Origin of the sequence: Brasilonema sp. UFV-L1 (assembly GCF_012912105.1) — a bacterium.
GTDB lineage: Bacteria > Cyanobacteriota > Cyanobacteriia > Cyanobacteriales > Nostocaceae > Brasilonema.
Window position 1 is genome coordinate 57,672 of the sequence record NZ_QMEA01000007.1, and the last position, 57,671, is coordinate 115,342.

The 57,671-nt window shown below is 41.5% G+C and carries 52 protein-coding genes (2 of these 52 cut by a window edge); 23 read left to right on the top strand and 29 right to left on the bottom strand.

The window, feature by feature from the left end; all coding sequences use genetic code 11:
- From DP117_RS03990 to DP117_RS04000, 3 genes are all read left to right on the top strand, one after another.
- Positions 1-331, top strand: the end of a protein-coding gene (locus DP117_RS03990) for a hypothetical protein (RefSeq protein WP_169217039.1). 443 nt of this gene lie to the left of the window's left edge; the window shows 331 of its 774 coding nt (coding positions 444-774); its start codon lies beyond the left edge, outside the window; the stop codon is at positions 329-331.
- Between the two features lie 202 nt (positions 332-533).
- Positions 534-1,394, top strand: a complete 861-nt coding sequence (locus tag DP117_RS03995) for an HIT family protein (protein ID WP_169217040.1) — start codon at positions 534-536, stop codon at positions 1,392-1,394.
- Positions 1,395-1,400: 6 nt separating this feature from the next.
- Positions 1,401-1,592, top strand: a complete 192-nt coding sequence (locus tag DP117_RS04000) for a hypothetical protein (protein ID WP_169217041.1) — start codon at positions 1,401-1,403, stop codon at positions 1,590-1,592.
- A 323-nt stretch (positions 1,593-1,915) separates the two neighbouring features.
- Here DP117_RS04000 and DP117_RS04005 read toward each other — a convergent pair whose 3' ends face one another.
- Positions 1,916-3,268, bottom strand: a complete 1,353-nt coding sequence (locus DP117_RS04005) for an N-acetylmuramoyl-L-alanine amidase (protein WP_169217042.1) — start codon at positions 3,266-3,268, stop codon at positions 1,916-1,918.
- 170 nt (positions 3,269-3,438) lie between these two features.
- Here DP117_RS04005 and dnaG point away from each other — a divergent pair, with 170 nt between their 5' ends.
- Positions 3,439-5,352 (top strand): DNA primase, encoded by a 1,914-nt coding sequence (dnaG, locus tag DP117_RS04010; RefSeq protein ID WP_169217043.1) that lies wholly within the window; start codon positions 3,439-3,441, stop codon positions 5,350-5,352.
- Between the two features lie 214 nt (positions 5,353-5,566).
- Here dnaG and arsC read toward each other — a convergent pair whose 3' ends face one another.
- The 6 genes from arsC to DP117_RS04040 form a co-directional block, all read right to left on the bottom strand.
- On the bottom strand, positions 5,567-5,962 hold the full coding sequence (gene arsC / locus DP117_RS04015; RefSeq protein ID WP_211175900.1) for an arsenate reductase, glutathione/glutaredoxin type: 396 nt from the start codon (positions 5,960-5,962) through the stop codon (positions 5,567-5,569).
- Positions 5,963-6,420: 458 nt separating this feature from the next.
- Positions 6,421-7,917, bottom strand: a complete 1,497-nt coding sequence (locus DP117_RS04020) for a multicopper oxidase family protein (RefSeq protein ID WP_169217044.1) — start codon at positions 7,915-7,917, stop codon at positions 6,421-6,423.
- A gap of 332 nt (positions 7,918-8,249) precedes the next feature.
- Entirely contained in the window at positions 8,250-9,482 is a 1,233-nt protein-coding gene (locus tag DP117_RS04025; RefSeq protein ID WP_169217045.1) for a restriction endonuclease, read from the bottom strand.
- Positions 9,479-11,113 (bottom strand): AAA family ATPase, encoded by a 1,635-nt coding sequence (locus DP117_RS04030; protein WP_169217046.1) that lies wholly within the window; start codon positions 11,111-11,113, stop codon positions 9,479-9,481. The genes DP117_RS04025 and DP117_RS04030 overlap by 4 nt, the downstream gene beginning before the upstream one ends.
- A 43-nt stretch (positions 11,114-11,156) precedes the next feature.
- Positions 11,157-11,534: a hypothetical protein gene (locus DP117_RS04035; RefSeq protein ID WP_248277518.1), complete on the bottom strand. Its 378-nt coding sequence runs from the start codon at positions 11,532-11,534 to the stop codon at positions 11,157-11,159.
- 124 nt (positions 11,535-11,658) lie between these two features.
- The gene (locus tag DP117_RS04040) at positions 11,659-13,782 is read right to left on the bottom strand and encodes a GNAT family N-acetyltransferase (protein WP_169217048.1); all 2,124 of its coding nucleotides are present in this window, start codon (positions 13,780-13,782) and stop codon (positions 11,659-11,661) included.
- Positions 13,783-13,875: 93 nt separating this feature from the next.
- Here DP117_RS04040 and DP117_RS04045 point away from each other — a divergent pair, with 93 nt between their 5' ends.
- The 4 genes from DP117_RS04045 (at position 13,876) to DP117_RS04060 (ending at position 15,707) form a co-directional block, all read left to right on the top strand.
- Positions 13,876-14,268 (top strand): ABC transporter ATP-binding protein, encoded by a 393-nt coding sequence (locus DP117_RS04045; RefSeq protein WP_248277519.1) that lies wholly within the window; start codon positions 13,876-13,878, stop codon positions 14,266-14,268.
- Positions 14,269-14,415: 147 nt separating this feature from the next.
- The gene (locus DP117_RS04050; RefSeq protein ID WP_169217049.1) at positions 14,416-14,931 is read left to right on the top strand and encodes a GNAT family N-acetyltransferase; all 516 of its coding nucleotides are present in this window, start codon (positions 14,416-14,418) and stop codon (positions 14,929-14,931) included.
- A 103-nt stretch (positions 14,932-15,034) separates the two neighbouring features.
- Positions 15,035-15,295, top strand: a complete 261-nt coding sequence (locus DP117_RS04055) for a hypothetical protein (RefSeq protein ID WP_169217050.1) — start codon at positions 15,035-15,037, stop codon at positions 15,293-15,295.
- Positions 15,288-15,707 carry a retroviral-like aspartic protease gene (locus tag DP117_RS04060; RefSeq protein ID WP_169217051.1) on the top strand — a complete coding sequence of 140 codons (420 nt, stop codon included), beginning with the start codon at positions 15,288-15,290 and terminating at the stop codon, positions 15,705-15,707. The genes DP117_RS04055 and DP117_RS04060 overlap by 8 nt, the downstream gene beginning before the upstream one ends.
- Before the next feature lie 7 nt (positions 15,708-15,714).
- On the opposite strand, the gene DP117_RS04065 is transcribed toward DP117_RS04060, so the two are convergent.
- Positions 15,715-16,500 (bottom strand): glucosamine-6-phosphate deaminase, encoded by a 786-nt coding sequence (locus DP117_RS04065; protein WP_169217052.1) that lies wholly within the window; start codon positions 16,498-16,500, stop codon positions 15,715-15,717.
- 221 nt (positions 16,501-16,721) lie between these two features.
- On the opposite strand from DP117_RS04065, the gene DP117_RS04070 reads away from it, so the two are divergent.
- Entirely contained in the window at positions 16,722-17,402 is a 681-nt protein-coding gene (locus DP117_RS04070; RefSeq protein WP_169217053.1) for an HAD-IA family hydrolase, read from the top strand.
- Between the two features lie 264 nt (positions 17,403-17,666).
- Entirely contained in the window at positions 17,667-18,287 is a 621-nt protein-coding gene (locus DP117_RS04075; protein WP_169217054.1) for a hypothetical protein, read from the top strand.
- Between the two features lie 116 nt (positions 18,288-18,403).
- On the opposite strand, the gene DP117_RS04080 is transcribed toward DP117_RS04075, so the two are convergent.
- The 4 genes from DP117_RS04080 to DP117_RS04095 all read right to left on the bottom strand — a co-directional run bounded on the left by DP117_RS04080 (position 18,404) and on the right by DP117_RS04095 (position 24,395).
- Positions 18,404-19,831 carry an ABC transporter substrate-binding protein gene (locus DP117_RS04080; RefSeq protein ID WP_169217055.1) on the bottom strand — a complete coding sequence of 476 codons (1,428 nt, stop codon included), beginning with the start codon at positions 19,829-19,831 and terminating at the stop codon, positions 18,404-18,406.
- Positions 19,832-19,870: 39 nt separating this feature from the next.
- The gene (locus DP117_RS37180) at positions 19,871-21,232 is read right to left on the bottom strand and encodes a serine/threonine-protein kinase (protein ID WP_169217056.1); all 1,362 of its coding nucleotides are present in this window, start codon (positions 21,230-21,232) and stop codon (positions 19,871-19,873) included.
- A 769-nt stretch (positions 21,233-22,001) separates the two neighbouring features.
- A complete protein-coding gene (locus DP117_RS04090; protein ID WP_169217057.1) occupies positions 22,002-23,102 on the bottom strand; it encodes a helix-turn-helix domain-containing protein in 1,101 nt (366 codons plus the stop codon).
- Between the two features lie 390 nt (positions 23,103-23,492).
- On the bottom strand, positions 23,493-24,395 hold the full coding sequence (locus DP117_RS04095; protein ID WP_169217058.1) for an alpha/beta fold hydrolase: 903 nt from the start codon (positions 24,393-24,395) through the stop codon (positions 23,493-23,495).
- A gap of 180 nt (positions 24,396-24,575) precedes the next feature.
- Here DP117_RS04095 and DP117_RS04100 point away from each other — a divergent pair, with 180 nt between their 5' ends.
- Positions 24,576-25,445, top strand: coding sequence for a RodZ domain-containing protein (locus DP117_RS04100; protein WP_339381358.1), 870 nt, complete (start codon positions 24,576-24,578; stop codon positions 25,443-25,445).
- 52 nt (positions 25,446-25,497) lie between these two features.
- On the opposite strand, the gene gatA is transcribed toward DP117_RS04100, so the two are convergent.
- On the bottom strand, positions 25,498-26,952 hold the full coding sequence (gatA, locus tag DP117_RS04105; protein ID WP_169217059.1) for an Asp-tRNA(Asn)/Glu-tRNA(Gln) amidotransferase subunit GatA: 1,455 nt from the start codon (positions 26,950-26,952) through the stop codon (positions 25,498-25,500).
- A gap of 370 nt (positions 26,953-27,322) precedes the next feature.
- On the opposite strand from gatA, the gene DP117_RS04110 reads away from it, so the two are divergent.
- The 3 genes from DP117_RS04110 (at position 27,323) to DP117_RS04120 (ending at position 30,671) form a co-directional block, all read left to right on the top strand.
- Positions 27,323-28,147, top strand: coding sequence for a class I SAM-dependent methyltransferase (locus tag DP117_RS04110; RefSeq protein WP_169217060.1), 825 nt, complete (start codon positions 27,323-27,325; stop codon positions 28,145-28,147).
- 268 nt (positions 28,148-28,415) lie between these two features.
- Positions 28,416-29,768, top strand: a complete 1,353-nt coding sequence (locus tag DP117_RS04115) for an OB-fold nucleic acid binding domain-containing protein (protein ID WP_169217061.1) — start codon at positions 28,416-28,418, stop codon at positions 29,766-29,768.
- A 357-nt stretch (positions 29,769-30,125) separates the two neighbouring features.
- Positions 30,126-30,671: a hypothetical protein gene (locus tag DP117_RS04120; RefSeq protein ID WP_169217062.1), complete on the top strand. Its 546-nt coding sequence runs from the start codon at positions 30,126-30,128 to the stop codon at positions 30,669-30,671.
- Between the two features lie 6 nt (positions 30,672-30,677).
- On the opposite strand, the gene pabB is transcribed toward DP117_RS04120, so the two are convergent.
- From pabB to DP117_RS04140, 4 genes are all read right to left on the bottom strand, one after another.
- Positions 30,678-32,846, bottom strand: a complete 2,169-nt coding sequence (pabB, locus tag DP117_RS04125) for an aminodeoxychorismate synthase component I (RefSeq protein ID WP_169217063.1) — start codon at positions 32,844-32,846, stop codon at positions 30,678-30,680.
- A 96-nt stretch (positions 32,847-32,942) separates the two neighbouring features.
- Positions 32,943-33,149 carry a hypothetical protein gene (locus DP117_RS04130; RefSeq protein ID WP_169217064.1) on the bottom strand — a complete coding sequence of 69 codons (207 nt, stop codon included), beginning with the start codon at positions 33,147-33,149 and terminating at the stop codon, positions 32,943-32,945.
- 245 nt (positions 33,150-33,394) lie between these two features.
- Entirely contained in the window at positions 33,395-34,279 is an 885-nt protein-coding gene (locus tag DP117_RS04135; protein WP_169217065.1) for a GNAT family N-acetyltransferase, read from the bottom strand.
- A 6-nt stretch (positions 34,280-34,285) separates the two neighbouring features.
- Positions 34,286-35,959, bottom strand: coding sequence for a transglutaminase domain-containing protein (locus DP117_RS04140; RefSeq protein WP_169217066.1), 1,674 nt, complete (start codon positions 35,957-35,959; stop codon positions 34,286-34,288).
- A gap of 289 nt (positions 35,960-36,248) precedes the next feature.
- Here DP117_RS04140 and DP117_RS04145 point away from each other — a divergent pair, with 289 nt between their 5' ends.
- Positions 36,249-39,101, top strand: a complete 2,853-nt coding sequence (locus DP117_RS04145; RefSeq protein ID WP_169217067.1) for a cation-transporting P-type ATPase — start codon at positions 36,249-36,251, stop codon at positions 39,099-39,101.
- 726 nt (positions 39,102-39,827) lie between these two features.
- Here DP117_RS04145 and DP117_RS04150 read toward each other — a convergent pair.
- A complete protein-coding gene (locus DP117_RS04150) occupies positions 39,828-40,400 on the bottom strand; it encodes a dihydrofolate reductase family protein (protein ID WP_169217068.1) in 573 nt (190 codons plus the stop codon).
- Positions 40,401-40,762: 362 nt separating this feature from the next.
- Between DP117_RS04150 and ffh the strand changes: the two genes are divergently transcribed.
- The 6 genes from ffh (at position 40,763) to DP117_RS04180 (ending at position 45,303) form a co-directional block, all read left to right on the top strand.
- A complete protein-coding gene (gene ffh, locus DP117_RS04155) occupies positions 40,763-42,220 on the top strand; it encodes a signal recognition particle protein (RefSeq protein WP_169217069.1) in 1,458 nt (485 codons plus the stop codon).
- Between the two features lie 263 nt (positions 42,221-42,483).
- A complete protein-coding gene (gene rpsP, locus DP117_RS04160; RefSeq protein ID WP_169217070.1) occupies positions 42,484-42,744 on the top strand; it encodes a 30S ribosomal protein S16 in 261 nt (86 codons plus the stop codon).
- Positions 42,725-43,138, top strand: coding sequence for a KH domain-containing protein (locus tag DP117_RS04165; RefSeq protein WP_169217103.1), 414 nt, complete (start codon positions 42,725-42,727; stop codon positions 43,136-43,138). The genes rpsP and DP117_RS04165 overlap by 20 nt, the downstream gene beginning before the upstream one ends.
- 267 nt (positions 43,139-43,405) lie before the next feature.
- Positions 43,406-43,582, top strand: a complete 177-nt coding sequence (rpsU, locus tag DP117_RS04170; protein ID WP_169217071.1) for a 30S ribosomal protein S21 — start codon at positions 43,406-43,408, stop codon at positions 43,580-43,582.
- A 275-nt stretch (positions 43,583-43,857) separates the two neighbouring features.
- Positions 43,858-44,811 (top strand): PhoH family protein, encoded by a 954-nt coding sequence (locus DP117_RS04175; protein WP_169217072.1) that lies wholly within the window; start codon positions 43,858-43,860, stop codon positions 44,809-44,811.
- A gap of 84 nt (positions 44,812-44,895) precedes the next feature.
- On the top strand, positions 44,896-45,303 hold the full coding sequence (locus tag DP117_RS04180; protein ID WP_169217073.1) for a ChuX/HutX family heme-like substrate-binding protein: 408 nt from the start codon (positions 44,896-44,898) through the stop codon (positions 45,301-45,303).
- 233 nt (positions 45,304-45,536) lie between these two features.
- Here DP117_RS04180 and DP117_RS04185 read toward each other — a convergent pair whose 3' ends face one another.
- The 8 genes from DP117_RS04185 to hisG form a co-directional block, all read right to left on the bottom strand.
- On the bottom strand, positions 45,537-46,049 hold the full coding sequence (locus tag DP117_RS04185; protein ID WP_248277520.1) for a hydrocarbon-binding protein: 513 nt from the start codon (positions 46,047-46,049) through the stop codon (positions 45,537-45,539).
- 198 nt (positions 46,050-46,247) lie between these two features.
- The gene (locus tag DP117_RS04190; protein WP_169217074.1) at positions 46,248-46,616 is read right to left on the bottom strand and encodes a roadblock/LC7 domain-containing protein; all 369 of its coding nucleotides are present in this window, start codon (positions 46,614-46,616) and stop codon (positions 46,248-46,250) included.
- A gap of 537 nt (positions 46,617-47,153) precedes the next feature.
- Positions 47,154-47,711 carry a protoglobin domain-containing protein gene (locus tag DP117_RS04195; RefSeq protein ID WP_169217075.1) on the bottom strand — a complete coding sequence of 186 codons (558 nt, stop codon included), beginning with the start codon at positions 47,709-47,711 and terminating at the stop codon, positions 47,154-47,156.
- A 314-nt stretch (positions 47,712-48,025) separates the two neighbouring features.
- Entirely contained in the window at positions 48,026-48,991 is a 966-nt protein-coding gene (locus tag DP117_RS04200; RefSeq protein ID WP_169217076.1) for a DUF4388 domain-containing protein, read from the bottom strand.
- 298 nt (positions 48,992-49,289) lie between these two features.
- The gene (locus DP117_RS04205) at positions 49,290-49,664 is read right to left on the bottom strand and encodes a roadblock/LC7 domain-containing protein (protein WP_169217077.1); all 375 of its coding nucleotides are present in this window, start codon (positions 49,662-49,664) and stop codon (positions 49,290-49,292) included.
- A gap of 338 nt (positions 49,665-50,002) precedes the next feature.
- Entirely contained in the window at positions 50,003-50,542 is a 540-nt protein-coding gene (locus DP117_RS04210) for a hypothetical protein (RefSeq protein ID WP_248277521.1), read from the bottom strand.
- 529 nt (positions 50,543-51,071) lie between these two features.
- Entirely contained in the window at positions 51,072-51,776 is a 705-nt protein-coding gene (locus DP117_RS04215; RefSeq protein ID WP_169217078.1) for a class I SAM-dependent methyltransferase, read from the bottom strand.
- A 38-nt stretch (positions 51,777-51,814) separates the two neighbouring features.
- Complete coding sequence (gene hisG, locus DP117_RS04220) at positions 51,815-52,459, bottom strand: ATP phosphoribosyltransferase (protein ID WP_169217079.1); 645 nt, start codon at positions 52,457-52,459, stop codon at positions 51,815-51,817.
- A 72-nt stretch (positions 52,460-52,531) separates the two neighbouring features.
- Here hisG and rppA point away from each other — a divergent pair, with 72 nt between their 5' ends.
- Positions 52,532-53,239: a two-component system response regulator RppA gene (gene rppA, locus DP117_RS04225; protein ID WP_169217080.1), complete on the top strand. Its 708-nt coding sequence runs from the start codon at positions 52,532-52,534 to the stop codon at positions 53,237-53,239.
- A gap of 6 nt (positions 53,240-53,245) precedes the next feature.
- Here the strand turns inward: rppA and DP117_RS04230 are convergent, their stop codons facing one another.
- Positions 53,246-54,304, bottom strand: a complete 1,059-nt coding sequence (locus tag DP117_RS04230) for a 1-acyl-sn-glycerol-3-phosphate acyltransferase (protein ID WP_169217081.1) — start codon at positions 54,302-54,304, stop codon at positions 53,246-53,248.
- Between the two features lie 263 nt (positions 54,305-54,567).
- Complete coding sequence (gene psb29 / locus DP117_RS04235) at positions 54,568-55,275, bottom strand: photosystem II biogenesis protein Psp29 (protein WP_169217082.1); 708 nt, start codon at positions 55,273-55,275, stop codon at positions 54,568-54,570.
- Positions 55,276-55,362: 87 nt separating this feature from the next.
- On the opposite strand from psb29, the gene DP117_RS04240 reads away from it, so the two are divergent.
- Complete coding sequence (locus tag DP117_RS04240) at positions 55,363-55,620, top strand: hypothetical protein (protein WP_169217083.1); 258 nt, start codon at positions 55,363-55,365, stop codon at positions 55,618-55,620.
- Here DP117_RS04240 and DP117_RS04245 read toward each other — a convergent pair.
- Positions 55,587-57,671, bottom strand: partial view of a tetratricopeptide repeat protein gene (locus tag DP117_RS04245; RefSeq protein ID WP_169217084.1) — the 3' portion only. 81 nt of this gene lie beyond the right edge of the window; 2,085 of the gene's 2,166 nt are visible here — the last part of the coding sequence; its start codon lies beyond the right edge, outside the window — the gene reads right to left on this strand; it ends in the stop codon at positions 55,587-55,589. The two genes, DP117_RS04240 and DP117_RS04245, sit on opposite strands and share 34 nt — an antisense overlap.

Sequence of the window (57,671 nt, forward strand, 5' to 3'; positions counted from 1 at the left end):
TATGATTCGCCAAGAATGGAAGTATCCACGTGAAGATGTTGTTGAACTTCGCTCCCGTTTCGACACGCAAGAAGCAACCGTTAAGCGCATAGAAGAACAACTGAACCCAGAACAACCCTACTCTCTAGCCGCAAACCAACAAATTTATTTAGAAGAAACACGCAGAGAATTAGCTCGAATTGCCGCTAGTGTAGAAGAATTACGTGCCACAAATCAAACCGAACATGAACGTTTGGCAAGAGAAGCACGAGTGGCGATCGCCCAACTTTCTACAGATGGACAATTTTTGGATCATGTCCGCGAGATTATCAGGTTTTTTAAAACTGCATAGTTCAAAATCCTCTTGTCGGGATCGGGCGATCGCTCTTAGGCGATCGCTTTTTTAGTAAAGATTTTCTAAGTACTAGCACTGTTGAAGACAAAATTTTTTCGCTTTAAATTATACTCATATATCCTGAATCACATAACATTTCATAGCTGCTGGTGTACGCAGTTCATATCGGCTACTGAATCGAAAGAAGATTTATGTTTCCATGAAAAAGCAAAAAAATCAATTTAGCCACCTCACAGCAATAGAAAGAACTTACCTATCAGTACCTGCGCAGTTTTTGTTAGAGAAGAATCTGCTTCAAGATAAAAAAAAAGTCCTAGACTTTGGCTGTGGCTTGGGCAATGATGTTAAAATCTTGCGACAAAAAGGATTTGATATTACAGGTTATGATCCTTACTATTTTCCAGAATATCCTAATGAAAAATTTGATATAATCATTTGCTTTTATGTTTTAAATGTTTTATTTCTTGAAGAGCAAGCGGAGGTTCTCATGGGAGTATCGAATCTCTTAAAGCCGGGAGGTAAAGCGTATTATGCAGTAAGAAGAGATATAAAAAGAGAAGGTTTTCGAGAACATTATATTCACAAAAAACCTACATATCAGTGTATTGTAAAACTTCCTTTTCAATCAATTCATCTAGATGACTATTGCGAAATTTACGAGTATACACATTATAATTTACAAAGAAACTCCTCTAACAATTGCATATTTTGCAACCCTCATAAAAACTTAACTATCCTAACCGAATCAGCAACAGCCTATGCGATGTTTGACGGTTATCCTGTGAGTAAAGGTCATGTTTTGGTTGTTCCAAAACGTCACGTTAGTAATTATTTTGAGCTACCGTTCAAAGAGCAATCAGCTTGTTGGTTTATGGTTAACAAAGTGCAGAAACTTCTCAGCAAAGAATTTGAACCCGACGGTTTTAATGTGGGAATGAATATCAATCGAGATGCAGGTCAAAATGTGATGCACGCCAGTATTCATATTATCCCTCGTTACAAAGGTGATACTGCTAGTGCTAAAGGTGGAATTAGATATGTGATTCCTAAAAGAAAGTAAGCTGTTATGCCTAGATCAGCAATCAGTGATGCAGTTATCAGATATATGGTGGGGTATTCTGACATCTTGCAGCATTCTCAACAAGACCCAAAAAACCGAGTTTATAAACGAAAAATTAAGGTTTTTAACTGTCGTTATTCTCAAGAAACCCGGTTTTTGACCCTGGTGCAAGATATAAGTATACCAACCCAAGGATAAATACATCACTGTGTACTGATAACTGTTTACTGATACAGCAAACCTAAATTGTTTGTGAACATCTTCTCTCTTTTCTTCCTTTGTGTACTAGCCTACGGCACGCCGCTGCGCGTCTAGGGCGTACTTTGCGGTACCCTGCGGGAAGCCCTTCGGGTTCGCAGTCGCCTCTGTCGGGAAACCCTCCTGCAGCGCTGTCTCACCGCTCCGCGTCTACGTTATCATAATTTTTTGTTCACGATCTATCTAAGATTGCTGTAACTGTTGAAAACTTTGCTGAGCAACTTTTTTCCTTAGCCCAATTGATTAAAATCGAGATTTCGCACTTACAATAGTCCTGCCGACTCATAGAGCCTTTTGAGCATTGCCATAATCTTATTACCATACTCCAAATCCGCAGACCAACGTCCTGAAAGTTGATCAATTGATGGAGCAATACCACGAGTCACAAAGCGAAATCTTGGATCTTCCATTTCCTGAACTAATGGTTCCAAACTGGCGTAAGCTTTCAAGTGTTGAATGTGCGCCCGGACACCGATTCTAGCACTTTCAAACGACGCCGTTTTTGGACCACCACCAATAGTACCCAAACCAGCAAAATTATTTTGCTCTGATTTAATGTCGTCATCAAAGCGTAAAAATCCAGTTTCTATACACATTTGGCAGAAGGCGATGTCATGGTTCACCCCTTCTGTTGCTGCTTCTTCTCGATAAAGTTTAGGTAAGTCAGGAAATTGTACGATCGCATTTTCATTGTTGTTTCTCAAAAATAGCTGCAACTGCACTTCTGATGTGTAACCGTGCAACATAATCTTGTCAATTTGACTAACAGGAATTTGCACAATCGAGCGCAAATTCAGAGTACGATTGGCGCTATCCCAAGAGATAGAAACATGAAAGTTCTGTAGTTCAATAGCTTTGACGTAAACAATTCGGCGATAAGTGACGCGGGTGACACTAGGCGCTTTTGACAAATCAATTTGCAGGCGATCTGCCAAATCAATGGGGATATAAGCATTACCGTTAATGAGTATCCCTTTTTCTGGGTAAAGTTGTCCGTTGATGTTGATAGTGATTGTCGGATATGTTGAATCTGCTGCAGCTGGTGAACTAGGATCAACAGTACGACTCCAAGATACGAGTCCATCAGCAATTCCCACTGCAAAGTCACGGCGGCGAGTTTGCAGCAAAGTGCGATCATCTGGGTTGCTTAGAAAACCAACTTGCATTAACAAAGAAGGAATCGCTGTTTGACGACAAAACACCAAACGTCCTAAACTCGATGTTGAGTCTGGCTTGACTCCTCGATTTGCTAACTGAGGAACACGGCGCAATAGCCCCACCAGCAACAGTTCGGCATGACTTCTACGTTCATCATTATTAGTAATATAGAAAACACTTGCCCCACGTACAGAAACAGTGCTTGCAGCATCAGCATGAATTTCTATAGCAACATCTTTTTGACGAGCGCGAGAATTGATCCAAAGGATAGTTTGTTGAGCACTGAGCTCATCTGGAACCGCCAAGACTTCAAAATTACGCGCCCTCAGTTCACTGACTATCAAATCCCGCAACAAAATCATTTCCTTGGCTTCAGTTGTTCCACCGGCGATTGAGCCTGGATCTGTTCCTCTGATTTCTTTGCCTCCGTGAGCTGCTGAAATAAAAATACGTCCCATTTTTAGTATTTCCTCTTATACAATTTAAGCGATTAGCGATTTTTTGAGCATTATTCTGGAATTAGCATCTAGAATATAATATCCATCAAGAGTCATCTGTTAGCGGTTGGTTGTTCGTTGCTCATTCGTAACCGCTAACTCTGATAGCTCACTACTCACCATTGACTAGTATGCACATCCCTCGCTTGCATCCAGACACAATTGACGAAGTTAAACAACGAGCTGACATTGTTGATGTCATCTCAGAACACGTTGTTTTACGCAAGCGCGGAAAAGACTATGTAGGTTTGTGTCCCTTCCACTCAGAAAAAACTCCCAGCTTCACTGTCAGCCAAACTAAGCAAATGTACCACTGCTTTGGCTGTCAAGCTGGAGGGAATGCTTTTAAGTTTCTCATGGATTTGGAGAAGCGCTCTTTTGCTGAAGTGGTATTGGATTTAGCGCGGCGTTATCAAGTCTCGGTGAAAACACTGGAACCGGAACAAAGGCAAGAGTTGCAGCGTCAGTTATCTTTACGCGAACAATTGTATGGAGTTCTTGCAGCAGCAGCACAGTTTTATCAACGCGCTCTGCGGTACAATGGAGAGAAGGCACTGGAATATCTGCAATCTCAGCGTCAACTGAAGGAAGAAACAATACAGCAGTTTGGTCTCGGATATGCTCCTCCAGGTTGGGAAACACTCTACCGTTATCTGGTTGAGGACAAACGATACCCAGTACAACTAGTGGAAAAAGCTGGTTTGATTAAACCACGTAAGGAAGCCAGTGGTTATTATGATGTGTTCCGCGATCGCCTAATCATTCCCATCCACGATGTTCTTGGACGTGTCATCGGCTTTGGTGGTAGAAGTTTAGGAGATGAACAACCAAAATATTTGAATTCACCAGAAACAGAAGTTTTTATCAAAGGGAAAACTTTGTTTGCCCTAGACAAAGCAAAAACAGCGATTTCCCAACTCGATCAAGCTGTTGTGGTAGAAGGATATTTTGATGCGATCGCTCTTCACGCAGCTGGAATCAATAATGCGATCGCCTCCCTCGGTACTGCCCTCAGTTTAGAACAAGTACGACAAGTCTTGCGCTACACCGACTCCAAACAGTTAGTCCTCAACTTTGATGCGGATAAAGCTGGAACAAACGCCGCAGAACGAGCAATTGGGGAAATTGCCGAACTCGCATATAAAGGCGAAGTCCAACTTAAGATTCTCAACTTACCCGATGGTAAAGATGCTGACGAATACTTGCGAGGACACGCTCCAGAAGATTATAAAGAATTATTGTCAAAAGCTCCACTGTGGCTAGATTGGCAAATTCAGCAAATGACAAAAGACCGTGACTTAAAACAGGCTCCTGACTTTCAACAAGTCTCTGGGCAGATGGTCAAGTTATTGAAAAATATAGTTAACAGTGATACACGTAACTATTATATTTCTCACTGTGCTGAAATTCTCAGTTTAGGAGACACCAGACTAATACACTTAAGAGTAGAAAATCTTCTCACACAAATTGCTCCTACTAGTACATTTCGTAAGCCAATACCAATTCTTAAACAGCAACCTGTAGCAGCACAGCAAAGTTTTACATCTCAAGAAAGCAATCTTTTAGAAGTCGCAGAGGCTTCATTACTGCAAATTTACTTGCACCATCCACAACATCGTCAGGCTATAGTCTCTGTTTTACATGAGCGAGATTTGCAATTTAGCCTTTCCCATCACCGCTTTTTATGGCGGCAAATTTTAGAGACTTCCTCTCGAATGGAACATGAGTTAATATCAATTTTGCAAGATAAATTTCTGCAGTTTCCTGAAGAAATGGGTTTGGTATTTCATTTATTTCATTTGAATGAAAAAACTCAAAAAGAAATCATCTCACGTCATGATAAATTGATCCAAGCAGCAACTGTTTGTATGGAACGAGTGCTGCGTGAAAAACGCTGTCATTACTTCTGCGAACTGTCTAAGGAAACTAATCCAGAAACTGAACCAGAAAAATGGGAATCGTATTGTCAGGCTTTCTACGAGGAAAAACAGCGACTTCAGGAATTAGAACGCCAGCGCCAATTTTCCCTTGCAGAATTGCTGTAATATTAGCGTAATATCAAGTCCGGTTAATGAGTTATCATTCTAGAATCTCCCTTGATACTTCGCTACACTGCGTTCCGCTCAGTATGACAAACGTTTTTTTATAAGTGATTAAACGGACATAATATAAATGGGGTAATTACGACTCTACAAACGTTTGAGTTTTTGCGATGATGAAGGATAGCGATCGCGAACCGTAACAGTGAAGCTACAGGATTTAGTCGAGAGATTCAATCAACTTCACGACTCGTTCCTTTACTTGATCGCGAACACGGCGGAAGGTTTCTATACTTTGCCCCTCTGGATCATCCAGTTGCCAATCTTCAAACACATCTATTATCACCCATTCTTCTGGCAAGTTAACGCCACAGCCACAAAGCGAAATAACTGCATTGTAGTCTTCTGCCTTGAAATCACTTAACGGCTTAGAAGTCTGATGAGTAATATCAATGCCAATTTCAGACATGACTTGAGTGGTAATAGGATCCACCTCACTTGCTGCCAATCCTGAACTCGTCACAGCAATCTTACCTTCTCCCAAAGTGCGAGCAAATCCTTCTGCCATTTGGGAACGGCGAGAATTCTTCTTGCAAACAAACATGACACGTTTCATTTTTGCTCTCCTTAAGTTCAATTTCCTATAGCTGGCAGACTGGCTACTCCATAAGTCCAAAGTCCAGTACGTTTTTCACCATAGATTCCCCTGAATGAAAATGTTATGAATGCGGCTTCTCAATTCCTTGATAGCCGGAGTCCTTTCATACAATGGAAATCAGTAATACTTGATCATTTAGGTATCAACTTGCGGTTTGACCCAGGCTTGAGCGCTCATTTGCACTGGAACCCAAGGACTGCTTAAGGAAGGCGTGTAATCGCTACCACTGATAATTAGTAAATGGGTCATGTTGACTTACTTCCTGATGATGTACAGGTAGCAACGTTGTTAAACAGTATACTCACATATTTCAAAAAAAATTGATTTATAAGGATATTTTTTATATATCACATAATTGCATAAAATACAACAAAAGATTATGTTGCTGGAAAGTTAAGAGAAATCATAGCAATTCTCTAAAACGCTGGTGCTGGGAGTGGCTGTGCTGGAGATGACAACGGATCTATCCCTCCTTCCCCCACTTGAAACTGACCCATCATATCGTGGTCTTCGTGAACGATATTGTGGCAATGGTACATATATTTACCTGTGTGAGGTCTAAACTTTCCAATCACCCTTACTGTCTCGTTTTCACCAACGTAGAAGACGTCCTTCAAGCCACGCTCATAGGCAAAAGGGGACTGACTATTACGGTCAAGTATTTGAGCATCGATCAGGTGAACGTGCATTGGATGAAACGAGCGATTTGTGTTGTTGCGAAATGTCCATATTTCCACATCTTCGAGTTGAGGATTTGCATCGACTCGATTTTGGTCCCAGCCCTTGCCATTGATCACCCACATCCCACTACTATTGCGCGCTACTGTGAAGTCACGAGTTCGTACAGCTGATGATTCTGGAATAAAATCAATATTGCGTAGTGTGCTGGGAATAAGGCTGTCATCTGTTTCAGAACGCACCACATCAAAGCGCATAATTTTATCTGTGTTGCTGAAATTATCGTTATTGGGGAGTCCAAGATTTTGCAGTACGACTTGAGTGCCGATAGGATATTTAGAAAAATCGATAATCAATTCATAGCGCTCACCCGTTGCAATGCGCATATCTTTTGTATTGACTGGTGCAGACATCAACCCCGCATCAGTACCAATCACAGTCAAGTCATCACCTGTATTTAAACCAAGTTTGTAAGAGCGGGAAATGGACGCGTTTAACACCCGGAAGCGGTATTTGCGGTTAGCCACCTCCATACGCGGCCAAGGTACACCATTGACTGTAATCACATCGCCCATAAGACGTATCTGAGTTTGGTTATTAAAAATGAGTGAGCCATCAGACGCGAATTGTTTATCCTGAATGATCACAGGGATATCGTAATTTCCTTTGGGGAGTGGCAAATTAAGTTCATCATCATCTTGAACTATGTACATCCCAGCCAGTCCCATATAAATATTTAACGAAGTTTTACCGACAGTATGGTCGTGGTACCACAAAGTCGCAGCGTTGGTGTTGGGATAAGTGTAATCCTTGTAGTGTTCGGTAGGAATCTTATCCTCAGCGTAGCCATCATACTGAGGTAGAGATGCCATTCCATGTAGGTGGACTAATGTATGTGAATCAAGTTTATTAATAAACCGTACAATCGATTGTCGATTTTTACGTTGTTTGATAGTGGGACCGGGAAATATACTGTCATACCCCCAAACCTCCGTTTTTAGCCCAGGTAGAATCTCTACTTGAGCCTTCTGTATACTGATTTGGTAGTAATCAGTTGTTGAATCGCTGCGTACAGGACTTAATACTGGTGGTGTACGGAAGGCAAGTGTAAATGGTTTAACTTGTTCATTGACGCTCTGAGCGGAACCGCGATTTTGAAGTCCTACGGGAAGCAAAATAGAACCTCCTGCAAGTGCTGCAATTCTCAGTGCTTCACGTCTGCTAATTTTTTTCATAGTCGTGTCGATCAAAAGTGTATAGGAATTTACCTAATTTAAAAGTTACTAAGTTTTTTATTGTATAATATAGTGTAAATAATAGATATTTTTTTACGTAAAAATACTAAAAATGAATTGCTCAAAATTCTTATCAAAGTCAAGAACTCAGGAGCGGAGCCACGTCTGTGCTTCTGAGTTCTGTCTCCTGACCTCTACAGGACTTACGCAAAAATAACGCAATTGGAGTCATTGCGACCGGAGGGAAGCAATCGCAAAGCCTTATTTTTCGTCGCGAGTGCGTAAGTCCTACTCTAATTTTCATTCTCAGGAGTGTACGCAGTTCATGAGGGCTATTTATTAGACCTCTCGCAATCAGTTTCCAGTAAATCTTGCAAAAAACGATAACCCGCTTGTTCTAAATCTCCTGCAAGAGAAAAAGTCAAACTGCGAATCCGGATGCGACCAATTTTGATATTCAACGGTTCTGCCAAGGGCATTGGATAAATGAGAATTGCCTCCTGACACCCTTTTGCCTCTGCATAAGCAACCATCTGATTAATATCAGCAGTTGCTGGCTTAGAAGCCGCTTTGTACTTGGTATCTAACACATACCTCACCATCCCCGTTGCCAGATCATAAAGTACCAAGTCAATGTCAAAGTATAATGCCTTACTCTGATCTAAATAGACTCTTTCTTGGGACTGGATATCTAACGCTTGTGTGAGCAGTGCTGTTTCCCGATGCGCTTTCAGCCACTCTGCCACAAAGTGTTCGTAGAGTTGCGACATATTAACCAAAAAAGGTAACGTCGCGTTTATACCTGTTTCATGACTAGGTGCAGTCTGTTCCAAAAAGAAGCGGCAAAGCGCATGTAGGGGACGATAATCCTCATTCAGGCGGTTGTACTGTCGTCCTACACAAATTCTGGAATTGCATGGTTGCAATGTCACCAATCCCTGTAGTAGATGATATGCGCGGCGTACCGTTGGCATTACGGATTCTGTACACAAACCGCTACGGGCAATACACCAAAGCGTCCAAGCCAGAATTTGATTTTCTTCAACGTCTGTAGTATGTTCTTCGTAATGGCACTGGATTTTAGTATCCCACGGTCGAGTGACCAGGAGCCGTACATCAATACGTCCCCGAACATAAGGCAAATGTTCTGTCTTGGGGATATAGGCGCAGTAGAAACCCTGGCGACTTCGGTTGAGAATGCGACGAGCTAAAATATCAGCTAGGCGTTCATAAAATTCTAAGAGCGTTTGACAATCAACTAGTCCTGACAAAAAGCGAAAACTTTTGAGATCATAGGCATATTCCAGCATTCGCAGAATATTACCTAGCTTGACTTTGGGGCGCAGGGCAATGTGAAAATCAGGAGTTAAGAGAATGTGACCTACCCATCCTTGAGGAGTTAGTCGCCAGCGATCGCCTGTTTTTGGAGAAGGAAAGTCCACACTCACCTGAGTATCGTAGTCACGCCACAACATTTCTCCGACTGCATCAGGAAGTCGCAATCGCCCCAACAACTTGGGAACATATTCAGTTAACTCTATGATTTGTGGTGATGTTACACTCATGGATAAATTTGCTTGTTGACTTCGTTCCAGCGAAACTGATCCACTTTACTGGGTTGATCAAAGAAATATTCTTCCAAATACGGCTCAATCTCTAGTTGCCAAATATTCTCAATCTGCTCAGCTAAATCGGCTCGCAAGAAGAAGCTAATACCCACTTCGTTGTGAGGGTTACCAATTGCTTGATTCAACGTCATCAGCGTTTGAATCAGCTTTTGGACTGGAAAAGTTGTATCTAAGTGATAGCGGCGGAGAATCTCATAGTTTGGGTACACAGGAATAAACGCAAAGCGGCGGCGCAAAGCATGATCGACGAGTGCAATTGAGCGATCTGCTGTGTTCATCGTACCGATAATTCGTACATTGGCGGGAATACTGAACACCTCACCTGCAGCCAAAGGCATTTTTTCGTCGCGATACTCCAACAAATACATCAACTCACCAAAAACACGGGCAACATTGGCACGATTGATTTCATCTATAATCAGTACGCAAATATGCTGACGAGAGCATGCCTTGTAACAAAAATCAAGAAACCGTCCATTAACCAGTGGATAATCAAGTTCTCCATCTATCCGTTGTGGGCGAATACCTTGTACAAAGTCTTCATAAGTATAAGCGGGGTGGAACTGGACAAGATCCACAAAACCATCACTACCACCAGTCAGATATTTAGCCAGTTTTTTGGCAATATATGTTTTACCTGTGCCTGGAGGTCCGTAAAAGATTGCCTGCTTTTTACGCTCTATTGCCTTTAACCAGTTTACAAGTGTTTCCTCTTCAATTCCAGTATCCAATGCACATTGATTGAGGGAATATTCTGGTTGCAATTCTATTTCTTCATTATCAAATAAAACTTCGCTCACCTCATCAATTTGGAGAGTTTCTTTACCAGCAAAGTCATACTTTTTCACAGCAACCAGCCAATGACAAAACATATCAAATAAGTCATCGTCTCGCATAGATGGAACACCAGGCTGACGCATATCAAGAGCCAATTCTTGAATGATTTTTTGTCCAGTTGCGTTAATAGCTGGATACTGTGTTACCTTCTGGCTATAAGACTTCCCTGTAAAGTAATTGATAACCTGTCGTGATGTGTTCGTAATGAGTAAAAAGTCATCCGGTCGCAGTGCATTCAGGATAGGTGTGAGCATTCCTATTTGGAAATTTTTGGTATAAGGTAATTTTGAGAAATCTTGACAAGCTTCTCGCAACTGAGTAGGATTTTGATGACAGTGACGGACGAAATGAAAAATGGCTTGAGCTATATTCGACCAGTCTTCTGATTTTGTCCAAAGAGCATCTTCAAACCATTTATTAATGTCTTTATCTATCGCTAGAGCATGATGTATCCAAACGTTTTTTTGAGTGTTGTTAGTTGTTGGTGCGTAAGGGAGAAGCTGTTGCAGAACAATTACGTCGGCTATATTTTCTCCAGACTCATAGTCTGAGGCGATCGCTTTAAAATTCTCTCTTCCTTTCTCACGCTGCTCATGGTAAGCCTTTTGATGACGCAATCCAGCAGGAGTATAAGGGTAAGAACTGATAAATTCTGCAAATAACCTGAGAAATTCGTGCTTCTTCTCTGAAATAAGAACTTTTTTATCGCTATTGAATTTAGTTTTACTCATATAAGTATTGGAAGATAATAGGAATGAGCACCCATCTGAAGACTTACTTTAACTTGTTTGTTATAGCTGCTGGATTTTCCCCGCCTAGAGTCATAATAGTTGTATATTCGCTTTCATTAAGATAGCGATAGCTTTGAGGTGGGCGCAAATAAGATAGTTTCTCCTGTAAACGATATAACTCAATCGGATTTTCAAACTTTTTGACATTTCTTAAAAAAATTCCGACTGCAACTGATGCTCCTTCATAATATTTATAAAAATCTTGATAATTGATGCCAGCATGGTCTTTCACTTCCTTCCAAAAATGTTTGAGTTCATCAGTAGTAGCTTCTTTTTCAAGCACAAAATCTACTTCAAAAAAACCTAAAAAAGTTTTTGTAGGAGATGATACATAAACAAAGACAATATCGCCTTTCTTCAACCGAGTCCTAACTCGACGTAGTTCTACTTGCTTTGTTCGTTCTTCAAAAATTTTCTGGGCATATTGAGGTTTTATTGAAAGGAGAAGTATGTTACATGACATGAAATATTTTTTATAGTTTAATTCATCTAATACCTAAATTATACACTTTCATAAAATAATTTTCTGGGAGTTTATAAGGGCAAGCAAGTAAGAGTTTATCTTGTTCTAAAATCCGATGAAGTTCTTGTAAAGAGACAGGATGATGAAATAATTCCGTATCACTAAATCGAATTGCCATGATATCACCATTTTTATCTGTTGGTATATTCTCGACATGACTTAGTTTATAAACTCCTAATCTTTGAAAACGTCGGTAAAGTTCTTTAGGTTTACCAATAATGACTTCATCTACATAAGAACAAGCACGAACATAACCAACATCGTAAAATCCTTTACCTTTTCTCTCACCTTGAGTTTCACTCACATACCAGAGAATTCGACAAGGAGCATTCAACCCCCTTGAATTTTTAACGGAGCGATAGTAGACAGCTTCACGATTAAATGCTAATTCAGGCTTAGCTCCAAATTCAGGGAAAGGAAGCATTTGATTGGCTAAATATTCATCAAATAAATCTTTTGCCCATATCGGTTGAATAGGAATAATAAATGTAGGAATTTCGGAATCATTTATTTTTGCAGGAAAAAGGAAGCGTTCAATATCTACTAAAGCTTGAGAATCTCTAACTATCTTTTCCTTAAGATTTTTAGCAATAACCATAAGGAAATTATATTCATCTCCATGAATCGAGACTAAATTAGTAAGATATTCAAACAATTCAGAGGAAGTTTTAACAACTGGTAAGTTTGCCTTCAACCATCCGTTTATAACTTGCACAAAAGCATCTTCTTGAATAGCTGTGAGCACAGCTTCCTCTAGGTAGGGATCAGTGATTCTTGTAAATTGTCGCTGTTCTCTCGCAGAAAGACATATAGACTTAAAAATCAAGTGATGTGCAAGAGTAGAAGAAAGTTTGTTATTTCCAACTCGAAGCATTAAAATTTCTAGCTCATCTTTTTTCCGCCTTCCATATACAATTAAAGCAAGAGGTTGATTGACTCCTTCTCTCACAACAACACATTCAAACTTCTCTGATTCTGCTAAAAACCGCCTTAAATGTTGCCGAAAGTCAGTTTTCTCTTCATTGTTTTGAGAGTTTTGAAAGTAGTTTGCTAAAAAGTCTTCCTCCCCAATTTTGACTTGTGTCTGCTCTAAGCATGTGCCAGAAAGACGTATAGGTTGATAGTCCGGTTTGTGCCGAAGTTCGTCTAGCTGATTTATGAGTTCGTCAGGATGAATAACTGATAATCTAAAGCTTTCATGGATTCGATTTGCTAAGTCTAGTAATTCCTCATCTTTTGTCAAGAATAAATGAGAATCTGATGTAATAGCCCTAGCAACATAACGTAACTTAGATTCATTAAACACAACTTGGTATTTTTTGAAAAATTCTTGTAAAATCATCTGGTTTTTTTCCATTTTTTGATTGTCACAAGGTAAGCAGGTAAAAGTTTCTGCAAAGCTACGCAAGCTGTTTCTCTCATGAATATTTTCAATTTTGTTAATCTGATTTAAAATTTCGTCATTGATGCACAACGTTAACTCAGTTTGTACCCAGTCAGCTAGTAAAAAAATTGGTTCTTCAGTCTCAAGATTTTCGTCTTTATATAAGTCAAAGAAAATATCAGGAGCAATCATCACACATAATTTGGACTCAAGTTGCTGCTCAATGATTCTAGAAAATAGAGGAAGAGGATTGTGTTCCAAAACCCAACGAGTTAAAATTGTTTTCTTCTTTTTACTTCTACCTTCTAAATCCTCGCAAGCAATAAAGCCAAAGCTCGACCACATTCCTTGTAGGTTATAATCCCGACGACAACTTAGCTTAATTCCGCGAAAAGATGTTGTTATTTGTTTGAGGCGATCGACAAGTTGTTTGGCTACTCCTTTACCCCGACATGAAGGATCAATACACAGATGAGTGATAGCGATCCAGTCATACGAACGTCGATACAACAAGTAACCAATGCAGCCAGCTTCAGAATCAAGCGCTACAAGGATTTGACGATGTGCTGCTCGTTCCTCAAATGCTCCTTTAGGCAAGTTACCAAGTGTTTTTGAGTTCGCTCGCCACAGTTTTCTGACTGTTGCTAGGTATGGAGAATGATTATCTATTGCTTCAATTTTAATCTTTGCGTCAGTTGTCACTTTTTGGTTTCCTTAGACAGTTTTATGGCTACAATATCTTTCATAGTAAATCCGTCACCTTGTTAATATAGTCGCTACTACTGTATTTTCCTTATGAAAGCACTTGAAGCCTACAACCTCAAGAAAACATACCGCCAAAGCAACCAAATTGTGGAAGCAGTCAAAAACGTTTCCTTAAGTATTTTCCCTGGTGAAGTTTTGGCGTTTCTTGGTCCGAATGGAGCAGGCAAGACAACAAGTATTAAAATGATGGCAGGATTAATTCAACCAGATGCTGGTTCCATCAGAATTGCTGGAAGTGATCCCCATCGTAACCCAGCAGCATTACAAAAGATGGGTGCAGTGCTGGAAGGAAATCGTAACGTCTACTGGCGACTGACTCCAGAAGAAAATTTGGAATACTTTGGAGTGTTAAAAGGACTTTCTCATCGCGAAGCCCGTAAGTCAGGAATTGCACTTTTAGAAAGATTTGGTTTACTCCATTAATGAGATAATGAGAAAAATAAAATTTTCTCAAGCGATCGCACAATTGCTGAATTACGTGAATTCTCTTTTAACTCAGATGCAAGATCTGAGAAAATTTACCTTAGCCGTTGAGCCGCAACCCAGCACAGAGGATGAATACATTAGTCCATGTATCAGATCGAATGTTTTAGTGAAGCCCAAGCCAAAGGATTTCTACCAGAGTTAGTAAGTCTGTTACAAAATGTTGTTAACAGTGGCGCATCTGTTGGTTTTCTACCGCCTTTGAATTCCCATACAGCTTCACAGTACTGGTTAGAAGTTTTTGATGCACTCAAAAACAAATCTCGCCTACTTCTGGTAGCACGATACGGACTAACTGTTGTAGGAACTGTTCAACTGGATTTATGCACGCGAGCAAATGGATTACATCGAGCTGAAGTGACAAAACTGATGGTGCATACAGCTTATCGTCGCCGAGGTATCGGTTATTCTTTAATGGAAGCCGTCGAATCTGAAGCACGAATCATCGGGCGAACGACGTTAGTCTTGGATACTCGCCTAGGGGACGTGTCCGAGAAGCTGTATACAAAGATTGGATATATTAAAGTAGGCGAAATTCCCAATTATGCGAAAAGTGCAGATGGTTCACTACACACAACAGTCATTTACTATCGATTGTTGTAGCGTAGAACTACTCTAAGAGGAGTCTGTTGAAGTTAAATCTGATCCGGGTTGTTGCTCAATGCTTTAAGCTGGAAGTATCCTTCAAACCTTCTGCAAGAGCGATATGCCTCTCAACGAACTGCTCGGTGTTGTCAGTCAGTTATCACATCAAGATAAATTGCGCCTTATTCATTTCCTCTTGCTGGAGGTAGCCAGAGAAGAAGGTTGCAATCTTGAGTCAACCGATAATCAAGAGCAGGAAAACTTACTTCTAAAGCAATTAGCATCCACTGAAGCAGTTGTATGGTCTCCTCACGAAGCGTATGAAGCCGCCAAAACGTTGTCAGACCTTTTAGTGGCAACAAGGCAAGAAGACGATGCTTAACGGCAAGCGATTTCCTTTCATCGAGCAAAGCAACAGCCTCGGTATTTCTAGCAGCATGCCTTATCTGCCGATAACGCTAACCTACAAAAACCGCTCTATAGAAGATATGGCGTTGCTAGACACAGGTGCAAGCGTGAATGTATTGCCTTATGAAATCGGTCTGCAACTTGGAGCAGTCTGGGAAGAGCAAACAGTCCCAGTTCAGCTAAGCGGAAACTTGGCTCGTCTGGAAGCTCGTGGTTTGGTGGTATCAGCAACAGTTACTGAATTCTCACCCGTCTTACTGGTGTTTGCTTGGACAAAATCCACAGAAGCACCTCTGATACTGGGGCAGATGAATTTCTTTGTGGAGTTTGATGTGTGTTTTTACCGTGCTGATTTGGCTTTCGAGGTGCGTCCAAGGAGAAAATAGTTCTTCTTCATCCTTGTTCACTCTTTATTAAACTCGCAGAATCTACATCCAAAAATAACGTCGCTTGCTGCTGTGTGCGGAGAATAGAAGCCGGACAATCTGTAGTAATATCGCTCTCCAACATCCGTTTTACAATCTTCGCCTTACGTTTTCCTGGTGCAAGACAAATGATTTTTTTTGCCGAACAAATCATTGGGATGGTAACAGTAAAAGCATATTGCGGTACACTTTCCAAATTTGGAAAATACCCTGTGTTGACTTGTTGCTGACGATTCACAGTATCCAGTTTCACAAGTTTCAATGTATAGGGGTCGTTAAAATCTGCTACCGCTGGATCATTAAAAGCCAAGTGTCCATTTTCACCAACACCAAGACAGCATAAATCAATGGGTTGTGCTTGCAGGAGTTTGGTGTAGCGATCGCACTCCGTTAAAGGTTGCATAGCATCACCTTCGATATAGTGAAATTCCTTAGGTTTAACCCGCTTTTCAACGCGTTCGTGCAGATAGCGCCGAAAACTAGCCAAATTATCGGCAGAAATGCCCAAATATTCATCAAGATGAAAGCAGGTAATCCGCGACCAATCTACACCATTTAATGCTATCAAAGCATCAAGAAATTTCATTTGGGAGTTGCCTGTCGCTAGCAATACGGCTACAGCATCCTTATGCTCAAGAGTGTGCTGTAAATGTTTTTGTACAATTCCCGCTACATCCTGCGCCAGTTCAACTTCAGAGTTAAAAATCTGCACCTGTAGAGCATCAATGCGAAAAGAATTTTTGGCGGTTGACATCGGAATATACAGAATATACAGAAAATTTTCACACAAACTCAAAAAAAATGAGTAGGGACAGAGTTACCGATCTGCCCTAACTCTTCTTAGCTACCATAGGTTGTCATTTGAAGGCTCAATTATAATTTCCTCTTTCTAGCAATGCAGACAGAATGACAAACTAGAACAAAACAATGTAAAATCTGTAAAGAAACTTTACAAGAGTTTACACCTTAAATACCATGCTAGCTGCAATTCTCTTTGACCTAGATGGAACGATCGCCAACACTGACCCCATACACTACCAGGCTTGGCGAGAAATGCTGATAGGCTACGACATGGACATTGATGAGACATTTTATAAATCCCACATTAGCGGGCGAACGAATCCACAAATAGTAGAAGACCTCCTGCCACAATTATCACCAGAAGAAGGTGCAAAGTTTGCAGAGGAAAAAGAGGCTCTTTTCCGCGAAAAAGCCAAAACTATTCTTAAACCCTTAGACGGCTTTTCAGAACTCATAGCATGGACAAATGCACATCAACTTAAACGTGCTTTGGTAACGAATGCTCCTAGATTAAATGTCCAATTCGTGCTACAAGTCTTGGAAATCGAAGAAGTCTTTCATACAGTTGTGATACCAGAAAATGAGATAGCCGCTAAACCAGATCCTGCACCTTACCAAGTTTCTTTAAACAGGTTAGGAATCACAGCAGAGCAAGCAATAGCGTTAGAAGATTCTCCCTCTGGAATTCGTTCTGCTATTGGTGCTGGTATTCGCACCATCGGCGTGGCAACAACTCAGGAACCAAAAGCTCTTGAGTCACTTGGAGCGTTTCTGACAATTCCAGATTTCACTGATTTACAACTGTGGACACTGTTGAACTCGTTGATACAGGAAAATGTAGCTTATTTGGGATGAAAAAAGATTAAAAAATAAACTATCTGATATAGCAATCCTATATGAATTGTGTGAAAGTGCCTGCGCGCAGCGCATAAATTGCTGAAGTCCACCAAACCCGGTTTCTAATTTTTCACACACAAGTGATTTATGACTCAAACAGAATACACTTTTTACTTCTGACCGGAGACAAAGCTTTCCTTGCTCCGCTTCTGACTCCTGACGAATGATTCTGCTGTATATAAAAATCCGATTTGATTTCTGAAAAAATCTCAGGAGGTAAATATGGCTTTTAGTAGCTATAAAACTATTGGTGATGTTCTCAAAGCATTTCAAGTTATCTACACCGAAGCTAATTTCGTAGGCGAAGTAGAATTTAATATCCCTGACTACTTCCGGGAAGACTTAGAATTTACGATGCGGGAAGGAGCCGTTGACTGCTCTGAATTTGCTGTATGTGAAAACTTGATATTCCCTGTTTTAAAACAAGTTTGGAAGAGATATAGCAGCAAGTTTATTTTGTGGAGTCACTATTCTCTAAACTATGACGAAAAACTATCAGGATTTCCTGAATATATTTTGGCTAAACGTTCTCCCTTAGGAAAAGTTGTTTTTGATCAACCATACTTTATCTTAGTAGAAGCCAAGCAAGATAACTTTGAAACAGCTTGGGCGCAATGTCTTGCAGAAATGATAGCAGCACAGCGGCTTAATGACGAATTTAAAATAACTATATTTGGAATTGTATCTAATGGAGGTGTATGGCAATTCGGTAAATTGGAAGCAAATCTATTTACTAGAAATATAGCTCCTTACACAATTTATGAGCTAGATAAACTTTTTGCTGTCGTTAATTATGTCTTTCAACAGTGTGAATTGCAGCTAAACAATCTGGTAGCTGCTTAATATTCCAGATGATTACCAGCTAAATTTAGTCATGCATAAAATTGTTTTGGAAATCTTCTGGTTTATCAGTCAAAATCACGATGGACATTCTAGGTGATTTTTTTCTAAAATTCTCTCTACCGCACAAGTCTAAAACGGTAACCAGTTTTAGAATCGCAAGACTCGTTTGGATTGCAAGGCTCGACTTTGACAAGAAAAACTCCACCCTTGCGATCGCCTGTTTGCGAAAACTGAATCTTTCCTGTTGCTCCTAAAGCTGAAAAATTTGGGTTGGAGAGAGCTTTTTGTAATTTCTCACGAGTGTTGCCCGCTTTCAAGCCAGCGATAATTGTTTGAAGTGCATCATATGTTGTCGCAGTTCGCGGACTCACTCCTCCGCCCCAAAGCTGAGCAGCTTTCTGAGCAAAAGATTTGCTTGCAACAGCATCATAATGCCAAGATACAGGCAGCATCATTCCTTTGACATCTGCTTGTCCATATTTTAAAGTTCTTTCTGTGTACAGCCCTTGGAATCCAAACAGCGGTAGTCTACCTTTATTTTCTCGTGCTACTTCAATAGCTGAGTTCAGTTTGTCTGTTCTAGAAATGAGTAGTAAACCTTCTGCTCCATCGCTGATAGCTTGACTAAGAAAAGCACTCGGCTGAAAATCCGGAGCGCCCAAATCACAAACTGTGCTGGTGACTTTACCTCCATATTTTTTAATGGAATCAGTGTATTGTTGTACAATCAGCGGACTTATTTTTTCCTGATTGATTGTAAATGTAGAATCACTGCAAACAGCGATGTTGGTGAGGTGAGCTTGTTGAACGATATGGCGAGCGATCGCATCACTAAAAACATCAGAACTTGGAGTTGCATAAAAAACGTATTTTGTCAGGTTAGATGGCTTTCTGGGATTGACTGGTGAAACCATAACCAAACCACGCTTATTATAAATTGATGGCTGGCGGCTAAACCCTACAACAGCTACAATACTGCGGTCATTAATCAATTCGGTATTTAGCTGTTTGAGCATATCAAAATTATCAATACTCACAATTTGAAGTTGTAATGGAAGCCCATTAATTCCTCCACTGTTATTCACTTCCTCTTGAGCTTGAGCCACTCCGCGTAAAGTCTCTTCTGCTTCATTTAAGGAAACGCCAATCGAGACAATGACAGCAACTTTGAGAGATTTTGATTGACCAATTTTGGCATTATTTAAATAAATTAATGTCTCAGGATCATTACGCTGAGTTTGTAAGGATAATTGGAATTTACTGATAGCAGTGCTAAAATCACCAGCTTCAAATGCCTTGCTTCCAGCTTCTTTCTCCGGAGGTCTTCCTTCTCTAATAAAGATTTTCTCACCCAAACTCATTCTGTTTTTTAAAGGTGAATTTATATAAGATGGAGAAATTGAAGCACTATTTGGTTGAAGTTGTCCAGAAAACTTCTTTTCTGGGTGAATCACTTTACCTAATAACCATAAAAGAGTTGCTATGAGTAATCCTGCCAGCCCTAAAGAAATAAAGAGCCGAATATTTTCTGTATTTTTTTTCATAGAAAATGACCTCACCCCAAAAAATTATCTAATAAAAATTCAGAAGTATTTTGAGATAAATCTATTCAATATTTTGGAAAGAGTTAAGAGACTAAATGTTAGTAATCCTGCAAGAATGACTAGCAAGATTAAAACCAGTAATCCATTGATCCCTGGTTTGAGAAAATTAACAATGTAAAAATTCTTATAGATAAATACAATAAATAATGTTGTGATTCCGGCAACGATAAACAAATAAGTCTTTTCAAAAATTGAATAGGGCTGGGTAAAGATAAATCCTACGAAAATGAACAGCCATAAACTAGAACTAATCCAAACAGTTCCGACAGAAGTTAGAAGGGCGATCGCAACAAACGAACTCCCTGAACCAGCCATAACTGCCCAAGGCAATAATTTGTCTGTTGAGAACTCTGCTGGAGATTGGGGTGCTTGCTGTGGAATTTCTAGCGTTAGTTTTTCTGGTTGAAGAGGCGAGAGTATTGTATGCAGTGATATAAACTGTTGTGGTGACAAGTCAGAAGACAAATCTTGTAAAACAGCCTCTGCTGTCTGATAACGCAGTTTATAGTCCTCTTGCAGCAACTTATCAAGAATCAGCCCTAATCCCTCACTGATTGGTTGTGTTAAATACTGTCGCCAGATAGACGTCCAGCTATAACCCTGTTTCATCCATATCTCCCAAGGCGAAACACCAGTCAACAGATGAAAAGTCGTTGCTCCCAAGCTATAAAGATCACTCGCAGGATAAGCTTCACCTGAGTACATTTGCTCATAAGGCGCATAACCAAATGAACCAATACTCGTTCCTGGTTTCACATGTGCTGTTCCAGTCTTTTGCTTTGACACTCCAAAATCAAGGAGTACTATTTTACCATCACTTTCACGGCGAACGATATTTTCTGGCTTAATATCTCGGTGAATCACCTGTTGCTGATGTATCATTACCAGCACAGGTAATAAATCTTGCAAAAATTCAAGAATTTTTGCCTCATCAAAGACATCTTCCTGTCTTAATTCCTCAAGCAGATCGTTTCCTTCGATAAACTGCTGCACCAAATACAGATAATGACCTTCCTTAAAATAGGCATATAGGGTGGGAATTTGAGGATGTTCACCTAAATGTTGTAGACGTTTTGCTTCTTGCTGAAATAACTCTATCGCCTTTTGACGTGACCAGCTCCCTTGAACTTGTGGTGCTAGTTGCTTGACAACACATTTTTCATCTAGCTTATCTGCATCCTCTGCAAGGTAGGTACGAGCAAACCCACCACCCCCTAATGGTTTGATGATGCGGTAACGACCCCTAAGTAACGAAATCAGCTCAGATCCGCAATTTCCACAAAAATTTGTTCCTTGTGAATTTAGGGGATGAGAACATTCAGGATTTAGGCAGCAAATCATCTAAAAAACTCCGGGAGCAGGGAAACCGTGTGTCTTTAGACCACGGAGGAACTGCGACACGAGCAAATTTATTTGCTGTCAAAACTCCATTACCGCCTTGGAGTTGCAACAGAACCGGGTAGTTTTGCGTTCTAATGAGCGCTTGGGCAGTTACAAGCTGATATTTTGCAACTCTGTACGCATAATGGTTTTGCACGGGTTGTGCCTCCCTTTCGGGGTAATGTGAGCCTGGACTTTGTTATCCGTCGGCACTTCCAAGCGACACTGACTTTAAACCTTTACGTCTGTTTAATCGCTCGGTTTCAGAGTCCGGGACTGGCGTCACGTATCCCGGAGTGAGAACTTTAACACTTACGGATAACGTAGCACCGAAGTGCTGAGTCGGGTAAGCTAGGCTTCAACTAAACCGAGGTTTTTGCTGAAGCCCCCGGATTGAATCCGGGGGTTGCTTACAATACTATTGCTGTCTTTGTCTTACTGTCTTTTATTAATAGTAATCAATATACGTCCAGTTTTCAGATTTTTCCGGATTTCAGGTATTAGAATGTAACAAATCTCAAATTTTTACCTCATAGCTCTTAAACAAGATGTCTGATGTTAGACAATCTAAGTTCCCCTACGTGAGTTAGATATTATATATTATCCATCATCACAGACTTTTTAAGAGATGAACACAGATGAATTATCTGTATTTATCTGTGCTCATCTGTAGTTTTCATGACTCAATATAGACTTTTGGAAGAGGCTTCACAATTATCAGTTATGTCTTTTAAAGAACCTCAGGTGGAGCAATATCAGATCCAACAGTGACACTAGTACTACTAGATAGCCCTGGTTTAGAAATTGGTTTTGTTTCGTGTAATGAATGAGTGAATGATGAAGAAGGTGGAGTTGCTGCATCTTTATTGATTTGTTTGTTTGCATTTGCTTGTTGAGATGCCATGATTGACAATCCTCCTACTGAACCAGCAACAAGAGCTGCATAGCCTAAATAAAAATGCACCGGATGCAATGCTATTCCCAGTCCAAAATTGCTTTTATGCTCATACTTATAAGGTAAAATTGCTTTGACCGGCTCTGGTGCGGGCAAGGAAGCAACTAAATTCGTACCATTTAATCCAAGAGCATTACCCATAACACGGATAAAACCACGAACATAGACATCCTCTGGCAATAACTCCCAATCACCCTTCTCTAGTGCTTCCATATGATGAAGAGGTACGTGAGTATAAACGTGAAGTTGACTCAAAGAAAGACCTTGGGATTCACGAACCTGTCTTAGTTGTTGACCGATTTGACGCAGAGTTTCCACGCGCTGTTGTACCGCCATTTGCTTAGCTTCTTCTGCTTGTCTCCGTTTTCTCCCAGGACTAAGCCACCCAATGGATTTTTTTGTTTTGGGACGCTTTTGTTTGGCTTTTGCAGAATCATTGGCTGTATGACTTTCTACTTGAGATGTTGATGGCAAGTGAGCATTTTCATCAGTCTCAAGAGTTATTTTTTCCTCAACAACATTTGTTAAAGTTTGTGATAAATTATGCACTGAATGATTGGTAGAACTTGTCTTTTCAGGAGTTGAGATTTCACTCGTGCTATCTTCTTGTGGCTGATTTTCTTTAACTTTATGATACTGCTGTACAAATTGGCGAAATGCTAAACGAATTGCTTCTCTACCTACTGCTTTAAACAACACATTAGCTTGCTCAGTTGAAGAACCTAGTAACTTTTGCAAGATTGCTAGAGCACGACAATAGACTTTACTCTGATGCAGTTCAGCTTCGATTGCATCTAAAAGAATCCGCAATTCATCTTGAGAAATTTCAATAGTTGGATTTTCGAGGTTTTTTAACAAATATGATGTAGTAGTCATTGTAGAGAGCCTCTGGCGGCAATTAAACAAAAGAAAGTTCCACCTGTATAATCTCTATCTACTAAAGTGTGTTGACTTTTCCGGATTGTTACTGAGTGATTTTTCCGGGATTTCAGAAAAATCGATCAAAATTGCTCACTGGATAATATTGTTTTTCTCAATGAGTTTGATACCCAAAAGAAAAGAAATTTGAAGACCTCAATATTGGCATAACAAAACAACCCCATTTTTCAAATGGTAGAGATTATACAAATCATTTCACGAATTCTTTGTGAAAAGACTCGTATGAAAAGTCACTTCATTTTTTTTATATTTGCTAATCTTAAGTGTTGACCTTTGAAAGTACTCAGGAGGAACCAGTACTGGCTCCTGAAGTACAGTATCTGGCGTTCAGGAACCAGAATCTGTCATCAATTCTTTAGGAAAGACAAAAGAGCGCACTGCTTGTAGATATATAGAAGGAGCAACTTCTGCCACATTACTATGTCCTGCACCAGGGACGAGAACCAATGTTTTTGGTTCAGGAGCAGCAGCATACAAGTCTTGGCTCATGAAAGCAGGTATTACAACATCATCCGTACCGTGAATAAATAAAACTGGTATTTTTAAATTTGGCACCTTCCCAATCGAATCAAAGCGCTGTGTCAAGATCAGATTGACTGGAAACATCCAGTAATTGTTCCTGTGAGCAGTGACTTTCTGGAGCGAAGTAAAAGAGCTTTCTACAATTAAGCCAGCAGCGTTTGGGTTTTTGAGAGCTAAATCAATCGCGATCGCACCTCCTAGCGAATGTCCGTAAATAAAAATTTGGCTGGGTGAAATCTGTTTCTGATAAACTAGGTAGTCCCAAGCTGTAGCCGCATCTTGATAAACCCGCGATTCACTGGGAAAACGACCTTTGCTACGACCATAACCACGATAATCAATCAATAACACTGAAAACCCTAGTTGATAAAACCGATGTGCGTGAACGACATTTGCACCGATGTTAATAGCATTACCGTGTAGGTACAGCAAAACTTTAGCATTTGGTTGGTTTGCCTGTATCCACCAACCATGAATGTGTTCCACTTTACCTGCTCTCGCTGAAACAGGCAACCAAACATCCTTATAAGCTAAGTTCAAAAACTCTGGTGTCGTCTTAATAATGGAAGAGGGAAAAAAGATGAATCGTGTTTGCTGGAAAAAAAGAAATATACATACAGCAAAATAGATAATTGCTACAACGGCTCCTACATAAATTAAGAATGGGAATACTAATTGCACTGGATGTTGCAGCTTGTTTGTTCTCATGTAAGTATTTATAAATACAATATTCTTAGGCTAACAAAGTCACTCTATCAAGACAAAGCAATGAATCAGTTATCAAAAATGATTTAAAATAATATCAGTCAATTAAGTAAAATTTTGTACATAAACTTCAGTAGTTTGTGATTGAATAATCAAATATTAACAATAAACAAGGAGAAGATAGTGAAGCTGTTAAATAAGGCTCAAGAAGAGCAATTAATGGAAATAGTTGCACATCTACGCCAAGTACGAGAGGAAAAAGCGATACGTCTAGAAGAACTTGCAGCTTACACACATATTCGACCTCCTATTTTAAAAGCTATAGAAGAAGGACGATTTGAAGAATTGCCCGAGCCTATTTATGTCCAAGGGTTTATCCGTCACTATGGAGATGCGATGGGACTAGATGGTGCTGCTTTAGCAAAAACTGTTGCAGATATTTGTTTGACTCCTCAAGAATCAAATAAAGATCATCAGGTGTTACATGAAAAACCAAGTATATACGTACCTCTTGCTGTACCCTACGTCCTGTTATTAGGTGCTGCTTGCTTTGGATTGTATTATATTCTCAATCAACAACCGTCAGTTGAGTCTGCTAGTCAAAGAAAATCGTCACCAGTTGCTTCCAAACAAAAAACGGAATCTGCATCTAAGACTGCATCATTAGTATCATCAGCATCATCCTCCAAACCAAAACCGAGTGTACCTGTCAGTTTAGCGACAACCAAGGCTTTATCCCCACAAGCAACAACTCCAAGTCCAAGCCCAACTCCATCTCCGACAGCACAGAAGACTTCTCCTCCTGTTGAAGTCACTCTTGAGCTTCAAGACAAATCATGGCTACGAGTGAAGGTAGATGGCAAAACTGAATTTGAAGGGGAGTTAAACAAAGGGGATAAAAAAACCTGGACAGCAAAAAAAGAGTTGATCATTCGTTCTGGAAATGCTGGCGCTGTATTGATTTCTACTAATAAGAAGCAACCAACACCATTAGGAAGTATTGATAGTGTTAAGCAAGTGACAATCACTCCAGAAACAGCTAATAGTCAATAGTCATGAGTACTTATAGTTTAGTTCTATATACATGATGACATATGACACATGACTATAGTTGCGGCGATCGCTCTTTCCAAGTCGTTGATTGCTCATAAGCATAAGCGACTTGAAACAGTTGGTCTTCTCGCAAAACATTACTAATAAGCTGTAAACCAATTGGTAACCCATCGTGATCAAAACCACATGGGACGCTTAAACCTGGTAAACCAGCAAGATTGGCGGGAATAGTCATCAAGTCAAGTAAGTACATACTCAAAGGATCAGAGGTTTTCTCCCCTGATTTAAATGCGGTAGTGGGAACTGTCGGACAAACTAAAACATCAACTTTTTCAAAAGCTTTTTCAAAGTCTTCCTTAATCAAGGTGCGAATTTTTTGAGCCTTAAGATAATAAGCATCGTAATAACCAGCCGAAAGGGTGTAAGTTCCAATCATAATTCGGCGTTTCACTTCTGCACCAAAACCCGCAGCACGAGTGCGAGTGTACATTGATATCAAATTATCTGCATCAGGAGCGCGGTAGCCATACTTAACACCATCATAGCGAGCTAGGTTTGCCGATGCTTCAGATGGAGCAATAACATAATAGCTCGATAAGCCATAGCGGAACCGAGGACAAGAGATTTCTTGAATTTCGGCTCCTAATTCTTTTAATTGTTGAATTGCCTTGTTGACAGATTCTTCGACTTGTGGATCTAAACCTTCACCAAAAGTTTCTTTAATAACACCAATTTTGAGCTTTCCTTTCGGAAGTTCTGGTTTTAAGTTAGCAGTGTAGTCAGGAATTTCGACTTTTAGGCTGGTGGAGTCTTTGGGATCGTAACCGGCGATCGCCTGCAATAATATCGCTGCATCTTCTACTGTGCGTGCAAATGGTCCAATTTGATCCAAAGAAGAAGCGAAAGCCACCAAACCATAACGAGAAACAAGTCCATAAGTTGGCTTGATTCCCACAACACCACAAAAAGAAGCTGGTTGTCTAATCGAACCACCAGTATCAGAACCCAGAGAGACAACACATTCTCCGGCTGCGACTGCTGATGCAGAACCACCAGAAGAACCGCCTGGAACTCGTGACAAATCCCAAGGATTAGCCGTGAGTTTGAAGGCAGAGTTTTCTGTAGAACCTCCCATTGCAAACTCATCCAAATTGGTTTTACCTACCATCACCGCACCAACATCTGCCAATTTTTGAGTGACAGTTGATTCATAAGGCGGTACAAAATTTTCGAGAATTCGAGAGGCGCAAGTGGTGGGAATTCCCTTAGTACACATATTATCTTTGATCCCAATCGGAATCCCTGTTAATATGCCAATTTCTTCCCCAGCTGCGATTTTAGCATCCACTTGCTGCGCTTGCTCTAGTGCCCTCTCGGCAGTCACGCATAAAAAACTGTGCAATTTTGGCTCTAATGCTTGAATCCGATCTAGAGCTTCTTGAGTAATTTCAACGGCAGAGCGTTCTTTTTTAATTAACTGTGTATGCAACTCGCGGATGGACGCCATGATTGCTCCCTATTACGACTCAAGTCCTTGATTTTAGTACACTTTGACGACTTCTGCCCACTTGATTGGCGGTTGCTATATTTTAAGGTTTTAAAAAACCCGGTAACTTTAGCGTTGAACTCACGAAAACTCAGTCTTTGTAACAAATACCAGGTTTTTGGCGATCGCTTCACTCTCCTGCTTTCCCTACGGAAACATCTGACTCAAGCAGCTTGGAGTGAACTATCTACACGCTCCCATTCGGGAGATTTTAATATAAAGTGCCTTTTGTCAATCAGTTAAAATACTCAAATAACCTTCATAAAATTTTTGACAGATCCCTTGCTGGTTCTAAAATGAAATTGGACTCAAAAGCTGACAAAACTAGCTTATGCAAGACTTTAGACAAGAAATAAATGCCAGAGCTTCTATAGATTTAGAACAGCGAAGGACTTGGTATTCTCCCGTTGCTGATGTTTATTACAATGCAAGACCGCACTATCCAAAGGAACTAATTGATCGGTCTGTCGCTTTAGCCCAACTTTCCTCAGATGCATCGATTCTTGAGGTTGGTTGTGGTCCAGGAAATGCGACGGTGGCTTTTGCTCAATTTGGTTTTTCAATGACGTGTATTGAGCCAAACCAGGATTTTTGTCATTTGGCACAACACAACTGTGATCGATATCCAAAAGTTACAATTTACAATACTTCATTTGAGGAGTGGGAACTAGAAGCAAAACAGTTCAATGCTGTTCTATCTGCCAATGCCTTTCACTGGATACCGCCAGAGATTAGATATACCAAGGCAGCATCGGCAATGTGCGATGACGGTTTTCTTATTCTGCTATGGAATCTGACTCCAGAACCGAAATACGAAGTTTACCAAGTGATCGAGGAAGTGTATCAAGCTTATGCGCCCTCCCTTGTTCGATATGAAGGTGCGGAGATTCAAGCGGAGATTTTGAGGGGGTTAGGACAAGAGATTTTAGACTCCAATTGTTTTAAAGAGTTGGTTGTCGAGCAAACTGCGTGTGAAGTTACCTATAGCATTGATGACTACCTCAAGCTTTTGAGTACCCTTCGGAGACTAGAGCCACAAGCGAAGGAGTTACTATTTGCAGGATTGCGGAAGAAGCTAGAAAAATTTGGAGATAGCGTACAACTGGAGTTTCTTTCTGCTGTTCATGTTGCCCGCAAAGTACCCGTGAGAGGTTAAGAGAATTGCACAAATGTTTGCGAGGGTGCGAAAAAGGGGATTAAAGGCTAATTAGGTAAAAAAAGCTTTTTTTCTCATTACAAATTCACCTTTCTCACTCGAAATAACTTTGAATCCATTTTCCAATCAAAGTCTATCCCCACACCCTACACCCTACACCCTACACCCTACCTAAACAGATAACTTTGTGATCTACTAAATATTTATTCCAGTCAGATAGATATTGCCGGCTTTTTCTTGGATTTTATCGCTTTTGGGGGCTGAGAACATGGTTAAAATTATTGCCAGACAATCAATCAGTACGCAAAATGTCTACGATATTGGGGTAGAGCGCGACCATAATTTTGTTATTAGAGATGGCTTAGTAGCTTCTAATTGTTTCAATAAATCTCATTCAACAGCATATGGTTATGTCACATATCAAACTGCGTATTTAAAAGCGAATTATCCATTGGAATACATGGCGGCGCTGTTGACAGCTAACAGCGATGATACAGACAAGGTGCAGAAATATGTTTCCAGCTGCACAAGTATGAATATTCATGTAGAGCCGCCAGATATCAATCGCTCTGGAGTAGATTTTACACCGTCAGGTGGCAACATTTTGTTTGGATTGTCCGCTGTTCGTAATTTAGGACAGAATGCAATAGCCTGTATTTTGGAAGCGAGAGAGGAAAAAGGAGAGTTTAAGTCTTTAGCTGATTTTTGCGATCGCGTGGATTTGCGTGCTGTTAACAGGCGTACTTTAGAAGCGCTGATTTCTTGTGGAGCCTTTGACAAAATTGACTCCAATCGCAACCAGTTACTTCACGATTTGGAACTCGTATACGAATGGGCACAATCTCGTGCTAGAGACAGAGCGATTGGACAAGGAAATCTCTTTGATTTGTTAGGTGGTGCATTTTCGACTGCTGCTACGAATCATAAAAACTTAAATAGCTTTGAAGTCGCCCCCAAAGCTCAACCAGTTCCTGATTTTCCTCCAGAGAAAAAGTTGCAAATGGAAAAGGAACTTTTTGGATTTTATGTTTCAGATCATCCCCTCAAAGCTATTTCTAAATCAGCACGTGTTCTCTCTCCGATAAACCTTTCACAACTGAACGAGCAGAAAGAAGAAAGTAGTGTTTGTGTAGTTGTCATGCTTAATGGAGTTAAGAAAGTGATGACAAAAAAAAGTAATGAGCAAATGGCTATTTTGCAAATAGAAGATTTCAAGACACAATTAGAAGCAGTTGTATTTCCTAAAAATTACGAGCGGATTAATTCTATAATCAAAATTGATTCTCCGTTAATTCTTTGGGGGAAAGTAGAGCGACGTGAAGACCAAAATCAATTGATTGTTGAAGATGTACAACTAGTGGAAACAATGCAATTGGTGATAGTAGAACTCAATCTTCAACAAGCAACCACTCTCGAAGAACAACATTGTCTCAGAACAATTTTACAAGGACAATCACCAGAAAAAGCAAAAGTTCCAGTCATCGCAATTGTACAAGCCGGAACTTCCCGTCAACTTGTCCGTTTTGGACGACGATATTGGGTGCAAGATGCTAGAACAACTGTTCACGCTCTTCAAAACGCCGGATTTTCTGCTTATCCACAATCCCTTACTGGTGTTTAACGCAGTTCCACGAACGGTACTCCAGCAGTTTGTACTCTATTCATTTATGGAGATGCATTCTGGGTTCTGTGTTCTTACTCTGTGGTCTTCTTAAATTTCTTTTACCCGGTGCAAGATGTCATACTGAGTACTCAGTATGACTCCAGAGTCAGCATGGAACTTGAGTGTATGCAACTGTTTACGTAATTTTCTTATTGTTCACGCAATTTTTGACATAATAAACTAAGTAGTTTTCCTTGGCTAACTGATGATTTCAACGTTTTTTCCCTAGTTCTGCGGATTAACACCCTAATCTTTAAATGGTATATTTTGATTCAGTTAATCTATGTGTTAATCAGGGGAGAGAGCAAAAATTGCATGACAGCAGATGAGGTTAATCATTTCGTTGCATATTGTAAAAAAATTCAACCCCAATCTCAGGAAGAGATTAAAAGATTTTTTGAGGGTGTTGTGAGTTTTCCTTATGATAATGAACTTTTGTTGCAAGCTTATTTGTTTTTGAATATCAAACAGATATTTCCTTTATGCTCTGAATTATTGTTATTTGAAAAGTCCCCAATTGCCGACTATACAGATTTGGGTAAATGTGATTTTGTTTATCTGACTTCATTAGGTCAAATATTGATAGTAGAAACCAAATTTATTGATACAGAAGCGACAGGAGCGACAGAAAGAAAAAGACGAAACAAGCACAGGAATAAAGTATTTGAGCAAGTCATCACTTTGAAAAGCAGATTTAGTGAATATTGGAATATTAAGTTAGAGCAATTAGAATGTGCTGTTTTTACAACAGACCCAGAAGTTGCTTGGCGAGGAAATGGAATGAATGTTGTGACTAAATCAGTTTCTATGAATAAGCTCAAATATTGGAGAATAAATTATAAAAGTATAGTTTCATGTTAGTTCTTTTCAATTGACCAAGCCCTCTGACTTGCCCAAAGGGCAGAGGAGTCCGTGCGCTCGCAAGATACGAGATCGCTCTGGCTCAAGCGTTCCGTGCATCGTCAGAACCATCGCGTCGATTAAGGCTTTCGCTTTGAGCAGCATTTCTTGAAACTCCATTTCAGGATCAGAAAGTGCTACAATTCCTCCACCAATACCAATAGAGGTTTGATGAGGAGTCAGAACAGCGGTGCGAATAACAATATTCAAATCAGCTGAACCATTCAATCCCAAAAAGCCGATTGCCCCTGAATAGACTCCCCGTGCTTCTTGTTCAAGTTGATCAAGAATTTGCATGGTTCTGAGCTTGGGTGCTCCTGTCATCGATCCTCCCGGAAATGCCACACGAACACAATCTACTGCTTGTACATCTGATCGCAAATGCCCGCGTATTGTTGTCACCAGTTGATGCACTGTCGCATAGGTTTCTACATCCATTAACTTCGGTACATGAACGCTACCGACTTCACAAACCCGTCCTAAATCATTGCGTAAGAGATCCACAATCATGAGATTCTCAGCTCGATCTTTTTCACTGTTTCGTAGCCTCTGGTGCAAGACGAAATCTTCTTCGGGGGTTTCTCCTCGCCGCAGTGTTCCTTTAATTGGTTTAGTTTCTACCCAACCAAAGCGATCAATCCGCAGAAATCGCTCTGGAGACGAGCAGGCGATCGCTATTTCACCAAAGCGCAAAAATGCAGCATATGGGGCAGGATTGATACGACGTAATCTGCGATAGAACGTCAATGGATCGGGGCTGATATCAGTGTGAAGCTGATTTGTGAGGCAAACTTGATAAGTTTCCCCTTCAGAAATTTCGTCCAGGCAATGGTGAATATCATGAATGTAACTTTGATAAGTGCGACTCAAACGGAACTTGACTGGCTCACCATTTCCCTGGGGTACAAGGGGAGGAAGAGAAGCCAGAGTTTCGAGTTGTTGCCCGATAGCATCAAACCAAGTTTGAGCCTGTTGTGTTTGCCCTTTTTTGATGAGTTGCAGTAAATAAAGACTCTGTTCTTGGTGATCGATGGCAATCATGCGATCGGCAAATAAGAACATTGCATCAGGTAATGGTGAGGAATGCACTAACTGCCCTCCACACTCCGCCTTGAGTTCATAGCCAAAATAGCCAACAAATCCACCTGTAAAATCAAACGGTAACTCCAGAGCTTGGCAACGTCGGCGGTTAATTTCTCGTTTAAGATATTCAAAAATACTTTCGGTACGACGAGTGACAGTATCTGACTGTGTGATGATGAGTTCTTGCGTTTGGGTATGGTATTGTATCAATAGGCTGTTTGCTCCATTTCCATCGCCCATAAACGAGAAGCGAGATAGACCAAGTTCCACACGGCTACTGTCTAACCAAAAGGCATTCGGTGCTTGCTCGAACAAATTAACAAATATTTGTTCTGTATCCGGGTAAATATCTAGCTTGCGCGTATGAAGTTCAAACTTCTGGGACTGTTCTTGGTAAGAGTTGTTAATAGGAGGACAAACAGATCCATGTCCTGTCCAATATTGCTTTCCAGAACTTCTTGACGATTTATTCGTAAATTGCAGCGTGATCTCTCTAAAGTTTTCTAGCAATGTTTGTCCATATTCTGTGCAGATAGACTCTGGGTGAAACTGCACACCCCAAAAAGGTTGATACCGATGACGCAATCCCATCACCAGTCCTTGTTCAGTCCAAGCAATCTTTTCTAGGCACTCAGGTAATTCATCAGCAACTAACAACGAGTGGTAGCGCACCACAGAAAACGGACTGGGAATTTGCTTAAATAGTTCAGAACCATTGTGGTAAACTTTACTCAAGCGCCCATGTCTAACTTCTGGTGCATGAATGACTCTACCACCGTACAGGTAAGCGAGTCCTTGATGCCCTAAACAAACTCCCAGCAAAGGCACATCCACATTCTCAATGATTTGTCGGCAGATTCCAAAATCTTCTGACCTTTCTGGACGACCGGGACCCGGAGAAATGACAATGTTGTCAAATGCAATTTTTTTCAAATCATCCCAGCTAACCTCATCATTGCGAATCACCAGAGGAAACTCCCCATTGATCTGGGCAATCATCTGGTACAAATTGAAGGTATAAGAGTCGTAGTTGTCAATAATTAATGTATACATATTAAACCTATTGCAAAATTATTTTATAGTAGAGTAAAGACTTTTGTGGCTTGAATTAATCTATGCGATACAAGCAAACAAAAAACTTATCGAAGGTTATGGCTTCTGTTCGAGGGGATGAATCGAGCCGTGCAAACGCCGGAGTTTTTCGGCTGTCCCTTCATCAATGCAACGGCGGAATATTCCGATGCCACCCATCCCTTTCACCGTATAGCCATTGAGTACAAGCAGATGTAGCGCGACTACATTTTTCAGATCGTCGAGCAGCTTAACGTTGCTAAACTGCTTGCATTGACTTAGCAACTCTTTTTGCTGATTGAAGGAACGCTTGTGGCCGCACAAGTGGATGTGCAGCAGCGCACGTCTAAAGAGGCTCTAGCGGCGGCACACATTTTAGTAGATTTCCATCGCAGAAAATGAAATACCGCCTATAAAGCACTTTTGTATTTACGCGCCTGAACGGAACGCACTGAAATGCGTCTGTCCGCCCCATGCGCTTATTTCGATCTCACATTATTTTACGTTTTGCAGCGCGGTTAATGCTGTTATTAATACAAGGCGGATGGTAGAAAAACCCCTGCCGGTTCGTTATATAGACCGAGGCTCATCAACGTTGCGGTCTGGCTGACACGCAGATCATGGTTCAAACACCAGCGGAACAGGTCGCCGTTGCGCATCGGAACATAGAAGCCTCCCTCGGCGAACTCTTGCGCCGCCCCGATGAGCGCCTTTAAGTCCTCATTGTTCTCGCCAACAGCGTGACCGAAGAAGCCGATTTCGGTGGCATAGCCCGATACGCGCCCATCAGACTCGACAAGCGTTGCCGTGCCCCGCCCGACAGCTCCGTTTAGTTCACCCGCCCGGTCATGACCGTGAATGCGATAGCAGAGTTGATTACACGCGGCAAGGTCTGCTTCAGTCGCCGGGCGAACGATGCGGCCGGGTATTGTCAAGCAGAGCGGCTGTCCTTGAAGGTTTGCTAATGGCTCGCGCACGTCGAAGCCGAGTTTGGTATACAGGGCAAGGGAGCGGCTGTTATGCGCGGCCTGAACAAGGCGCACACCGGCGCACCGTTTTTCGCGTGCCCGCTGCAAAACATGTTCCATCAGGCGGCGACCAACCGACCGGTTTTGCGCGGCGGGGTCTACCGCAGTGGGACCGATGCCGGCAATTGTGTCGTCTTCCCACAAAAAGTTGCTGCCGATGACGCGCCCATCCTCAGCCTCAGCCACGACCGAATAAACCGCCGGGTGCGCCAACAGTTCGGTCAACATACCAGCCGCAAACTCCGCAGAAGGAAAGTCGGGTACGAAGCCGTGCTGTTCCGCAATAACACGGAACCCTTGATACAAAATGGTGCCGCAGGGGAGTGCGTCGTCGGGCCGTCCCGCACGCAGCATCACCGAAGATGTTTGTTCAAATACTTTGTCCATTTGAGCCTATAAGGGTGGCAATTCTTCCAAAATCGTGAATCGGATGTGATTAATTGCTAACTCACCAATTGAAATTTCTTCTTTGGTGAGCTTAACCCCTTGACTTGTCAAGGTTTCAAAGGGAATTCCTTTGCCTATTTCAATGTGATACCAGCATAAGCCCATAAAAAACCTTGTGGGATACGGTCCACCACTACCAACATCATCAGGATTGGATTCCATAGGCAACCACCCGAAACCTGGTATATAAAACTCCAACCATACATGATTATACTGAGGTTGTAGAGGAACTTGCTGGTATTCAGCGTAGGGGGGACATTTGTAGCGACCGACTGTACGACAGGGAATACCATTTAAACGGCACAGAGCAAGCAAAACGCCCACATACTCGCCACACGAACCGACACCCCGTTCTAAAACAATATCTGGTGTGTCAATATGGGGTTTGATGCCATAGGACAACTCATCGTAGACGTAATTGCGGATACTGTACATTTTCCGTAGCAGATTGGTTTCAGTTCCAACTGCTTCACGGGCAGCGCGGCGAACAACGCTGGTATCCATTGCCAAATCATCATCATCCACTAAGTAGCGGGATTGAAGTTCGCTTGAGAGTTTTGGTATATCTTCGACATCGCTGGGCGTAATGCGATACTTCATTCCCCGGACTTCCAAAACTGCTTTCCAGCCAAAAATATGCCGTTCGCCTGGAGTGAGGGCATCAAATTTGAAAACAGCGACACGTTGCCCTTCTACGACTTCTTCTGTAAAAGGTAGACCAATCGGTTCAATGTGTTTTATCTTTTGACGAGGAGTTTCCGATGGCAAAGCAATACGCCATTCTACCTCGGGTAAATACACCTCTTCTAATGGTGCAATTTCTTCCATATAAGACATCTCAATCAGATATCCATTGGAGAGGGCATAACGTTTCTCCGGATTGTAATCGTAATTGAGCGGGTGAATGAAAGTGCGATCGCGGTAAGATAGCTCATGATTCGGATCCGCGTTCGGGTTATCGCGGACATACGGTTCTTCAGAGGTGTAAGCAACATAGAGAGTTTTCTTGCCCGTCTCACTATCTTTATGTATTGCTATCCCCGTCGGAGAATCAAATGGTGTCAGTACGCCGAATTGAACTTCCCCAGTCGCCCTGTCTATACAATACACAGTTTGTTCCACTGTGTCGCTCACCCAAAGTGTTTCCTCGTCTACTGCTAAATTCTCTACCCCAACCCCAGGAGCATAAAATTTGGTAATTTGTTTTCGTGTGTTGCGATCAAAAATCAGAATGTCTCCCAACTTTTGGCAACTAATGTATACAGTTGATTCCCAAACAGCAATGCCATCCGCTGCATAAGGCAACGTTACAAAATGTTCCAAACCCAACGAAGCTAGCTTGCATAAATAAACACTATTACCCCGAGTCAGCCAAAGAGTATCTTCCCATACTGCGATACCCGTCATATCCGTAAATTCTTTGACTTGATGAGAGTTGAGAATTTGGGCATTGTCAGAGTGTGGGTCAATTTGCAACAAATGCCCTTTAACAGTATCAATAGCAATTAGTGTATCCTTAACAAAGGTAATGCCACAGAGGGCGGCAGCACCAAGCGGTCGAATTGTCCTTTTCCCAAGCATTTGGCTGGTAGATGGAAAACTGGGGAGTGCAAAAGTCATATTACACTGGTTTAGTCAATGGTATAGCACGCTTAAAATCGAAGATGAAATGTCTTGTTACCTAGTTCTCTACTTCTATCACTCATAATCATCGATATTTTATATGATGAAATTCGTTTATTAGGAGTAAGGACACTCATGTTGTCCGAAAGAAAAAATTGGGAACCATCAAAAATGCCATCTGTCACGTACAGCGTGGCGCTCAACCTAATATAACTTCATATTGATGGTTTTCCAGCCATTGCTAAATTATGATCGAATTTTGTAACCATTCCCTGTGACCTACACGATGTCTGCTCATTCTCTACCCGAAAAAGCTGCCGTTTGGCATAGTTTGGAAGTTGATAAATCATTGGAACTGCTGAAGACAAATGCAGACACTGGCTTGACACCCCAAGAAATACAACAGCGGTTGCAAAAATATGGTCCCAATGAATTAGAAGAAACTGCTGGGCGCAGTGCCTGGGAAATTTTGGTGGATCAGTTCAAGAACATTATGTTGTTGATGCTGATTGCCGTAGCCATCATCTCTGGGGTTTTGGATTTGCTAGCTTGGCAGCAAGGCACCTTGAAGCCAGGTGAGTTGCCTTTTAAAGACACAATCGCCATTTTAGCGATTGTTATCCTCAACGGCATACTCGGTTATGTCCAAGAAAGCCGTGCCGAAAAAGCCTTGGCAGCCCTGAAAAAACTTTCTTCTCCCAACGTGCGACTGATTCGCGACGGTAAACCAGTAGAAGTGGCAGCCAAAGATTTGGTCCCAGGAGATGTGATGTTGGTGGAAGCTGGAGTACAAATCGCTGCAGACGGACGCCTTATAGAACAATCTAACCTGCAAGTGCGAGAATCGGCACTCACTGGTGAAGCCGAAGCGGTGAACAAACGTTCAGAAGTCACATTGCCTGAAGAAACATCATTAGGCGATCGCATAAATTTAGTTTTTCAAGGTACTGAAGTCGTCCAAGGACGCGCCAAGATTCTGGTAACCAACACCGGAATGCAGACAGAACTTGGTAAAATTGCCTCTTTGTTGCAGGGAGTGGAAAGTGAACCGACTCCATTGCAACAGCGGATGACTCAACTCGGTAATGTCCTCGTCACGGGTTCTTTGATTTTGGTGGCGCTTGTCGTTGTGGGGGGTCTTTTACGTGGCGGTAACTTACAAGAACTGTTGGAAGTTTCTTTGAGTATGGCGGTTGCTGTCGTGCCAGAAGGCTTACCCGCAGTTATTACCGTTACCTTGGCACTGGGAACCCAACGAATGGTACGTCGCAACGCTTTGATTCGCAAACTCCCAGCAGTAGAAACTTTAGGTTCTGTGACGACGATTTGTTCTGATAAAACTGGCACCTTAACTCAGAACAAAATGGTGGTGCAATCAACTTACACGAACAACAAAACTTTTCGTGTGAGTGGGGAAGGTTACGCCCCTAAAGGAGAGTTTCAGCTCGATGGGAAAACAATTTCCATAAATCAATCTCCAGAAATCCAAACTTTATTAGTCGCCTGTGCCTTGTGTAATGATTCATTTCTGCAACAAGAAAAAGGAGAATGGAAAATTTTGGGCGACCCAACAGAGGGCGCTTTAGTTACCTTGGCCGCGAAAGGAGGAATCGAAAAAGATCAATGGGACAGTAAGCTGCCCCGCGTCGGCGAGTTCCCCTTCTCCTCAGAACGCAAGCGGATGAGCGTCATTTGTCGGGTTGAAGGAGTTGACAATGGTGTATCAGGGCTAACATCACCAGATCCTGTACTGAGGAACTTACTGCAATCTGAAAGCTATTTAATGTTCACAAAAGGCTCGCCAGAGTTAATTTTGGCACGTTGCACACAATTTTACGCAGGCACAGGCTCAACAGCTTTGAATGATGAGCAGCGGCGTAAGATATTAGCAGAAAATGACCAAATGGCGAGTAAAGGTCTACGAGTACTGGGTTTTGCCTACAAACCCCTCACTGAGATTCCACCGGAAGGTTCAGATGAGACATCTGAGCAAGGCTTAGTTTGGCTGGGATTAGTAGGAATGTTGGATGCACCACGTCCAGAGGTACGAGCAGCCGTGCAAGAATGTCGGGATGCGGGTATTCGACCAGTGATGATTACTGGAGACCATCAACTGACAGCACGAGCGATCGCCACTGATTTAGGAATTGCTAAAGAAGGTGAGCGAGTCCTCACAGGTCAAGAATTACAACGGATGAATGACCAAGAACTTGAGCAAAACGTTGACTTGGTGAGTATTTATGCTCGGGTTGCCCCCGAACACAAACTACGAATTGTGCAGGCGCTGCAACGTCGAGGCAGATTTGTTGCTATGACAGGTGATGGTGTTAACGATGCTCCAGCCCTAAAACAAGCTGACATTGGTATTGCAATGGGTATCACTGGTACCGACGTGAGCAAGGAAGCCAGTGATATGGTGTTACTTGATGACAACTTTGCCACCATTGTCGCTGCCACAAAAGAAGGGAGAGTTGTTTACACCAACATCCGCCGCTTTATCAAGTACATTCTTGGAAGTAATATTGGCGAGGTGATCACGATTGCAGCAGCACCAGTTCTCGGACTAGGGGGCGTTCCCCTCTCGCCGTTGCAAATTCTTTGGATGAACCTCGTTACGGACGGTTTACCAGCACTAGCATTAGCTGTAGAACCTCCTGAACCCGACGTGATGAAGCGTCCGCCCTTCAGTCCCCGTGAAAGTATTTTTGCTAGGGGGTTGGGTTCTTACATGATTCGGATTGGTATAGTCTTTGCCATCATCACGATTATTCTCATGGAGTGGGCGTACAATTATTCGCAAACAGTCACAGGTCCAGGACTTGATCCACAACGGTGGAGGACAATGGTATTTACTACCCTGTGTCTTGCTCAAATGGGTCATGCCATAGCAATTCGCTCGAATACTCGACTGACTATACAAATGAATCCTTTTTCAAATCCTTATGTACTTGGGGCTGTTGTCGTGACGACAATTTTGCAGTTGATGCTGATTTACGTCCCACCCCTACGCGATTTCTTTGGTACCCAGTGGATAAGTCCAACTGAGTTGGCAATTTGCTTTGGCTTTAGTGCTTTGATGTTTGTATGGATTGAACTAGAGAAACTCTTCTTGCGGTTGATGGGTAAAAAACCCGTTTAAAGCGCGAATTTTCAGCGAAAGGCAGTGGGAAAGCCCTTTCGTTTTAAAAGATGGATGAAGCGTCACCCACCGTCTTGGTTATTGTTGTTCTTGCAAAAGTCTGATGAATGGATATTTGGAACCACAGATAAACACAGATGTAGATGCAGAGCGGCTTCCCGCAGGGTACACAAATAATTAATCGGTGTGCATCTGGAGGACACTGCTGTGCGGGGGTTCCCCACGCCAGTCCGTACCCTGCGGGAAGCCCTCCGGGGAAGACCTCCGGTCTCGCTGCGCGCTCCGGGGGTGCCTCTTTCAGAGGAACTTCGTTAACGCAATCGACGGGAAGCGGAGCCACTGCGGTGGACGGGTCTCCCGGCATAAAGGAGCCAGCGCCGTGGGCGGGTCTCCCGACTTGAGGCGTCTGGCGTCAAGTGGCGTCCAAGACTGCGACCCCCTCACCGCCCTCCGGGCGTCTACAAGTCGGGAAACCCGAACTGTGCAGCTGGCTCCCGTTGAGGCAACTGTTCGTTGTGCATCTGTAGTTTCATTTTCAGAAGTTTCACATTAGACATGAAAATAGAAGCCCAAACCACGCAAAATCGTTCCAGCATCATTTTCATTGTTCCGCTTGAGCGACAGCGAGTGGAGTAAGATTGCAAAAGTCGGTCAAACAGCTTCAATTTTAGTCATATGAAGCTCGTAATTATAAAGCTGCATAACGGTTATATTAAGTTACAGGAGTTACTTTTTCACTCGATAGTGCAGCAACATGAAACCGTTGCTGTAGATTTTGCTGTTGGTAAGTTCCAGTGAAGTCTGCTTGATCGCACCAGAAAAAAGTCGAATGCCTGAGCCGAGAAGTATCGGATGTACCTTCAGGATTATCTCGTCGATTTCAGGGAAAAGCATTGTAGCTAAATCGCCACCACCGCAGAGCCAAATGTCCTTACCAGGTTGCTGCTTCAATTCCCTAACCAATCCCACAGCGTTATCTGAGACAAACTCAACATTTTTATCTGGACTTTCTTTCAGGGTGCGAGAGAAAACATACTGCTTCATCTGCGGGTAAGGGTTGGTAAAACCATCCTTTAACCCCGCTTCGTAAGTTCTGCGTCCCATCAAAACAACATCAAACCATTTATTCTCAGCACTAATGCCTAGTTTGTTGCGAAAGTGAGCCGGAATAGTTTCAGGAAAGGTTTCAAGCAAATAGGCGACTTGCTCCCCTTCCATAAGGAAAAAATCATATGAATCGTCCTCGCGGGCAATGAATCTATCGACGGTACAAGCCACGTAATATTTGAGTTCTCGCATACTAACTTCTCCTCAATGAGTGCAGGATAGACTTTTCTTGTGCAACATTTAAGCTAAACAAATCAAACATTAGACTTCTTGCAAAATTATTTTGTGGTATAATTGAAAGTCTTATAAAAAAGATATATCAAAGTCTATACGGACAACCTACGTTACCTCATTAGTATCTCTGATAGCTCATAAAAAGCAGATTTTTCAAATCCCTTATCTTAGCATGAATTATTTTTACAAGAGGTCTATTCTCAAGCTAGATTGACTGTAGTGCTTATAACTTTGTTGCAATACAGTCGAACTGAAAAAACACTAAGCTGTATATATTGCATAAAAACTCTGCTGGCGAACTACCTGTAACTTGACTGATTATGTTTGAAGCATTAGCTGACCGTTTAGAAGGTGCCTGGAAAAAACTTCGGGGAATGGACAAAATTTCCCAATCCAATATTCAAGATGCTTTGCGGGAAGTGCGTCGCGCCCTGTTAGAAGCAGATGTTAATCTCCAGGTAGTTAAAGATTTTGTCACCGAAGTTGAAACCAAGGCACAGGGAGCTGAGGTCATTGCTGGTGTACGACCTGACCAACAGTTTATCAAGATAGTCTACGATGAACTGGTGCGGGTCATGGGAGAAGAGAACGTTCCCATCGCACAAGCTGAGCGATCTCCCACAATAGTTCTGATGGCAGGGTTACAGGGTACTGGGAAAACGACTGCTACTGCTAAGTTAGCCTTGCATCTACGTAAATTAGAACGCAGCTGCTTAATGGTGGCGACGGACGTGTATCGTCCAGCAGCTATTGACCAACTGATCACACTAGGTAAGCAAATTGACGTGCCAGTCTTTGAACTTGGATCTGATGCTGATCCAGTTGAAATTGCACGACAGGGCGTAGAACGCGGTAAAGCAGAAGGAATTGATACAATAATTATTGATACTGCTGGTCGCTTACAAATTGATCAAGACATGATGGGGGAATTAGCCCGCATCAAACAAACTGTCCAACCACATGAAACTCTTTTAGTGGTGGACGCCATGACAGGTCAAGAAGCTGCCAATCTGACCCGTACTTTCCACGAAAAAATTGGGATCACTGGTGCAATTCTTACTAAGTTGGATGGTGATAGCCGGGGTGGGGCAGCACTGTCTGTGCGGCATATTTCAGGAGCACCCATTAAGTTTGTCGGTGTCGGTGAAAAGGTAGAGGCTTTACAACCGTTTTATCCTGACCGTATGGCATCGCGCATTTTAGGCATGGGCGATGTTCTGACCCTGGTAGAAAAGGCTCAAGAAGAAATTGACCTTGCTGATGCCGAGAAGATGCAGGAGAAAATCCTGTCAGCGAAGTTTGACTTTACTGATTTTCTCAAGCAAATGCGCCTGCTCAAAAATATGGGTTCGCTGGGAGGCATTATTAAGCTTATTCCTGGAATGAACAAGCTGACAGATGACCAACTTAAGCAAGGAGAAACTCAGCTCAAGCGCTGTGAAGCGATGATTAATTCCATGACGCGTCAAGAGCGCCAAAACCCAGATTTGCTGGCAAGTTCTCCCAGTAGAAGGCGACGCATTGCGAATGGGTCTGGTTATAAGGAAACAGATGTCAGTAAACTGGTAAGTGATTTCCAAAGAATGCGCAATATGATGCAGCAAATGGGTCAGGGGCGCTTCTCTGGTATGCCAGGAATGTTTGGTGGGATGGGTAATCCCGCCGCTGCCGGTAGCGGTCCAGTCGGCCCTGGTTGGCGAGGTTACAGTGGCGGTGCAGGCGGCTCAAAAAAGAAGCCGAAGAAAGACAAAAAAAAGAAAGGCTTCGGTACGCTTTAGTCGCTTATCAGTGGTCAGTTACAACTCACAAATCACAAACAGTAACTCACAATTCACACTTTGCAAATGCTAAAATAATCATTTTAGCATTAGAAGTTAAACTGCCTACCCGATGGAAACAGCCAATACAAAACAGATAGACTGTTTTCAACAGGACTAACATTGACTTTGGAACTGTCTTCGGGAAACTTCACGCTCATGTGACTTCTCTTTGAAACTAACTGCAAACGAATTCCTAGAAACAGGAGAATGATTTCCTAACCATGATTAAACTGCGCCTGAAGCGATACGGTAAAAAACGGGAAGCAAGTTACCGTATCATCGCAATAAACAGCCTCTCTCGCCGCGATGGTCGTCCCTTAGAAGAACTGGGTTTTTACAATCCCAGAACTGATGAAGTACGACTGGATGTTCCCGGCATCGTCAAGCAACTACAACAAGGCGCTCAACCGACTGATACCGTACGTCACATCCTGCAAAAAGCCAATGTCTTTGAACAGGTCAGTGCAAAAGCCTCAACTTAAAATCGGAACAAAATCCCCCACAACCAGTCCAGACTACGTTGGGCTGGTACGGTTTCTGATGCAACCGTTTTTGGATTATCCTCAATCTTTAAGCATCGATTGTGAAATGTCTTATACCCGCAACCGTGCTTGGATTCGGATTGCGTTTGAAAGCTCAGATAAAGGAAAAGTATTTGGTCGGGGTGGACGCAATATTCAGGCGATTCGCACTGTGATTGCAGCATCAGCTCAAGCAGCTGGACACTCAGTATACCTGGACATCTATGGCAGCACTGCTGGTAGTCGAGAGGACTCATCTTTCGATGATGACAGGGAAGAACGATTACCGCCACCAAAACCCAGAGAAAAACGTGGAAACGGACATAAACCTATTGCCAGAACACGCTCCTACTAGATTTAAATCAGAGCAAAAACCAAATGAATTATGAAGTGAAATAAGGAGTCATTCGCCTTTCTAAAGTGCGACGGGAAGCATAAAAACCCACCAGCTAAAACTTGAATTTCTAAAAAAAATCGAGTTTTGGTATCTTTTAAAGGTGGGATGAAATGCTCCAAAAGGACTTGAGCGCCCGTCAAAAATGCTAAAATATCGAGCAAAATACTGTTGAGTACATGGTTGTAGATGACTCAGATAATCTCTGTAAGGAGGTGAAACTAGGGAGTGGCTGAAGTCCGTTTGGGTGAAAATGAGTCAATTGACTCAGCATTAAGGCGTTTTAAAAAGAAAATTCAAAAAGCTGGAATTTTATCCGAGGTCAAGCGCCGGGAAAGATACGAAAAACCCAGTCTGCGCCGTAAGCGCAAAGCGGAAGCTGTACGCAAAGGTGGTCGCTACTAAATCAAAGTTTGAAATCTTTGGTTATGGTAGTTAACTAATGCCAGCTAGCTTTAAAGTAAAGGTTTGAAAGCAGTTGTAAATCAAACCGAGGCAAAGTAGAGCAACGCTTCTGGCACCTCTACTTTTCTTAATCAAATTTTAGTTGCAACACAAATGTTCTTAACATCGAAAAAAACAACAAAATTATTTGAATCGTCTAGTTCAACAAAAGTCTGTTCACTGTTTTTATAATCTCGTACCTTATGAATGAGCGAATTTAGAATTTAGAATTTATTATGGCAGGAGCCTTAACGATTCAACTGCCAAATACTCCAAGTGCGATCGCACTTGCAGGAGAGAGGGAAGAAAATCTCAAAACTTTGGCACAACAAACAGGAGCAAATATAGTTCTGCGGGGACAAGAACTTTATATTTCTGGGACAGAAAAGCAAATTGACTTAGCGAGTCGATTAGTGCGATCGCTTGAGCATCTTTGGAGTCAAGGCAATAATATTTCTAGTACAGATATATCAACAGCTCGTCATGCTTTGGACACCCATCGTGAAGATGAACTGCAAGATTTACAACGCGATGTCATTGCGCGAACGCGTAAAAGTGAAGAAGTCCGTGCCAAAACCTTTCGACAGCGACAGTATATCGAATCGCTGCGCAAGCGGGATTTAACTTTTTGTACCGGTCCTGCTGGTACTGGTAAGACTTTCTTAGCAGTCGTCGTCGCAGTACAAGCACTCCTCGACAACCAATTTGAACGATTGATTTTGACTCGTCCTGCTGTCGAAGCTGGCGAGAGACTTGGTTTTTTACCAGGAGACTTACAGCAGAAAGTCAATCCCTATTTGCGTCCACTCTACGACGCAATCAACGAATTTATTGACCCAGAAAAAGTCCCATCATTGATGGAAAGAGGCGTCATTGAAGTTGCTCCCTTAGCGTATATGCGGGGACGGACACTCAACAATGCTTTTGTTATCGTTGATGAGGCTCAAAATACGACACCAGCTCAAATGAAAATGGTTTTGACTCGTCTGGGTTTTCGTTCCCGGATGGTGATTACAGGTGACATCACACAAACCGACTTACCACTCAACCAACAATCTGGATTAACAGTCGCTATACAAATTCTCCAAAAGGTAGAAGGCATAGCCTTTTGCGAATTCTCTCAAAAAGATGTTGTGCGTCATCCGCTTGTTCAGCGTATAGTCGCTGCATACGAACAATATGAAAAATAGTCCCTGGTCATGAAAGAATGACTAATGAACGCCACTTGCTAGGAACTCCCGCAGTGGCTCCTAATGACTGATGACTAATAACTAATGACTAAAACACTTAAAGAATTTTTAGAAACTTGTGAAACTCTGGGAACCTTGCGTCTCATTGTGACGAGTAGCGCTGCTGTTTTGGAAGCACGTGGTCGCATTGAAAAGCTGTTTTATGCAGAACTCCCAAAAGGTAAGTACGCCAATATGCATACCGAAGGTTTTGAATTTCACTTGAATATGGATAGAATTACGCAGGTGAAATTTGAAACAGGTGAAGCGAAGCGAGGGAACTTTACCACCTATGCCATTCGGTTTTTGGACGACAAGCAAGAGCCAGCTTTGAGTTTATTTCTACAATGGGGTAAACCCGGAGAATACGAACCTGGTCAAGTGGAAGCTTGGCAGACCTTACGGGAGCAATATGGAGAAGTTTGGGAACCTGCACCAGTAGAGATTTGCTAGTAGAAATCTGCCAGTAGAAATTTGCCAGTAGAAATCTCATTTTGAATCTCGCGCCAAGACGCTAAGAAAAACTTAGTATCTTGGCGCGAAACTTTATTAAAAGCTAGAGTATCATAGTTCATAGACAATCGCGCTTGGATTCTCCTAGACTGATAAAAGAGGGGTTCCCCTTGTTGAGGTGTCTGGCGTGACACCACAGAGAAGAAAAAAATGCTTAACCCAAGCGTATTGGGTTAAGCTAAGGTGGAATATTCAAAAACATCATGAGTCCCAGCACGCAAGACAGACTCAATTTGTTTTCCCTGAAAGCGCTTGTTTAAGACAGCTTCCAAAAAACCTTGAATGACGCCTAGAGTATAAATACAAATTCGTGGTGAACCCTGTGCTTCACCAGCAGAGCAAAAAGTTTCTTTAGTATGAACTTTGTAGACATTTTCTTTTAGTTCTATTTTGTCAATAATACATAAGCGAGTTCCTTGTTTGCCCAAAACCAGATTCATCTTCTCTTTGATGTCTTCAACAGACCAAATCGCTTGATTGCCAACTAAATCTAGATTTTGGGCGAAATTTCTGCCTTGATTGCGACCAGCAGATAACATTGCAATCCCGGCAGTTTTATGACCTAAAGCTTCTTCGAGACCGATAATGATTGCTTTTAAAAAGATAATACTACTAAAATCTCCCAGTTCTGGACGCAAAGTTCCCATTTCCTGATTGATAAAAGTCTGTTCACTCGACAACATCATCTTCTCCTTTCCTGTATTTCTTTAATTGATTTAGAGCACCTATTCAGTCTTCATAATTGTGAATAAAAAACCCGGTTTCTTTTTGTTGTACAAAAGCGTAACTTCGGTTTTATTGGTAACAGAAACCGGGTTTTTATGATGAGTAAATCAATATTCTAGAACTCGTTTTCTTGCAAAAATTAGTCCTAAGTTTTTTGTCTAACCCAATAGGGATATAATTTTAGCAATAGCACGTTTGATTTCTAGAAACAATAAGCCTTGCTTAACAGCATGACTAGCGAGAACTAATAAAATTGCCTCAGCACCACAGCCTACCAACACGCCATAGCCTTTTTCGCCTTCAACAAAAATACAGTCAATATTGCCGCGAACAAGTTCGTATCCTATTTGTTCACCCAATGAGAGCATGGATGCAGATATAGCTGCAGTACGCTCTTCATTCATTCCTGCTGGTAACACAGAAGCTAAAACGAAGCCATCAGGACTTGCTAGCATTGCACCCTGAATCTCAGTGCTGGTTGAGACAAACTTTTGCAGTTCGTCTTGTAGCATGGAAACGTGAGTCATCTCTTTCCTCTTGTAGCATGGAAACGCGAATCAGAACTTTTTCTATAACGAAGTGAAAGTATTTCAGTATTTTCTACAGTTGTTGCTATCTTTTCGCTTTGAGCAAGAAATTTCTTTGAGGCCAAAAAGCAACTTCTCCTGGAGTATTTTAAAACTGACCAACAAAAGTCAGGTGTGATGTGTGATTAGCTGAAAACTTTCATAAAATTCATAAAAATAGCGTGGTCAAGTCTGTAATTTCCACATGTAGACATGCACCGCGTTACTGAATAACGATATTATCAAAGAATTCAGGAATCAGAGGCTCAGCTCCTGGGTTCTTCTTCAAGTGATGAAGCTGTATAAGAAGTAGAAAGAATTTTAGAGTAACCAGAGCAATTAACGTTACCCAAAGGCAAGCCTTATGAGAATTGGAGCGATCAATTAATAGCTGGTTAATAGCTGGTAAGGAAAAAAACAATAATTACATTAATTTTGATTAACATAGTGGAAGATATTTGAGGGATGCACCCTATAAGAATTAATGCTTAAGCAATGTTACCTGGTGGAACATGCACCAGTAGTAATTAAGCGTCTAAACAAGCCTTCTGTCCAGCCAGTTTCTTGAAGAACAGCAGATGAAGATGCTTCGACATAAGCTTGCTCAATGAAAGCCAAATCAATCATGCAAATTCGACTGAGGGCATCTTTGAGAGATTCGTTTTTATCATCAGCTTGTAGACGCTTACCAACTTGATATATCACTGTAGCCATTGCTGGAACAACGTGTTGGGGTCCGATACCGATGCAAGTGTGAACTAGACCAATTTTCCAACGGCGCTCAGCATAAGCATAGCCCCAGTCATCCATACCTGTGAACATCTCGTGGAACCATTGAATAAACGTTTCACGCAAGCGATGGATGCGTCCTTCTGAGGCATGCAAAGTTGCATTCATTTCCTCATCGCGCCCTAAGTAGGCGTAAAAGTGGTCAGCCATATCTGAGGCAATTTTTAACCCCCAGTCTGCCTCAGATTTCAGTAGAGCTTTGTCCTCGTCTGTCAGCCCAACGCGCTTTTCTACTAAAGATAAGAAGGCTTGTGGTTCTAAAGTCATGTAAAAGTTCTCCTAGTATCAACAGAAACCAAACAGGTCCACTAATCTTCTCTATTATGGTCAACCAATTCCTGATAATGATCAAAAATTTCCTGTAGACTTTATACAAGTATTTATTACTTAATAAATTCATATACTTATTTACAATTAAATTAACAAAAAGTTGAAAGTGAAGAGGTCATTTATAAAGTAAATCTTAAATTTCTAGATATTAATTATAATATTAGGTAAGACTTCGTTTAACGACTTCCGATCTTTGCTATACCCACCCAGTAGCGCGGCTAAGTTTTGTTTCGATGAAAACTAAATCATCTTTAAAAGAATGATCGAATGACACGCAGCCAACCAACTAATTTTTGAAGAAACGACTGATCAACATTTGTTTGGCTGGGAGAGTCTACGGCTGAGTCTGGTAAACTTTCTGCGATGGATGTCGTTTCTACCACCGTATGAGTTAACTCCTGGGTATTGTCACTTTGGCTAGGAGAGTTTACGGCTAACTTTGGTAAATTCTCTGCGACGGATGTCGCTTCTATCATCTGGTTCTCCCAGACAGCAGTTAGAAAAATTTCTTCAGCTAAATGACTCATTAGCAGTCGGAAGGCAATCTGCTGAACTTCTTCTATAGCAATGCCAAGTTGATTGGCAATTTCCCCCAGGGAAATGGTGCCATCCGCTAATTGCCAAACTTGCCATTCCACAGAATCTAACTGTAACTGAGACTGACTGGTATTTTTATTTGACAAGATTAAAGTTAGATCCGGTAGTTTTTCTGCTAACATACTCCAGTCTCGTAGCGTCCGCAAACCGATAAGTGTGACTTCAGTTGCTGGCATACTTATGCCTGTCATCTCTGCTAAAGGTAAATTCGCTTGAGCATCAAATTCAAACTGACCATTTTTCAGTTCAAACAAAGCAGATACTTGCTCCACAACTTGAGTACGAAATAGTAGTTTTAGTTGTTCAGCTTGCAGCAGTCCTTGAAACTTCAAGCATAAACCTATCGGTGTGTTAACTCGACACAGCTGAGCCATCTTTAAAGCAACTTCTTCGCTCACCCAGCCTCGTTGAGCAATCATTGAAACCAAACCTTTTTCATCTAAGCAATCAGCAGCAGCCACAATACGACCTTGATACAGCCAGATGTAATGAACTGGCACAACAGCAGTCAAATCAGCAGTAAAAGTACGAATTGTGAGTAATCCTGTGTTGTTTCCTTGCTCTAGCAATTGAAAGATTTCCGGCAAGGAAAACTCTGCTAAATTACCAGTAAATGTCATATGAGTTTTACTTAGTAGTCTAATGGACTACCAGGTTGAGATATCAGTTTTAGATGGTAATAATTTCACTATCTCACCTCTTTCAAAAGTTTTGTCAGGGCATGAAAGTAAGTCATGAAGTTAATAGAGTGATACCTGTTCTCAATGAGAATTCTATATGAAAGAATACACTTGTTGGTTCACATAATCTTAAGATATAAACCTACTACTGCTCTCGTCGCAAAGCAACACGCTCTTGCAACGCCGTTTGCATAGCTTGTCTGATAAAACAGGGCGTGCGCTTTGCGCTGACGCAAAATTAGTACATCATAGCCTTCTTCAATTCTGTAAGAACACGCTTGATTTCTAGCATGAGTAATCCCTGCTTGGCAGAATCACTTGCTAAAACGAGTAGTACAGCATCTTCACCGCAGCCACTGAGAATTCCAAAACCCTTATCACCTTCAACAAAAATGCGCTCTATATTCCCTCTGCTTAACTCACCCCCAATGCGTTCACCAAGAGATATCATCGCTGCAGCCATAGCGGATACCCGCTCTTCGTCCATCCCACTAGGTAAGCTTGACGACAAAGTTAGACCATCGGGAGAAACAAGCACTGCACCTTGTACATCACTCGTAGCAGTGACAAAGTTTTGCATAATGCTGCCAAGTTTTGCTGTGTTGATTGCCATCGTACACTCCTGTTTTGTTTTGATTTAGTAAGTTGTGGATGATGTCTCGTTGCAATTGCTGTTTTCTATTTGACCTTTTTTTGAATTCAAAATTCGCTGCCTACGGCACGCTACTAACACATTCAAAATTCAATCCGGAAGAAGAAACAGATTTTTGAATTCATCAATTCCGAGTGCAGGCTTCCACTGAAATTTTGTTCAGTGGTCAACAAGACAGTAGCGCTTTCTTACCCCCACTGATTGTCTTCAATTTTGAATTTTGAATGAGCGAATTCACCGTTTATATCTATGTACTGATTCAGTATCTTTGCCCTACAAGCTTTGAATCAGATCTGGTTTCAAATAGGCGTGAACTCAAACTCTGTCTGAAGACCGAGCTGATCGGCAACAGCAATTTGGCGAGCCTGGTGACGTTTTTGCATGATTTGATCAATAAAGCCATTCAGTACACCCAGAGTAAATGGGCACATACGGATTGAATCGGAGGTTTCACCAGACATTTCAACTGGCTCAACCACTTTTACCCTGATAAAGTTTTCTTGTTGAGAGATTTCATCAATGATACATAGTCGTGTACCTTCCTGACCTAAACTTGTGTTTAGGCGCTTTAGTATAGTTGGAAGGTCTTTTGTTTCTATTGATGCTCCAAGTGTTGTGGCAATTTTCTTACCATAGGCACGACCAGCAGCAGTAATGATGACTGCAGCAGCTTTAGAACCCATAGTGTCTTCTATGCCGTCCAGCAAAGCTTTGTAGTCCATCACATTGACATAATCCCCTAATATGGGTCTGAGAATATTAGCAGTTGCCATCATGCGGTTATCATTCATTGTCGAGAAATTTTTGTACAGAAGTTGTAGATAGATGTTTTGGTTCATCGACGTGTCATAAAATGACTTAGGAAATTGCGGACAATTTCTTAACTCTTCAGGTTTACTAGTAGTAACCTACAGCTAGAAAACTGACTGCATAGCCATAGCTGCTCACCAAACACTCGTTTGCATCGTGCTTCACGAACTCGTACTTAGATCGCTGCTTCACGAAACGTCTTGCACCCAAATTGCATCTAGTAGCCCAAGGGTTTTAAGCCTATGTGAATATGCTCAGGAGCTACTGGCCAGTTGGTTATTTGCCCGTTTCATCAAACCCGGAAAAACTGCGGTGCCTCATTACAAGTAACGGGTTTAGAGTCAACGTTGAAGCGGAAAAATCGCCCAAATTGTCAACTGGTATACAAAAATCACAACTTTTCATGGGGCGATTTTTCCGGAGGCACCGCAGTTTTTCTAGGTAAAAGCCCAACCCCTGATGTCTTCGTCTAAAATAACATTGAAAATAGAAAATATTCAGAATAATTACGTAAAAATTTTGAGAAAAAACCTAAAATTGCCATGTTATGCCTCTTATTCAATTTTTAATTGCTACCCAGCCACCACACCAAAGCCCCGTATAAAATCTGATCATATTTCCAAAGCCTGCTTGGCGTAATAATTCTAACTCTTTCGCCTCGGCAATCGGGTAAACAGATGTGTTAACTGTTAAGAGCGATAGCTCTATCTGTTCTAGCTTCATGCCCATTTCTTGCCAATAAGCTTTTAGGATAGGAACCATCTGCTCTAATTCACGAGTGCCTTTTTCACCAAATAGATCTACTAAGATGAAAGGTGCTGATGATTTCAAACGTTGAGCAATACTTTGGAGTAATGCCAGTTTGCTGCCATCATCAGGGAGAAAATGCATCACTAAAATGCAAGTTGCGGCATCATATAGAGGAGTGGTAGGCAAATCGTAAGTATATCCTTGAAATAGCTGAACTCGCTGGGATAGATTGTGCTGTTGTATTTTCTCTTGAGCGATCGATAGCATATTAGCAGAAGGATCGACACCCAACATTTGCCACTGTAAATTGCCTTGACCAAACTTAACTAATTCCTTTCCAGTACCAGCACCCACAATCAACAAAGAAGCTATTTCGCTTAAATGCGCTTTTAAACAAGATAATGCCATTGTATGCATTGCCTCATAACCGGGCAAAGCTATCTGAGCCAGATTATCGTACTCGTTAGTAGCAACTGGTGGATTCGTGTCAAAATCTATTGTCTTTTCTGACATTGATTTGTAGTCTTTTTGCTAAAGTTTTCTGCTTGAATTTAAACTGTAGACAGAACTAATGAACGCAGTTGCTCAATCCATCCAAGCAGATTATTTGTATTTAACCGATAACTTAAAGGATGGGCAATTAATCTTGCTGTACTTTCATACAAAGTTTCAGTCTCAACCAAACCATTTTCGCGTAAGGTTCGTCCTGTCGAAACCAAATCTACAATTGCCTCTGACATCCCTGTAATTGGACCTAGTTCTACTGAACCATACAGTGGTACAATTTCCACAGGTAAGTCTAGACTGTGAAAATATTCACGCGCACTGTTAACATACTTTGAAGCCACTCGACCATGAGGTGGTAACTCTAAAGCAGAACGGTAGGGGCTTGATTGCTTCACTGCCACCGACATTCGACAATGACCAAACTGCAAATCAATCAAGTGGGCTACTTGCGGCTTTTTCTCCCGTAATACGTCATATCCGACGATGCCAAGCTGTGCTTGACCATATTCTACATACACTGGTACATCCTGGGCTCGTACCAGCAGCCCTTTAGCTTTTCCACTGGAGTCAGAAATCTGAAGTTGGCGGTTACTTGAATCCAAAAAAGCACTAAAATCTAATCCTACATCTTGTAGGATACGGATGCTATTTTTGAGGAGTTCTCCTTTTGGCAATGCAACAGTAAGCATAAGTAGTAGCGCTCAGCGCTTAGCAATCAGCAAAATAATATTATCTGATCGGTGACATCCTGATGGCTAACCATGCGAATTTTGCTTGTAGATGATGAAGTTGAATTAACTGATCCTTTGAGTCGCGTGTTAACTCGTGAGGGGTATAGCGTTGATGCGGCTTATGATGGGACGAGTGGTAGTCAACTTGCACAAGACGGTAGTTATGACTTACTGATTTTAGATTGGATGCTGCCAGGAAAAACAGGATTGGAGATTTGTCAGGAATTACGACATCAAGGGAAAACTACGCCCGTATTGTTTCTCACTGCTAAAGATACTCTAAATGACAGAGTTGAAGGTTTAGACGCAGGTGCAGACGACTATTTGGTTAAACCTTTTGAGTTGCGGGAGTTACTCGCACGAGTTCGGGCTTTATTGCGTCGTTCCGGTTCACAAAGCTACGGTACAACACTCCAAAGGCTTGTCGTCGATGACTTAGAACTCGATAGTGACAATCAAGTTGCTTATCGTCGAGGAAGAATCATCGATTTATCAGAAAAAGAAAGTCAACTTCTGCAATATTTTATGGAAAACACCGGACAAGTGCTGACTCACGCGCAGATTCTCCAATATCTCTGGAAGGATGATGAACCACCTAGTAGCAATGTTATTGCTGCATTAATTCGTTTGTTACGGCGCAAGATTGAACAAGCTGGTGAAACATCTTTGATTCACACTGTTTACGGTAAAGGATATCGCTTTGGTGGTTCTCCACCAGAAACAGGAGAAGAAAAATAAAGTGCATTATCCTTTTTCAACTTGTTCATTACTCTTAACTTTAAGATTTAATAACTGATTCATTTGACTTTGCAGCTTTTCTCGTAACTGTTGTGCTTCGTGATAACTCTCTGCTCTTTTCGTCTGTTCACCATCAAACTCAGGTGTATACAAAGTCTGAATAAAGTAATGCAGACGACTTCTCATCGCCCAAACTCCCATTGATGGAAAGAGAATAAATAATGGCATCAACGGTGATATTGGTAAAAATGGTAAATTGAATAGCCTCTGCAACTTTTTAATATTTAAAGTCCAAGGATGTAAATTTTCATTTCCAATGCAAACAACAGGTAATATGGGAATTTGATAACGTTGGCTTAATTGAATCAAACTCGGATTAAAGGTTTCTAATTGATAGCGTTTTGCCCAACCTTTTCTCGGTCCGCGTAAACCTTCTGGTGCATATAAGAGAATTTTCCGTTCTTGTATTGCTGCTTCAAAATCATTTAATTCTGCTCTCACGCCACCCAAAACCTTTGACCATCCAGGTGGTAACCACCAAATCACCCAAGGATGGTCAAATAACGAAACTCCAGCTAATGATTGCAAGAACCATCCTCGTGTTTGATTTAATAGATAACCTAATGTTAAAAAGTCCCAAGGAAAACACATTCCTGCATGATTTATAGTCACAATCATTGGACCTGTTTGTGGCAAGTTTTCAATTTTGGATAACTCACCTCTAAAATAATATTTAACAATTGGAGCGATAATTTCATCTAGAAAAGCTTTTTGATAATTTGGATCAAATTCATCTATTTCATGACGAGGTGAACGACAGCCAAGCCGTAACCAGCGGATAAAAAGTGCTAAGTAAAATCCGCCAGGAATTAAAAACAACCCGTATTCCAACCAATTCCAACCATCTGGATCTTTATGATAATGTTGCCAGTGTCGGTTGAATAAAATCAGCCAGCCAGGAGGATACCACAGACAAAACCAATCAAACCAGCTAAATTTATAACCTTCAACTGATGTTTTTTTACATTGAAGATTAAACAGGTTATCAGAGTGTTGATTAATCACAATAGCAGATTCGCTTCTGTCATACTTGGATTAATCAATAATTTTAGCTTTAGAAACTTTTGATTGCCATCTCACTCTGGGCTAAGATAGTATAAACGACAAGCATATCTTGCGGGAGCGGGAAGTGTGTGCATCAAGATATGTTTCGCTCTAGCACAGGCATTATTATCAACGTTTTGTTAGCGGCAGGTGATTCTGAATGATGAATTGTGCATGAGAAAAAAGTTTCATCATTCATCATTCCAACTAAATCCAACTAAAAATTATTCGTTAGCTGTTGGCGGAGCAACTGTAGTGCTTGATTGCTGAGTACGCTGTTCCCGCTTTTTTCGATCTGCTAAAAGCATATCTGACATCGCTGTCAAGGCTTGTGACATCTTCTCTATGTTAGAGTAGTACAATTCCAAATCTTTATTGAGTCTGTCATCAGATATATGTAAGCCATTGGCAATTGCTTTTAGTGCCTCATTGCGTTTCTTTTCGTCTTTAACGAGTTCTGGCTCTGAATACTCTAATAAAGAGAATAAACCGATCGCAAACAAGCGACTATATTTAAATTTAGAATTATTCGCTATTGCTTGTAGTGAGCCTTGAAAGTCAGCATCTCGATTTGAAGGAGTTTTTTGGCTTAACCACGCAATGAGTTCTGAAGCGCTGATGCTTGTCGCTAATCCTTGCAAACGTTGAGCATCGTGTTTGTAGCGTTGTGGATCTTCTTGTACAGCCTGAAGGAGAGCATGAAAAATCGACTCCTGATCTCGTTCTGGCTGATAGCCTTGCATGAAGCGGTCAAAAGCAGTGACGACGCCTAAGGCATAAATAGGATCATAACTAAAGTCAACATTTACTGACAATAGATGCATTTCCACCATTAACTCTTCCACTACCCGACGATAAATAGTATTTATCGGACGGGTATGAAGGTTGTAGAAAGTTCGCTTAGTATCAGATACGGTACGGAGGTTATTCACAAAGCAAATTTCGAGGGCGACGTATTCTTATTGTCTCGCTTTAGTGCCACTTTGCCAAGTTCGGTTTTCTACTTGAGTCCGAGTTTTGTGGGCGCTGCTAAGGGCGGAGGGGAAATCTCACAGCAAGTCCTCTCCTCTTGCTTGCACGCTGACTTACTTTCACGAGCAAATTTCTTATCAGAACCGTATTGGGCGCTACCAACCACGCTACTAAATGTTTGCCATCCGGAAGAACTACCCAAACTAGCTCAAGCAATCCAAAAATCACCCAAGGTTACGGTATTGTTTCTTAACAACGAACCACTCACTCATTACAACTTAGGTAGAATGTCTGGTAACAATTGACCAGGAACTTTAGACAAAGCCAAATTTTGTCCCTGTATACCTAACTCATTGTGGAAAGCACGAATTGTCTTGACTACATAAGCAAAAGTTGTTTGATACGCTTCAGGTTGTTTACTCATTCCATTCAAAGCTTGCAAGTGATTATCTAATGCTGCTTCTAAATGTTTAGAACGAGTTGCTTTATCACGCTCAAAATACTGCTCTGTTGCTAACTGAAAATGAGCAAGTCCGAGATTATTATGAGTGGCAAACACATCAAAACTCAGAGGCATACCGCTGAGTGAATGAGCAAGGGTAAGCGCTTCTTCATATGAACTAATGCACTGTTCTAACAAATTTTGCCGCTCATCTTTGGAAGTTTGTGATTGATTTGCTAAGTGCCAATAGGCAGTTCCAAGATTATTTTGGGTGGCGGCGCAGGCGGGAGGAACATTAGTAGGAGTTCGATATTTCAGCGCTTCGTGGTAAGCATCAATAGCTAAGTTAAGATTTTCTGTTGGCTGCTCGTACTGTGCTATATTCCAGTATGCTGTGCCTATATTGTTTTGAATCATGCCATATTTCAGTGGCTCTTGTTCAGGACTGTAATAGGCAAGCGCCAGTTTGTACGCTGCAATGGCTTTCTTGAGATGCTCAACTGGTTGATTGTATTGTGCTAAATGCCAGTAAGCTGTCCCTAAATTGTTTTGGCATGCAGCATATTTTAGTGGTTCCATCTCGGCTGTGCGGAGTGATAGCGCTTCGCTGTAAGCTAGAACTGCTTGCTGCCAGTTTTCACCAGGGTTCGCAAAACGAGCTAAATCACCATAAGCTGTCCCTAAATTATTTTGCACGCGAGCGTATGTTTCCGGGTGGCTTTCTGATGAAATGAGCTTCAATGCCAAATGATAAAATTCTATCCCTTGTTCTATGTAAGCTTGACCCTCCTCAGAATTGGGTGGTGTGCGGTAAAGCATCCAGTAGAGTGTACCCAAGTCATTCAAGGTATCAGGAACTTGGGGTGAATTCTCATCATGAGTGATTGATTCTTGATAGGCAAGAATTGCTACCATCAAGTTTTCTAGGATGGATTTTCCTTGTTCAATACGAAGGCGATATAAGTTCCCTAAGCGGTGATAAGCTGCTCCTAGCTTGACGCCTGAAGCTTGTTGTGAGTGTAATTCTTCTATCTCCTGCAGAATCTGCTTCACTTGTAAGTTCTGCTCATCGTCTTCCGCAATTGTCGTGTTAATCGTTGCGAGTACTAGCTCTGTTAATTCTTTGCTGATATGTGATGTATGCTCAGATAATGAGGTCTCGTTGGTACTTGCTTGATCAGTTGATTCCTCTTGAAGAGATTTGTTTGTTAAATTTGTTGATTTTGTTGTTGATTTTGACGGAGCAACCTCCTGGGGTTTGTTTCCACGATTCAATGATGTTTGTTCTGGAAAATCGAAATCTTCCTGAATGACTGATTTTTCTAAAGCGGATTGCTCAACCTTGCCTAACTCCAAATTTCTAGAACCAGAAAAACGTTCTGGTGAGCTTTTGTTTTGAGTTGTCGGTGTGGGTTCTCCAGCAAAGACAAAAACACCTGTACGGTAACGCCAAAACTGTGGTGCTGATTGTTGAATAGCATATAACCAAGGACGTGGTACCCACAACAGCAAACTGGATTCAAAACTAGAGAGTTGTTGCTCAGTTAAACGCAAATAGTGCAAAAATAACCGCTGTACTGCTACTGGCTGCCTAGTAAGCTGTTCGACACCCACAATTTGAAATGCTGGTACTGGTAATGGTCGTCCTGGATTGTCTTTTGATGCTCCTATAATAGGTGGTGGATAACTAGACAACCACTGATTTATCTGAGCGATGAGATTAGGATCGCTTAAATTCAAGCGCAGGGTGACTAGTCGGGGATAGGCGGGTGTGCTCGCTTCCTGTGTATTTGACGGCTGATACAGCACTTGCCCAACAGGATAAGCCAAAGTTGAATGCAAACGCGCCGCTACCTGATTTCTCAAGTTTAAATCATCACAGACCGCCAAAAACATTTGTCGTCTTAAACCGAG

Bases quoted from the DNA above. Each gene is read 5' to 3' on its own strand.
- dnaG (WP_169217043.1), top strand. From the start codon at position 3,439: ATGCACATCCCTCGCTTGCATCCAGACACAATTGACGAAGTTAAACAA.
- DP117_RS04065 (WP_169217052.1), bottom strand. From the start codon at position 16,500: ATGTCAACCGCCAAAAATTCTTTTCGCATTGATGCTCTACAGGTGCAG.
- DP117_RS04050 (WP_169217049.1), top strand. From the start codon at position 14,416: ATGTATCAGATCGAATGTTTTAGTGAAGCCCAAGCCAAAGGATTTCTA.
- DP117_RS04005 (WP_169217042.1), bottom strand. From the start codon at position 3,268: ATGGGACGTATTTTTATTTCAGCAGCTCACGGAGGCAAAGAAATCAGA.
- DP117_RS04150 (WP_169217068.1), bottom strand. From the start codon at position 40,400: ATGCGAGAACTCAAATATTACGTGGCTTGTACCGTCGATAGATTCATT.
- DP117_RS04000 (WP_169217041.1), top strand. From the start codon at position 1,401: ATGCCTAGATCAGCAATCAGTGATGCAGTTATCAGATATATGGTGGGG.
- DP117_RS04205 (WP_169217077.1), bottom strand. From the start codon at position 49,664: ATGGCAATCAACACAGCAAAACTTGGCAGCATTATGCAAAACTTTGTC.
- rpsP (WP_169217070.1), top strand. From the start codon at position 42,484: ATGATTAAACTGCGCCTGAAGCGATACGGTAAAAAACGGGAAGCAAGT.
- DP117_RS04075 (WP_169217054.1), top strand. From the start codon at position 17,667: ATGGCTTTTAGTAGCTATAAAACTATTGGTGATGTTCTCAAAGCATTT.
- DP117_RS04090 (WP_169217057.1), bottom strand. From the start codon at position 23,102: ATGACTACTACATCATATTTGTTAAAAAACCTCGAAAATCCAACTATT.
- DP117_RS04135 (WP_169217065.1), bottom strand. From the start codon at position 34,279: ATGGACAAAGTATTTGAACAAACATCTTCGGTGATGCTGCGTGCGGGA.
- DP117_RS04020 (WP_169217044.1), bottom strand. From the start codon at position 7,917: ATGAAAAAAATTAGCAGACGTGAAGCACTGAGAATTGCAGCACTTGCA.
- DP117_RS04210 (WP_248277521.1), bottom strand. From the start codon at position 50,542: ATGAACCAAAACATCTATCTACAACTTCTGTACAAAAATTTCTCGACA.
- DP117_RS04080 (WP_169217055.1), bottom strand. From the start codon at position 19,831: ATGAAAAAAAATACAGAAAATATTCGGCTCTTTATTTCTTTAGGGCTG.
- DP117_RS04110 (WP_169217060.1), top strand. From the start codon at position 27,323: ATGCAAGACTTTAGACAAGAAATAAATGCCAGAGCTTCTATAGATTTA.
- DP117_RS04045 (WP_248277519.1), top strand. From the start codon at position 13,876: ATGAAAGCACTTGAAGCCTACAACCTCAAGAAAACATACCGCCAAAGC.
- hisG (WP_169217079.1), bottom strand. From the start codon at position 52,459: ATGCTTACTGTTGCATTGCCAAAAGGAGAACTCCTCAAAAATAGCATC.
- DP117_RS37180 (WP_169217056.1), bottom strand. From the start codon at position 21,232: ATGATTTGCTGCCTAAATCCTGAATGTTCTCATCCCCTAAATTCACAA.
- DP117_RS04120 (WP_169217062.1), top strand. From the start codon at position 30,126: ATGACAGCAGATGAGGTTAATCATTTCGTTGCATATTGTAAAAAAATT.
- DP117_RS04215 (WP_169217078.1), bottom strand. From the start codon at position 51,776: ATGTCAGAAAAGACAATAGATTTTGACACGAATCCACCAGTTGCTACT.
- rppA (WP_169217080.1), top strand. From the start codon at position 52,532: ATGCGAATTTTGCTTGTAGATGATGAAGTTGAATTAACTGATCCTTTG.
- pabB (WP_169217063.1), bottom strand. From the start codon at position 32,846: ATGTATACATTAATTATTGACAACTACGACTCTTATACCTTCAATTTG.
- DP117_RS04185 (WP_248277520.1), bottom strand. From the start codon at position 46,049: ATGATGTTGTCGAGTGAACAGACTTTTATCAATCAGGAAATGGGAACT.
- DP117_RS04095 (WP_169217058.1), bottom strand. From the start codon at position 24,395: ATGAGAACAAACAAGCTGCAACATCCAGTGCAATTAGTATTCCCATTC.
- DP117_RS04025 (WP_169217045.1), bottom strand. From the start codon at position 9,482: ATGAGTGTAACATCACCACAAATCATAGAGTTAACTGAATATGTTCCC.
- DP117_RS03995 (WP_169217040.1), top strand. From the start codon at position 534: ATGAAAAAGCAAAAAAATCAATTTAGCCACCTCACAGCAATAGAAAGA.
- gatA (WP_169217059.1), bottom strand. From the start codon at position 26,952: ATGGCGTCCATCCGCGAGTTGCATACACAGTTAATTAAAAAAGAACGC.
- DP117_RS04055 (WP_169217050.1), top strand. From the start codon at position 15,035: ATGCCTCTCAACGAACTGCTCGGTGTTGTCAGTCAGTTATCACATCAA.
- DP117_RS04175 (WP_169217072.1), top strand. From the start codon at position 43,858: ATGGCAGGAGCCTTAACGATTCAACTGCCAAATACTCCAAGTGCGATC.
- DP117_RS04145 (WP_169217067.1), top strand. From the start codon at position 36,249: ATGTCTGCTCATTCTCTACCCGAAAAAGCTGCCGTTTGGCATAGTTTG.
- DP117_RS04140 (WP_169217066.1), bottom strand. From the start codon at position 35,959: ATGACTTTTGCACTCCCCAGTTTTCCATCTACCAGCCAAATGCTTGGG.
- DP117_RS04195 (WP_169217075.1), bottom strand. From the start codon at position 47,711: ATGACTTTAGAACCACAAGCCTTCTTATCTTTAGTAGAAAAGCGCGTT.
- DP117_RS04060 (WP_169217051.1), top strand. From the start codon at position 15,288: ATGCTTAACGGCAAGCGATTTCCTTTCATCGAGCAAAGCAACAGCCTC.
- DP117_RS04070 (WP_169217053.1), top strand. From the start codon at position 16,722: ATGCTAGCTGCAATTCTCTTTGACCTAGATGGAACGATCGCCAACACT.
- DP117_RS04200 (WP_169217076.1), bottom strand. From the start codon at position 48,991: ATGACATTTACTGGTAATTTAGCAGAGTTTTCCTTGCCGGAAATCTTT.
- ffh (WP_169217069.1), top strand. From the start codon at position 40,763: ATGTTTGAAGCATTAGCTGACCGTTTAGAAGGTGCCTGGAAAAAACTT.
- DP117_RS04115 (WP_169217061.1), top strand. From the start codon at position 28,416: ATGGTTAAAATTATTGCCAGACAATCAATCAGTACGCAAAATGTCTAC.
- arsC (WP_211175900.1), bottom strand. From the start codon at position 5,962: ATGAAACGTGTCATGTTTGTTTGCAAGAAGAATTCTCGCCGTTCCCAA.
- DP117_RS04180 (WP_169217073.1), top strand. From the start codon at position 44,896: ATGACTAAAACACTTAAAGAATTTTTAGAAACTTGTGAAACTCTGGGA.
- DP117_RS04190 (WP_169217074.1), bottom strand. From the start codon at position 46,616: ATGACTCACGTTTCCATGCTACAAGACGAACTGCAAAAGTTTGTCTCA.
- DP117_RS04030 (WP_169217046.1), bottom strand. From the start codon at position 11,113: ATGAGTAAAACTAAATTCAATAGCGATAAAAAAGTTCTTATTTCAGAG.